The organism is Streptomyces sp. NPDC019937 (assembly GCF_040631655.1).
Taxonomy (GTDB): domain Bacteria; phylum Actinomycetota; class Actinomycetes; order Streptomycetales; family Streptomycetaceae; genus Streptomyces.
In genome coordinates, this window is record NZ_JBEYAL010000003.1 from 225,566 (window position 1) to 281,416 (window position 55,851).

Genomic DNA, 55,851 nt, shown 5'->3' on the forward strand with positions numbered 1-55,851 from the left:
CGTTCTTCCCGGTCTTCGGGGTGTCGTCGGGCAGCACCTCGGTGACGTACGGACCGTAGCGGCCGTCCTTGGCGACGATCGGGCGCCCGGTCTCCGGGTCGGTGCCCAGCTCGAAGTCGCCGCTCGGCTTGGCGAGCAGCTCCTCCGCGTACGCCACGGTCAGCTCGTCCGGCGGCAGGTCGTCCGGGACGTCGGCGCGGTGCCCGGTCTCGCCCTCGGTCTGGGACGGACGCTCGACGTACGGGCCGTAGCGGCCGACGCGCAGCATGATCCCGTCGCCCACGGGGAAGGACGAGATCTCCCGGGCGTCGATCGCGCCCAGGTCGGTGACCAGCTCCTTCAGGCCGCCGAGGTGATCGCCGTCGCCGTTCCCGGCCTCGGCCGCGGCACCCTCGACGACGTCACCGCCGTTCACGCCTTCGCCGAAGTAGAACCGCTTCAGCCACGGCACGGCCTGGGCCTCACCACGGGCGATGCGGTCGAGGTCGTCCTCCATCTTCGCGGTGAAGTCGTAGTCGACCAGCCGGCCGAAGTGCTTCTCCAGCAGGTTGACCACGGCGAAGCTCAGGAAGGACGGCACCAGCGCGGTGCCCTTCTTGAACACATAGCCGCGGTCGAGGATGGTGCCGAGGATCGTGGCGTACGTGGACGGACGGCCGATCTCGCGCTCTTCCAGCTCCTTGACCAGCGACGCCTCGGTGTAGCGGGCCGGGGGCTTGGTGGCGTGGCCGTCGACGGTGATCTCCTCCGCGGCGAGCCCGTCGCCCTCGGCGACCTGCGGGAGCCGGCGCTCGCGGTCGTCCAGCTCGGCGTTCGGGTCGTCGGCGCCCTCCACGTAGGCCTTCATGAAGCCGTGGAAGGTGATCGTCTTGCCGGAGGCGGAGAATTCCGCGTCCCGGCCGTCGCTCGCCCGGCCACCGATCTTGACGGTGACGGAGTTGCCGACCGCGTCCTTCATCTGGGAGGCGACGGTCCGCTTCCAGATCAGCTCGTACAGCCGGAACTGGTCGCCGGTCAGACCGGTCTCCGCCGGGGTGCGGAAACGATCACCCGAGGGGCGAATGGCCTCGTGCGCCTCCTGCGCGTTCTTCACCTTCCCGGCGTACGACCGCGGCTTGTCCGGCAGGTAGTCGGCGCCGTACAGCTGCGTGACCTGCGCCCGGGCCGCCGCCACCGCCGTGTCGGAGAGGATGGTGGAGTCGGTACGCATATAGGTGATGTAGCCGTTCTCATACAGCTTCTGCGCGACCTGCATGGTGGCCTTGGCGCCGAAGCCGAGCTTGCGGCTGGCCTCCTGCTGCAGCGTCGTCGTACGGAACGGGGCGTACGGCGAGCGGCGGTACGGCTTGGACTCGACGGACCGCACCGTGAAGGCGGTTTCCGCGAGGGCGGCGGCCAGGGCGCGGGCATCCGCCTCGTCCAGGTGCAGGACGTTGGCGCCGCCCTCCCGTCGCCCACCACCGCCCTCAATCGAGGCTTCGCGCTGCCCATTCTTGAGCTGCCCCAGCGAGGTGAAGTCACGGCCCTGGGCGACCCGGCGGCCGTCCACGGCGGACAGCCGGGCGCCGAAGGTGCCCGGATCGCTGGCGTCACCGGCCCGGCCGGTGGCAAAGGTGCCGGTCAGGTCCCAGTACTCGGCGGAGCGGAAGGCGATGCGATCGCGCTCGCGCTCGACGACGAGACGGGTGGCCACCGACTGGACGCGGCCCGCGGACAGGCCCCGCATGACCTTCTTCCACAGGACCGGCGAGACCTCGTAGCCGTAGAGGCGGTCCAGGATGCGGCGGGTCTCCTGGGCGTCGACCAGGCGCTTGTTCAGCTCGCGCGGATTGGCGACGGCCTCGCGGATCGCGTCCTTGGTGATCTCGTGGAAGACCATCCGGCGGACCGGCACCTTGGGCTTGAGGACCTCCTGGAGGTGCCAGGCGATGGCCTCGCCCTCCCGGTCCTCATCGGTGGCGAGGAAGAGTTCGTCGGACTCGGCGAGCAGCTCCTTGAGCTTCTTGACCTGGCTCTTCTTGTCCGCGTTCACCACGTAGACGGGCTGGAAGTCATGATCGACGTCCACGCCGAGCCGGCGCACCTCGCCGGTGTACTTGTCGGGAACCTCGGCCGCACCGTTCGGCAGGTCCCGGATGTGCCCGACGCTCGCCTCGACCACGTAGCCCGGGCCCAGGTAGCCCTTGATCGTCTTCGCCTTGGCAGGCGACTCGACGATGACGAGTCGGCGGCCGCCCTGTGCGGTCTCGCTGGTGGTCGGGGACAACTTCGCTCTTCTCTCCGGTCGACGCTCGGTGAACGGGCGATGCAGCGCGGGTAACGCGTACACGCCCCTCTACGGTGACGCTGCGGAGTGTGACGGTACATCCCGCCCCCGTGTCAAACGGAAAAAGCCCGCAACGCCACTCGAACGGTAACCCGACAAGCGTCCTGTCTGCCGCCCGGACCGGCACAAGCCTCGCGGAAGGCGCCCTGTCAGGCGTAACCCAGGCACCAGATCCCGCCGCCCAGGGAGGCGGCGGCGAAGAGAAGGGAGAGGGTCGCGGAAGCGACGGGACTCACACCGTCGGCGACCGGCGCGCGCAGCTTCAGCCGCACCGCTGTCCACAGCAGCAGGGCCGTACCGAACAACACGAATGCCGCTCCGGCGAAGATCGCAGGTCCGCTCTCCATGAGCCGGAGCGTGACACGCGCCGGAGGCGTACGCACGAACCCGGGGTGAACGGCGCACGACCGCCGTTTCCGGCCGTGTTCACGTCCCCGGCGGCGGCTTCCCGCCATGCGGGGGCAAGGGGAGCGCGCGAGCGCTCCCCCGGCGTACCCCGGCGCGCGCTACGCGCCGGGGTACGGACCTACGGCACCTCGTCGGCCACCGGCTGCAGAAAGCCCTGCTCGACCAGGAGCCGGATGGACTGCGGGGTGCGGTCGCGCAGCACCACCGGGTCCTCCCCGAGCAGCTGGGCGATCGCGTCCAGGATCCGGCCGGCGCTCAGTGTGCCGTCGCACACCCCCGCGAACCCCGCGCTCACCGTGTCGACCTTGGTCGCGCGCCGCATGCCCCGGTTCTGCCGGAGCACCACGTGCTCGGGGTCCTCCGCGCCGGGCAGCCCGACCTGCTCCTGGACCACCTCGTCGGCGAGCCGGAAGCGGGCCGTCAGCAGCGCGGCGTCGTCGTGCGCGCGCAGGAAGTCCTGCCGGTCGAAGTGGGCCGCCACGGCCTCCCCCAGCGGCTGCTCGACCGGATGCGGCCACTCCTCCACCGTCACCGACGGCCGGTCGGCGCCGGACTTGCGCAGGGTGATCCAGCCGAATCCGACGGCCGTGGTCCCGCGCGCCTCGAACTCGTCCAGCCAGGCGTCGTAGCGCGCCGCGTACGCCTCGGGCCCGGCGAGGTGCTCTCCCGCGTCCCGCAGCCACAGCTCGGCGTACTGCGCGACGTCCTGCACCTCGCGCTGCACGATCCAGGCGTCGCAGCCGGGCGGCACCCAGGCGGCCAGCCGCTCGCGCCAGTCCTCCCCCCGGACATGGCTCCAGTTGGCGAGCAGCTGGCACCAGCCGCCGTCGCCCAGATGACCGGCCGCCTGCTGGACGAGGGTGCGGCACAGATCGTCCCCGCCCATACCGCCGTCCCGGTAGACCAGCCGGTCGCCCTCCGCGGAGCGGGGCGAGATCACGAACGGCGGGTTCGACACGATCAGGTCGTACGTCTCGCCGCCGACCGGCTCGAAGAGCGACCCCTCGCGCAGATCCGGCTCCGGCGCCCCGGACAGGGCGAGGGTGAGCCGGGCCATGTCCAGGGCGCGCGGATTGGGGTCGGTGGCGGTGACGTGGGCGGCGTGCCGGCTCGCGTGCAGCGCCTGGATGCCGGAGCCGGTGCCGAGGTCGAGAGCCCGCTTGACGGGCGTACGGATGGTGAGACCGGCCAGCGTGGTGGACGCGCCGCCGACCCCGAGGACGAGCCGGGAACGGTCCGCGGCCCCGCGGGCGCCGCCGGGCCCGCCGATGCCTCCGGCACCGCCGACCGCGCAGCCCAGGTCGGAGACGATCCACCAGTCCTGGCCCTCGGGGCCGCCGTAGGGGCGCACGTCGACACGCGCGCGCACCTCGGAGCCGTCCCGCACCAGCCAGCCGTCGGTGAGGCAGTCCGCCACCGGCAGGGCGGCGGCCGCCGGTTCGTGGGGCACCGGGCGCTGCAGCAGGAACAGCCGCACCAGGATCTCCAGCGGGCTGTCGCCCCGGGCCGCGCGCAGCGCGGGGACGGTCTCGCCGCGGGCCAAGGCGGCGTAGGCGGACGCGCCGAGCAGATCCAGCAGGCCGTCAGCGGTGAACGAGGCGGCCAACAGCGCTTCGCGGAGGCGGGCGGTGCGCTCGGGGTCGGCGATCGGGAGGCGGGAGGAGGGCTGGTGCGTACTCACGCCCCCATTGTCGGGGCAACAGCCGACCGTCGGCGACGACGGGCGGCGGCCTGTGGACAAGCCACCCGGTGGGGATAACTCGGCAACTCGACAACAGGGGCGTGCGGGCGGACCTTCGCGCCCTACGTGGCGCTGGTGGCGCCCCCTACGTGGCGCTGGTGGCGCCGGTCTTCGGCTTCTGGCAGCCGGGCTGCTTCGACATCGCGGTGCCGACCTTGCCCTCCTGCAGCTGCTTCAGGGCCTGGTCTCCCGACTTGCTGAGCTTGTCGAGCTCGTCGGCGACGCCCTTGAGGCCCTCGGCGAACTTGGACTTGTCCGAGGTCTCGAGCTTGTCGACGGTCGTCTTCAGGTCGTTGTACGCCTTGGAGGTGGCGTTCAGCTCCTTCACGGCCTGCTTCTGGACCTGCTCGCCGTTGTCGACGGGCGGGGCGCCCGCCTTCCGCACCGCCGTGGCGAGCGCCGCGTAGGACTCGGAGATCTGCTGGAACGCCTTGGAGTCCGTCTGCTGGAGCTTCTTGGAGTCCTGCTCGTCGGACGCCGCCTGGATGGAGGCGTTGGCGCCCTGAATCTTCTTCAGCTGCGGCTGCACCTGGTCACAGACCGACTTGGCCCAGTCGTTGACCTTCTTGTCACCCTCATCGCCGCCGCCACAGCCGCTCAGCGCCAGTACGAGTGCCGCACCGCCGGACAGTGCCACAAGCTTCTTGTTCACCGGATTGGTCCCTTCCATGGCTCTCGGCCCCGGAACATACACGTCCGAGCCGCTCGGACCTTCTGCCGAGCATCCTGTATGGATACTTTTGAAGCCATTTGAACCAAGCTCGGTGTGCCATCCGCCTCATCGTGTCCATCGCGCCAACGGGCGGAAAGGCGGGCACGGCTGCGGGCGGACGGCATGCCGTCGCACACCGTCCGCCCGCATGCCACGGGGGCTCATGCGTCCCCCTGATCGTTCCCGGGCCGGTTCCCGGGTCAGGACACCACCGCCGCGTCGGCCGACTTCGCGACGCGTTCGGAGTTGCCTTCGTCACCCACGGCGATTCCCCGCCGCTTGGAGACGTAGACGGCGCCGACGATGATCGCGACGGCCAGCGCGGCGATCCCCGCCCGGAGCCCCGGGCTCGCGTTGTCGCCGTAACTGAACTTCACGACCGCCGGCGCGATCAGCAGCGCCACCAGGTTCATGACCTTCAGCAGCGGGTTGATCGCGGGACCGGCGGTGTCCTTGAACGGGTCGCCGACCGTGTCGCCGATCACCGTCGCGGCATGGGCCTCGCTGCCCTTGCCGCCGTGGTGCCCGTCCTCCACCAGCTTCTTCGCGTTGTCCCAGGCGCCTCCGGAATTCGCGAGGAAGACCGCCATCAGGGTGCCGGTGCCGATCGCCCCGGCCAGGAACGAGCCGAGCGCGCCGACCCCGAAGGCGAAGCCGACGGCGATCGGCGCCAGGACCGCCAGCAGGCCGGGGGTGGCCAGCTCGCGCAGCGCGTCCTTGGTGCAGATGTCGACGACCCGCCCGTACTCCGGCGTCTCGCTGTAGTCCATGATCCCGGGCTTCTCCCGGAACTGTCGCCGCACCTCGAAGACCACCGCGCCGGCCGACCGCGACACCGCGTTGATCGCCAGCCCCGAGAAGAGGAAGACGACGGCGGCGCCGAGGACGAGACCGACCAGGTTGTTGGGCTGCGAGATGTCCAGGCTGAGGTTCATCTGCCCGGCCACCGAGGTGTGCACCTCGGAGACGGCCTCCGCGATGGCGTCGCGGTACGAGCCGAACAGCGCCGCCGCGGCGAGCACCGCCGTCGCGATGGCGATGCCCTTGGTGATCGCCTTGGTGGTGTTGCCGACCGCGTCGAGGTCGGTGAGCACCTGGGCGCCCGCGCCCTCGACATCGCCGGACATCTCGGCGATGCCCTGCGCGTTGTCGGAGACCGGACCGAAGGTGTCCATCGCGACGATGACGCCGACGGTGGTGAGCAGACCGGTCCCGGCGAGCGCGACCGCGAACAGCGCCAGCATGATCGAAGTTCCGCCGAGCAGGAACGCGCCGTAGACGCTGAGCCCGATCAGCACCGCCGAGTAGACGGCGGACTCCAGGCCCACCGAGATACCGGAGAGCACCACGGTGGCCGGGCCGGTCAGCGAGGTCTTGCCGATGTCCCGCACGGGACGTCGGCTGGTCTCGGTGAAGTAGCCCGTGAGCTGCTGGATGAGCGCGGCGAGCACGATGCCGATGGCGACGGCGACCAGCGCGAGCACCCGCGGGTCACCGCTGTGGCCGAGGATCTCGCGGTTGGTGACGCCGTCGAGGTCGCCGTAGCTGGACGGCAGATAGGTGAAGACCGCGGTCGCCACCAGCGCCATCGAGATCAGCGCGGAGATGAAGAAGCCGCGGTTGATGGCCGACATCCCGCTGCGGTCGGCGCGGCGCGGCGCCACGGCGAAGATCCCGATCATGGCGGTGATCACACCGATGGCCGGGACGAGCAGGGGGAAGGCGAGGCCCGCGTCGCCGAAGGCCGCCTTGCCGAGGATCAGCGCGGCGACCAGGGTCACGGCGTACGACTCGAACAGGTCGGCGGCCATGCCCGCGCAGTCGCCGACGTTGTCGCCCACGTTGTCCGCGATGGTCGCGGCATTGCGCGGGTCGTCCTCGGGGATTCCCTGCTCGACCTTGCCGACCAGGTCGGCACCGACGTCGGCGGCCTTGGTGAAGATGCCGCCGCCGACCCTCATGAACATCGCGATCAGCGCGGCGCCGAGACCGAAGCCCTCCAGCACCTTGGGCGCGTCGGCCGCGTACACGAGCACCACGCAGGAGGCGCCCAGCAGGCCGAGCCCCACGGTGAACATGCCGACCACGCCGCCCGTGCGGAAAGCGATCTTCATTGCCTTGTGCGAGACCGCCGTCAGATCCACGTTCGGCTTCCCGGGAGCGGACGACGCGGAATCCCCGTTGACCGGAGTGGTGGGGGCCTCGGGGGTGGCTTCCCGCGCCGCGGCGGCGACGCGCACATTGCTGCGCACCGCGAGCCACATGCCGATATAGCCGGTGGCCGCCGAGAATCCGGCGCCGATCAGAAAGAACACCGACCGCCCGATGCGCTGTGGCCAGTCATCCGCCGGCAACAACATGAGCAGGAAGAACACGACGACGGCGAATCCGCCGAGCGTGCGCAGCTGCCGGGCCAGATAGGCATTCGCGCCTTCCTGAACGGCCTCGGCGATCTTCTTCATACTGTCCGTGCCCTCGCCGGCCGCGAGCACTTGTCGTACCAGCACCACGGCGACCGCGAGCGCCGCGACCGCGACCGCGGCGATCACCATCACGATCACACGATTGTCGTCGGTCAGTTCTGCGGCGGCCAGGGTCGTGGTGAGGTCCAGCTGATGAGGGGTGAGAGGCCCCGCCATTCGTCCTCCTTGACGTTTGGCACATGGGCGCGCAGCAGTTCTGCGACCGCAGAAGAGCCGCCACGCTCAGGCGTCCTGAGCTCAAGATGTGGACGGATTGTAGGTAGCGTCACACGATCAAAACAGGGCGCCGGAATGGGAATTCGCCTGCACCAGCGAAGATCAATAGGTTTGGGCCCCGGGAATTCCTCCGGAAGGAGGAAGGTCAACAATTAACTGACGGGTGTGGAATGATCTCCATAAACGATCTCAGTGCACTATGAAAAGTGCTGTTCAGAGCGGTTTTCCGGGCACCCTGAACGCGCCCCGGACCCGACCGGAAACTCCGGAACCCCCGGAACGACGACCGGGCCGGCCGTCACGGGGACGGCCGGCCCGGAGGTCACGGCAGATCGAGCGGAATGGCGGCGGATCGTTACGGCACGAGGGACTGCGGCGAGGCGGGCCAGCTCATGCGGATCACACCGCCGGTCTCGCTGGTCGTCACCTCGACGTCGTCGACGAGCCCGCTGATGACCGCGAGGCCCATCTCGTCCTCGGTCTCGGCCTCCGCCGCGCCGTCGTCGTCCACATCCGGATGGGAGCCGGGGGTGTGCCCCGCCGAGGTGGGCGACTCATCGCCGACCTCGATGGAGAACTTCTTCTCCTCCTCGGTGAGCGCCACCCGCACCGGGGCGTCCACCCCGTTGCTCAGGTGCAGCCCCACCGCACGGGTGCAGGCCTCGCCGACCGCGAGCCGCACCTCGTCGAGCACGGCCTCGTCCACCCCCGCACGACGCGCCACGGCAGCCGCGACCAGCCGGGCGGTCCTGACGTGCTCGGGAAGCGCGCTGAAGCGGAGTTCGACAGTGGCCATGCCATCCCCCTCGGGCGTATGGGCGTGCAGATCGGGGGGCCGGGCGAAATCGCCCGGAACCCCCTTGGTGGTCTTCCCGCGGTGACTGGTCAGTCAGTCGCCGCGACAGCGTCCTCGACCGAGGTGTGGATGGGACACACCTTGGTCAGGCCGGTGATACGGAAGATCTTGAGAATGCGCTCCTGGTTGCACACCAGACGCAGTGAGCCCTCATGGGCACGTACGCGCTTGAGCCCGCCGACGAGCACGCCGAGCCCGGTGGAGTCGAGAAAGTCGACGCCCTCCATGTCGACGACCAGGTGGTAGCTACCGTCGTTGACAAGCTCGACCAGCTGCTCGCGCAGCTTGGGCGCGGTATATACATCAATCTCGCCACCGACCTCGACGACCGTGCGGTCGCCAACGGTCCGAGTCGACAGGGACAGGTCCACGGATCCTCCAGCACCTTGCATCGAGCGGTCGCCCCCCATGGATCGGCAGCCGCGATGGCATTCAATCACTTACCAGCAGGCGTGCACGACGCCTTGAGCCCATTGTCCGTCAGACCAGTGACACACTCGGTGTCGATGGCCCACAACCAACTCCCGCGGCAGGCGGGCATACGCCCCTCGCCCCGGGCCGTTCTCGACCGGCTCGGCACCGGAGCGGGCCGAGGCGCGCGCATCACTCATACGGAGCACTTGCCCCCGCGTCTCGGCAGCCATGCCGACTGGCCTTCGCCGATCCGGCCGGAAGTGATCGACGCCATCCGGGCCGCCGGAATCGAGCGCCCATGGGCCCACCAGGCCCGCACGGCCGCCCACGCCCTGCGCGGTGAATCCGTGGTCGTGGCCACCGGCACCGCCTCCGGCAAGTCCCTGGCCTACCTCGCCCCCGTGCTCAGCACCCTGCTGGACGGCTCGGAGGAGCCCAGCGGGCGGGGCACGACCGCCCTGTACCTCTCGCCCACCAAGGCGCTCGCCGCCGACCAGCGCCGCGCGCTGGCCGACCTCACCGCCCCGCTCGGCACCGGGGTGCGGGCGGCGGTCTACGACGGCGACACGCCGGTGGAGGAGCGCGAGTGGGTCCGCCAGTACGCGAACTACGTGCTCACCAACCCCGACATGCTCCACCGGGGCATCCTGCCGGGCCACCCCAGATGGTCCTCCTTCCTGCGCGCGCTGCGCTACGTCGTCATCGACGAGTGCCACACCTACCGCGGCGTCTTCGGCTCCCATGTCGCCCAGGTACTGCGCAGGCTGCGGCGGGTCTGCGCGCGCTACGGCTCCTCGCCCGTCTTCCTGCTCGCCTCGGCCACCTCCGCCGACCCGGCCGTGGCGGCCGCCCGGCTGACCGGGGTGCCGGTCGCGGCGATCACCGAGGACACCTCGCCCCGCGGCGAGGTGGTCTTCGCCCTGTGGGAGCCGCCGCTGACCGAGCTGCACGGCGAACAGGGCGCCCCCGTCCGCCGTACGGCCACCGCCGAGTCCGCGGACCTGCTCACCGACCTGGCCGTCCAGGGCGTCCGCACCGTCACCTTCGTGCGCTCCCGGCGCGGCGCCGAGCTGATCGCCCTGATCGCCCAGGAGCGGCTGGCGGAGGTCGACCGGTCCCTGCCGGACCGGGTGGCCGCCTACCGCGGGGGATATCTCCCCGAGGAGCGCCGCGCCCTGGAGCGGGCCCTGCACTCCGGTGACCTCCTCGGCCTCGCCGCCACCACCGCCCTCGAACTCGGCATGGACATCGCCGGTCTGGACGCCGTCGTACTGGCCGGCTATCCCGGCACCCGCGCCTCCCTGTGGCAGCAGGCGGGGCGGGCCGGCCGCACCGGACAGGGGGCCCTGGCGATCCTGGTCGCCCGGGACGACCCGCTGGACACCTATCTCGTCCACCACCCGGACGCCCTCTTCCGGCAGCCCGTCGAGTCCACCGTGCTGGACCCCGACAACCCGTACGTCCTCGCGCCGCACCTGTGCGCGGCCGCCGCCGAGCTGCCGCTCACCGAGGCGGACCTGGACCTCTTCGGCCCCGCCACCGAGGAGCTGCTGCCGCAGCTGGAGCAACGCAGGCTGCTGCGCCGCCGCGCGACCGCCTGGCACTGGACCCGCCGCGAGCGCGCCGCCGACCTCACCGACATCCGCGGGGAGGGCGGCAGCCCGGTCCAGGTCGTGGAAGCGGGGACCGGGCGGCTGCTGGGCACCGTGGACGCCTCGGCCGCCCACACCACCGTGCACGAGGGCGCCGTCCACCTCCACCAGGGCCGGAGCTATCTCGTCCGGCAGCTCGACCTGGAGGACTCGGTCGCGCTGGTGGAGGAGGCCAGTCCGCCGTACTCGACCACCGCCCGCGACACCACCGCGATCTCCATCCTGGAGACCACCACCGAGATCCCGTGGGGTGACGCGCGGCTGTGCTTCGGATCCGTCGAGGTCACCAACCAGGTCGTCTCCTTCCTGCGCCGCAAGCTGATCACCGGTGAGGTGCTGGGCGAGACCAAGCTCGACCTGCCGCCCCGCACACTGCGCACCCGGGCCGTGTGGTGGACCGTGACCGAGGACCAGCTGGAGGAGGCCCGGGTGCACCCCCAGGCCCTCGGCGGCGCCCTGCACGCCGCCGAGCACGCCTCCATCGGCATATTGCCGCTCTTCGCGACCTGTGACCGCTGGGACATCGGCGGGGTGTCGATCCCCCTGCACCCCGACACGCTTCTGCCGACCGTCTTCGTGTACGACGGCCACCCCGGCGGGGCGGGCTTCGCCGAGCGGGCCTTCCACACGGCCGCCCGCTGGCTGACCGCCACCCGCGAGGCGATCGCGGCCTGCGAGTGCGAAGCGGGCTGCCCGTCCTGCATCCAGTCCCCGAAGTGCGGCAACGGGAACGATCCGCTCGACAAGAGGGCCGCCATCCGCCTGCTGACGACGCTCCTGGCCAAAGCTCCGGACCAACCGCCCGCCGAAGGCTGACCGGACCCCGGCCCCGTCCGCCGATCGCCCGCCGGGGGCGGATACGGGGGTGTCGGCGGGGCCTGCCCGCGCCCGGGCCCGAAGGGCGAACGGCCCGGCCCGCACCTCCGCCGTGAGATCCGCGATCTCGCCGCTCAGTGCGCACCGCACGACGCGCGCGCCCTGGGCGGAGGCCACCCGCCGGGCGAGGCGGCACGCCACCCCGGGCCCCTCCAGGCCGTGGTCCGCCGCGGCGAGCGCCGCCAGGTCGGCGGCCCCGCCGGCCCGATGGCGCGCCACCATGACCTGCCCGGCCGCCAGCACGACCGCGAACACCGCGCACAGCGCCGTCGCGGCGAACGCCGCCCATACCGTCGCCGACCCCCGGTCGCCGCGCTCGCCGGCCCCGCGCACGGAACGCCTCGCACGACCGGCCGCCGCCCGGCGTACGACACCGCTCACCGGACTGCCTCCCGCCCCGCGCCGATCGCGCCCACCGTGTCCTCGGCGAGTGCGGTCGACTCGGCGTGCAGCCGGAGCGCCAGCGGGCCGGGGCCGACCGCGTGGGTCCGGACCCGCACGCGCATCAGGTCTCCGTCCCGCCACAGCTCCACCCGCGCGCCACGCGGTGCGGCCGACCGGACGGCATCCATCACGGCGTCCCGCGGCTCCGAGCGCGCCGCCGCCCGGGCGCCGGCCCGGGCCGCGTCCACGCAACTCAGCTGCGCGGACGCGGCCATCAGGCTCCAGATCAGCATCAGGGCGAACAGGGCCAGCACCGGCAGGACGACAGCCGCCTCCGCGGTGACGAAGCCCCGGTCCGACCCGATGCGGACCGCTCCCGCGCGGGCCGCTCCCGCGCGGGCAGCTGCCGGTGCGCTCCGCGGGCGAAGCCCGGCCCGCGCGCCCGGCCGGCCCACCGTGGACGGTGCCTCAGAACGGCGCATCGAGAGCTCGTCCGATCACCGATCGCAGCGCACCGCTGACGGTCCCGCTCGTCACCACCTTGTACAACACCGCGGCGAAGGCGCACGCCGCCAGCGTCCCCATCGCGTACTCGACGGTGGCCATTCCCGCCTCGGCCTGGGCACGCACCGCCGCGCGCCACCGGACCCACCACTGCTTGACCATCTCGATCCCCCTCGTAGCTGTCATGTGCCTACATACGGGCCCCTCGTGCCGCACCGGGCCGAGGCGCCGTGCTCAGGTGTGGCCCGCCAGGCCGCCCGCCAGCCCGGTCATCACCGGGGCCACACCGATCAGCAGATACGCGGGCAGGAAGCAGGCCCCGAGCGGGGCGGTGGCCAGCACGCTCGCCCGATCGGCGCGTCGGCCCGCCTCCCTCCCCTGCTCAGCGCGGCTGTCGGCGGCGAGCCGGGACACCGGCTCCACCGCCGGGGCGCCCGTGGTCCCGGCGTGCTCCAGGGCGCGTGCCAGCCCTTGCGCGCCGGGCAATGCGCCAAGCCGCCCCCAGGCGTCGGCGGGATCGCCTCCCAGCCGCAGCTCCGCGGCGGTCCGGACCAGCCGCTCGCCGACCGGGCCGCCGAGCGACTTGCCCACCGCGTCCGCTGCCGTGCGCGGGTCCGCCCCGGCGGCCAGACAGGCCGCCAGCAGGTCGGCGGCGAGCGGGAGCTGCCGCACCGCTTCGGCCTCCTGGCCGCCCGCGTCACCGGACCGGCCGCCTGACCGCGCGGCGGCGGCCTGCCGCCGCCACCGCCGGACGCCATACGCGGCCGCCGACCCCGAAACCCACCCCAGCGGTCCTCCGAAGAGGACGACAGCGGCCAGCAGGACACCGAGCGAAGCCGCCCAGGCCAGGGCCGCGCCCTCGTCCACCCGGGGACGCCGGCGCTCCCAGGCCTTGACCCGCCACCGGGCCACACCGGTGTCCGTCTCCGCATCCGCTCGCCCGCCCGGCAGCAGCGCCGCCAGACGCCGCCCGGCGGCACGGTCCCGCCGGGCCTCCACCACCGCCATCCCCACATACGCGACGGCGGCCATGAGGGACAACGCGATCCCCAGCCTGTGGACAAGGGCGGCACTCATCGACCGACGGCCTTTCCGGGAGCGAGCGCCGCCCGCGTCGACCGTCTGAGCCAGGCGAACCCGGCCCACTCCAGCAGACAGCCGCCCAGCAGACAGCCCAGCCCGACCCGGGTGTGCAAGAGCTGATGCAGCGGCTCGGTGCCCAGCGCGGAGCCCATCACCAGCCCGAAGACCGGCAGCACGGCCAGCACCACGACGGTGACCTTGGGCCCCGCCAGCCTGGCGCGCAGCGTCTCCCGCTGCTCGCGCTCGGCGCGCAGCGCCGAGGCCACCCGGTCGAGCCCGGCGGCAAGCCCCGCGCCCTCGTCGACGGCCACCTGCCAGCAGGCCGCGACCCCGGTCAGCCCCTCCGCGCCCGGCTGCCGGGCCGCCCTGCGCAACGCCTCGGGCACATCCCCGCCGAACCTGGCGGCGGCGGACACCAGCCCCCATCGCTCCCCCAGGTCTCCCGAGGGCACGGACAGCAGCGCCTCGCCGGGCTGCCGCCCCGCCCGCAGCTCGCCCGCCACCGTGCCGCACAGCTCGATCACCCCGACCGCACGCCGGTCACGGGCCCGGCCACGCTGCCGGGCCCGCAACCAGCGGCCGACCAACGGCACGGCCGCCACCGCGGCGAACAGCGGCAGGACCGACGCGCCGAGCACCGCGAGCACACAACCCAGCGGCAGGCACAGCAGCTCACGCCCCATCCGCCCGCCGTACCTGACCCGCCAGCGCTCCTTGAGCCATGCGGCCGTCTCGGACAGCCGCCGCGCCGGGTCCGGCCCGGTGGGCGCGGCGGGCCCGCCGCCCGCGAACAGCAGCCTGGCCCGGCGCAGCTCGCGGTCCCGCGCGGAGAGCAGCCACGCGGCCACCACCGCGCACAGCAAGGCCGCGCCGAGGCTCAGCGCCCCGGGGTTCCCTCCGGTGCCGGTCATGACGCGCCTCCGCCTCGTCCACACAGGCGCTGGAGCCGCTGCCAGCCCGCCGCCCGCTCGAAGCCCCGCGGGCTCCATACGGCGGCCGGCACGGTGGTGACGAAGCCCGCGCGATCCCGGTCCAGCACATGCAGCTCGGCGATCCTGCGCCGTCCGCCGCGGTCCCGCACCAGATGGACCACGACCGACAGGGCGGCCGCCAACTGGCTGTGCAGCGCGGCCCGGTCCAGGCCCGCGGTCGAGCCCAGCGCCTCCAGCCGGGCCGGTACGTCCCCCGCCGTATTGGCGTGGACGGTGCCGCAGCCGCCTTCATGGCCGGTGTTCAGCGCGCCCAGGAGATCGGTGACCTCGGGGCCGCGGACCTCACCGACCACGAGCCGGTCGGGCCGCATCCGCAGCGCCTGGCGCACCAGGTCCCGCAGGGTGACCTGGCCCCGGCCCTCCTGGTTGGCGGGGCGGGTCTCCAGCCGGACCACATGGGGATGGTCGGGCCGCAGCTCCGCCGAGTCCTCGGCGAGGACGATCCGCTCCTCCCGGCCGACCAGCCCCAGGAGGGTGCTCAGCAGCGTCGTCTTGCCGGACCCGGTGCCCCCGCTCACCACGTACGACAGCCGTGCGTCCAGCATGGCCCGCAGCAGCTCCGCACCGCCGGGCGGCACGGTCCCGGCGGCCACCAGCTCGGCGAGCGAGAACGCCCGCGGACGCACCACCCGCAGCGACAGGCAGGTGGATCCGACGGCCACCGGCGGGAGCACCGCGTGCAGCCGTGTCCCGTCCGGCAGCCGGGCATCCACCCACGGCCGGGCGTCGTCCAGCCGCCGCCCGGCCACCGCGGCGAGCCGCTGGGCGAGCCTGCGCACGGCGGCCGCGTCGGCGAAGGCGACGGCCGTCCGCTCAAGCCCCGCACCGCGGTCCACCCACACCTCGTCGGGGGCGGTGACCAGCACGTCCGTGACGTCCGGCGCGGCGAGCAGCGGCTCCAGGGGGCCGGTGCCGACCAGTTCGGAACGCAGGGCGGCGACCACACCGAGCACTTCGGTGTCGCCCAGCAGCCGACCCTCCTCGCGCAGCGCGGCCGCCACCCGGGCGGGAGTCGGCTCCGCGCCGCTCTCCGCCAGCCGCAGCCGCACCGCGTCCAGCAGGTCGGGGGTTTCGACGCTCATGCGGTGACACCCCCCGTCATGCCGGGCAGGGCCCGTGCCCAGAATTCGGCGCAGAACCGCCCCAGCGGGCCGCGCGCGCTGCCACCCGGAGGCTCGCCTCCGTCGAGTGCGTCCAGCAGCCCGGGCTCCGGAGGCAGTTGACCGGCCAGCGGCAGCCCGAGCAGCCGTGCGATCTCCTCGTCGTCCAGCTCCGGCCCGCAGGGGCCCCGCACCACCGCGCGCAGATCGCTCAGCACCATGCTCACCGTGGACGCCACCCGATGGGCGGCCGCGACGGCGCGCAGCTCCGCCGGGACGACCAGCAGACCGAGGTCCACCTGGGCGAGTGCCTCGGCGGCCGCCTCGTCCACCCGGCGCGGCAGATCCACCACCACGACCCCGCCGCGCCGCCGGGCCGCGGCCAGCACCGCGCGCATCGCCGAGGGCGGGATGACGACCGAATCCCCCCTGTCCCAGCTCAGCACCCGCAGGGAATGCAACTCGGGCAGCGACTCCTCCAGCGCGCTCCCGGCGACCCGGCCGCGCGATTCGGCGAAGGCGGGCCAGCGCAGCCCCTCCGCCCCCTCGCCACCGAGCAGCACGTCGAGGCCGCCGCCCAGCGGGTCGCCGTCGATGAGCATGGTGCGCCGCCCCGAGCGGGCCGCCGTGACGGCCAGGGCGCAGGCGAGGGTGGAGGCTCCGGCCCCGCCACGGCCTCCGATGACCCCGATGGTGACCGCCTGCTGGCCAACTCCCTCCGCCACATCGGCGATCCGGTCCACGAGCCAGGTCTCGGCATCGGGCAGGAAGGCCACATTGTCGGCGCCGAGATCCACCGCCCGGCGCCAGATGCCGTGGTCGTCGAGATCGCGCCCGATGAGCAGCACGCCCGCTCTGCGGACGCGGCCGCGGAGCCCGGCCGCCGCGTCGTCCCCGACGAGAATCAGCGGTGCGCCTTCCCAACTGCCCCGGCGGGTGGGCGCGCCATGGGCCACTTCGGCTTCGGCCCCGGCGGCGGCGCACAGCCTCAGCAGATCGTCGAGAAGCTCTTCGTCCTCGGTGATGATCAGCGGTCTGCCGCGTTGTCCTTCTGCCGGTGATGACCGTTCCGGTGTGATGGATGCAGTCACGATCCCCTCCCCATATCGTTACGCGCTCTCACTCACGCGAACGGCGAGTGCAAACAACGCGGAGAATCACCGTGTCGCGATCCTGAAAATCTTGGGGATCTTGGTCCAAAACCGTGGACAACTCATCAGTTGTGAATATCCCAGTCACCTAAACCAGTGACTTCCGGAGTGCAGTCTAGCGATTACGCACGGTAACCGTTCAGGCTGTGGGGGAGCAGGAGTCACCCGGGCCCGGATGGGGGGAACAAGATCTCGTGAAAGCACCGAAAAGGCGTCCGGACATGCGACGACCCCCGCCGGGGGGGAGAGCGGGGGTCGTCCCCACGGCCGACTCGGGGGGGGAGGAGTCGGGCCGGGTTAGCACGGTCGCGAACGATCCGTGACTTCCATGGTGTACCCGAGAGCCTTCTCAGGCAAACCCACGCGCCTGAGCTTACGCCGAATGGTGGGCCCTATGCTCGGCGTCGTGGAAAACCACTCCTTGCCCCGGACAGCCGCCTTCTTTGACCTGGACAAGACGGTCATTGCGAAGTCAAGCACGCTCACCTTCAGCAAGTCCTTCTACCGGGGTGGGCTGATCAACCGTCGAGCCGTACTGCGTACTGCTTATGCCCAGTTCGTCTTCCTCGCCGGCCGCGCCGATCACGACCAGATGGAGCGGTTGCGCGAGTACCTCTCGGCACTCTGCCGCGGCTGGAATGTCCAACTGGTGAAGGAGATCGTCGCGGAGACTCTGCACGATCTGATCGATCCCATCATCTATGACGAGGCGGCTTCCCTCATCGAGGAGCATCACGCCGCGGGACGCGATGTGGTGATCGTCAGCACCTCGGGCGCGGAGGTCGTGGAGCCGATCGGCGAGTTGCTGGGCGCGGACCGGGTGGTGGCCACGCGCATGGTCGTCGAGGACGGGGTCTTCACCGGGGAAGTCGAGTACTACGCCTACGGGCCGACGAAGGCGAAGGCGATCGCCGAGCTGGCCGAGTCCGAGGGATACGACTTGTCGCGCTGCTACGCCTACAGCGATTCGGGGACCGACCTGCCGATGCTGGAGTCCGTCGGCCATCCGCACGCGGTGAATCCCGACCGGGCCCTGCGCCGCGAAGCGGTCGCCCGCGGCTGGCCGGTCCTCTCCTTCGACCGCCCGGTGCGGCTGAAGCAGCGGCTGCCCTCGCTGTCCATGCCGCCGCGGCCGGTCCTGGCCGCGGTCGCCGCGGTGGGCGCTGCCGCCGCCACCGCCGGTCTGGTGTGGTACGCCAGCCGACGGCGCGCCCCTTATACCCGGATTTGACCTGGCCGCAAAGATCTGCGTGGAGGGGTTCCGCTTGGCTTCGCGCAGGAGTAGAAAGGAGTTGACGGCCCGCGAGACCAGGGGTATCCGGGAGGATCTCCCCAGACGCACCAGGCCCCACGGACCGAGCATGGATGCCGGGCACCCACGCGACGCCGACCCGTCGATTACGGGCCAGCCGCACCAGGTGACGGGCGAAGATCCCGGCCTGATGGGCGAATTTCCGTGCACGCACTGGTAACCCGGCGGACGTGCCAGCGGCGGCACCCCCGTGGTGCCGCCGTAACTCTGTCCGGGCCCGGACCTCCTTGGGTCCGGACGGGCTCAGGCCGCTCCCCGCTGCATCGCCTCGCATACGGCCGTACTCTCCCGCACACCCAGCTCAACCGACCGTCCGCAGTGCGCGATCCAGGCCGCCATGCCCTCGGGTGTCCCGGACACATAACCCTCCAGCCCGGCCACACACGCCGCGGCACCCTGCTCCGCGTGGCCCACCTCCGCCGGGCAGACGGATTTCGGGTCCAGCCCGCTGCCGACCAGCACGATCCGCTCGGCCGCGCGCGCCACCAAGCCGTTGTACGAGGCGAAGGGCCGCAGCGCGAGCAGTTCGCCGTGCACCACCGCCGCCGTCACCAGCGCCGGGGCCTCGCTGCCCGCGAGCAGCAGCCGCGCCAGCCCGTCGAGTCGGCCCGCCACCTCGTCGGCGCCCGGTGGCTCGGGTCCGACCAGCCGTTCCCGCACCGGTTCGCCCGCCAGCCGGGGGCGTCCGACTCTGTCGTCATCGTCCGCTCCACCGGCCGCGACCAGATGCAGCCGGGCCAGCACCCGCAGCGGCGACTGCCGCCAGACGCTCAGCAACTGGCCGGCCTCGGCGGTCACCCGCAGCGCCGCACCCACCGTGTGCGGCTCGCCCTCGGCCCCGAAGTCGGTGCGGCGGCGGACCTCTTCGAGCGCCCAGTCGGCACCGGCCAGCGCCGCGGAACCACGCGCCCCGCGCAGCGCCGCCTCGGACGTGACCTCGTTGCTGCGGCGGCGCATCACCCGGTGGCCGTAGACCCGGTCCACTGCCGTCCGCACGGCCTCCACGGACTCGGCCACACCGGGCAGCCCCGCCAGGGCGGCGAGCGGATCTGCTGACGTACTCATGAGTACGACCCTACGCACCCACGGCCCGGGGCCCCTCGTTGGAGTGGTTTTCTTCACGTAAATCCCTCATGGGAGAGGATCACTCACCTACGCTTCCTGAACATGAAGATCGCTTTCGTAGGCAAGGGTGGCAGCGGCAAGACGACGCTGTCGTCGCTGTTCATCCGCCATCTCGCCGCCACCCGAGCCCCCGTCGTCGCGGTCGACGCCGACATCAACCAGCACCTGGGCGCGGCGCTCGGGCTCGACGAGGCGGAGGCCGCCGCACTGCCCGCCATGGGCGCCCATCTCCCCCTGATCAAGGACTACTTGCGCGGGACGAACCCTCGGATCGCCTCCGCCGAGACCATGATCAAGACAACGCCGCCCGGCGAGGGGTCGCGGCTGCTGCGGATCAGCGAGAACAACCCCGTCTACGAGGCGTGCGCCCGGACGGTCCCGCTCGGGGAGGGGGAGGTGCGGCTGATGGCGACCGGGCCCTTCACCGAGTCCGATCTCGGTGTCGCCTGCTACCACTCCAAGGTCGGCGCGGTCGAGCTGTGTCTCAACCATCTGGTCGACGGGCGCGGGGAGTTCGTGGTCGTCGACATGACGGCGGGCAGCGACTCCTTCGCCTCCGGGCTCTTCACCCGCTTCGACATGACGTTCCTGGTCGCCGAGCCCACCCGCAAGGGCATCGCGGTCTACCGCCAGTACAAGGAGTACGCCCGGGATTTCGACGTGGCGCTGCGCGTGGTCGGCAACAAGGTGCAGGGCCCGGACGATCTCGCCTTTCTGCGCGCCGAGGTGGGCGACGACCTGCTGATCACCGTCGGCCACTCCGACTGGGTCCGGGCGATGGAGAAGGGCCGCGCACCGCGCTTCGCGGAACTGGAGGAGCCCAACCGCGAGGCGCTGCGCACGCTGCACGACGCGGTGGACGCCTCCTACGAGCGGCGGGACTGGCAGCGCTACACCCGCCAGATGGTGCACTTCCACCTGAAGAACGCGCAGAGTTGGGGGAACGCGAAGACGGGTGCCGACCTGGCGGCACAGGTCGACCCGGCCTTCGCCCTGGACGAGTCCGCCCTGGCCGGCCGGGCGGCGGCCGCTCCCACGCCTGCCTAGCCATCCGCCCCGGCACAGTCATCTCATCTGACTATTCACCCCATAGAGGGGACAACAGCTCTCTCTACCCCAAAAGGCTTCCCACTGACTTTACCTGGCATTACGATTCATTTACCAACGCTTGGGAGTCAGTACCGCAGTACGCCGTGACCCACGGCCGCGCCCTTGACCGCGACCGCGAAGCCCCGGAGGAGACGGGAATGTTGAAGCTCTTGAACCAGATCGCGCTTGCGGCGGGGGCCCCGCCGCAAGCCGGGCTGATGGCCGTCGCGCTCGCCGGGATCGCGGTTGCCGTCCTCGTCTCGCTGCGCCTCGTCAATCGGCCGAGCCGGCCGGCCGCCGAGCCGCCCGGCGCACCCCCCTGCCGTCCGTGGACACCCTGGCGCAACCACCACTGCACCCGCCCCACCCCGGCGGCCGGGGCCGGGCACGATCCCGGGGGCGGCACGGGGCAGTTGCTGGGCGGGGTGAGCGCCTTCCAGCGCAACACCGCGCCCCTGGTGCGCGACGAGCTGGCGCGGCTCGCCCGGGAGGGTCAGCGGCCCACCCAGCTGTTCCTCACCTGTGCCGACTCCCGGCTGGTGACCAGCATGATCACCTCCAGTGGCCCCGGCGATCTGTTCACCGTGCGCAATGTGGGCAATCTGGTGCCGCCTCCCGGCGAGGATGCCGCCTGCGATTCGGTGGGCGCGGCCATCGAATACGCGGTGGAAGTGCTGAGGGTCAGCAGCATCACGGTGTGCGGGCACTCCGGATGCGGGGCGATGCAGGCGCTGCTCGGCTCGTCGTCCGCGCCACCTGGAGCACAGACGCCGCTGGCGCGCTGGCTGCGCCACGGCAGGCCGGGGCTGGCGCGGATGGAGCGGATCGGGCGGCTGGGGCGCGGCGAGGTCGCGCTGGCCGACCGCCCGGTGGCCGACGATGGGGAGCGGCTGGCGCTGATCAACGTGATGCAGCAATTGGAGCATCTGATGGCGCACGCCTGCGTCGCGCGACGAGTGGCGGAGGGAGGGCTGGTGCTGCACGGGATGTACTTCGATGTGGCGGAGGCTCAGGCGTACGTCCTGGACGCCCGATCGGCCAGATTCCTGGCCGTCCGGCCCGGCGACGGCACCCCGGTGACCGTCTGCGCGGCCGGTCCGGCCGACGCTCTGGAGCACGAAGAGGAGGGAGCCGCGGAAGCGCTGGAGGCGATTTGATGACAGGTCTAAACCAATTTACGGCGTCAGGCCTTGTCAGGGCCTGCCCGAGGCTGATGAGCTATGGCCGGGACACAACGGACACCCTGGGAATGGGAGATGTCGTGAGCAACGAAAGCCTGGCCAGTCTTCTTCGGGAGGAGCGCCGCTTCGCGCCGCCGGCCGACCTGGCCGCGAACGCCAACGTGACGGCCGAGGCGTACGAGCGTGCGAAGGCGGACCGCCTGGGCTTCTGGGCCGAGCAGGCCCGTCGGCTTACCTGGGCGACCGAGCCGACCGAGACGCTCGACTGGTCGAACCCGCCCTTCGCGAAGTGGTTCGCCGACGGCAAGCTCAACGTGGCGTACAACTGCGTCGACCGCCATGTGGAGAACGGGCTCGGCGATCGGGTCGCCCTCCACTTCGAGGGCGAGCCGGGCGACACCCGTTCGCTGACCTACGCCGAACTGCAGCGGGAGGTCTCCCAGGCGGCGCACGCGCTGACCGAGCTGGGAGTCCAGACGGGCGACCGGGTCGCCATTTACCTGCCGATGATCACTGAGGCCGTCGTGGCGATGCTGGCCTGCGCCCGCATCGGCGCCCCGCACTCCGTGGTCTTCGGCGGCTTCTCGGCCGACGCCCTCGCCACCCGTATCCAGGACGCCGACGCCCGCGTGATCATCACCGCCGACGGTGGCTACCGCCGCGGCAAGCCCACCGCGCTCAAGCCCGCCGTCGACGAGGCCCTGACCCGCCCCGGCACCGAGAACGTGCGCAGCGTGCTGGTCGTCCGCCGCACGGGCCAGGAGGTCGCCTGGACCGAGGGCCGCGACGTGTGGTGGCACGAGATCGTGGAGCGCCAGCCGGAGCAGCACACGCCCGAGGCGTTCGACGCCGAGCACCCGCTGTTCATCCTCTACACCTCCGGCACCACCGGTAAGCCGAAGGGCATCCTGCACACCACCGGCGGCTACCTCACCCAGGTGTCGTACACCCACGACGCCGTCTTCGACCTCAAGCCGGAGTCGGACGTCTTCTGGTGCACGGCCGACATCGGCTGGGTCACCGGCCACTCGTACATCGTCTACGGGCCGCTCTCCAACGGAGCGACCGAGGTGCTCTACGAGGGCACCCCGGACACCCCGCACCAGGGTCGCTGGTGGGAGATCGTCCAGAAGTACGGGGTCACCATCCTGTACACCGCCCCCACCGCGATCCGCGCGTGCATGAAGTGGGGCGACGACATCCCGGCCAAGTTCGACCTGTCCTCGCTGCGCGTCCTCGGCTCGGTCGGCGAACCGATCAACCCCGAGGCGTGGGTCTGGTACCGCAAGAACATCGGCGCGGACAGGACGCCCGTCGTCGACACCTGGTGGCAGACCGAGACCGGCGGCATCATGATCAGTCCGCTGCCGGGCGTCACCGCGACGAAGCCCGGTTCGGCCCAGGTGGCGCTCCCCGGTATCGCCGCCACCGTCGTCGACGACGAGGCGAACGAGGTGCCGAACGGGGCGGGCGGCTATCTGGTGCTCACCGAGCCCTGGCCGTCGATGCTCCGTACGATCTGGGGCGACGACCAGCGCTACCTGGACACCTACTGGTCCCGCTTCGAGAACCGCTACTTCGCGGGCGACGGCGCCAAGAAGGACGACGACGGCGACATCTGGCTGCTCGGCCGGGTCGACGATGTGATGCTGGTGTCCGGCCACAACATCTCGACGACCGAGGTCGAGTCGGCGCTCGTGTCGCACCCCAAGGTCGCCGAGGCCGCCGTCGTCGGGGCCACCGATCCGCAGACCACCCAGGCGATCTGCGCGTTCGTCATCCTGCGCGGCGGCGCGGCCGAGGACGAGGGTCTGGTCGAGGAGCTGCGGGCGCATGTCGCCAAGCAGCTCGGCCCGATCGCCAAGCCCCGGCGGATCCTGCCGGTGGGCGAGCTGCCCAAGACCCGTTCCGGCAAGATCATGCGCCGGCTGCTGCGCGATGTCGCGGAGAACCGTGCGCTGGGTGACGTCACCACGCTCACCGACTCCTCCGTCATGGAGCTGATCCAGAGCAAGCTGCCGGCCGCGCCCAGCGAAGACTGACCACCAGCGAAGACTGGCCAGCGGTGCCGACGGCCTGACCAGCGGCCGCATCAGGTCCGAGCAGTGGTCTTCGGGCTGAGGGGCGCTCCCGCCATGCGGGAGCGCCCCTCGTCCGTTCCGGTTAAGGTGAAGACCTGCCGCGTTAACAACGCGACAAGATGAACGAGGGCGCGCCGGGAAGTCTGGTCGGCACACACCACACGTGTGTCCGCACCCGCCCGACGACCCAGGAGGCCCCGCCCGTGGCCGCGCCCACCACCCGTAAGTTCCTCGGCCGCCCTTCGCTGCCCGAGCGGACGTTCATCACCGACGCGCTGCGCACCGAGACCGTCGGCGGCATGATCCTCCTCGTCGCCGCGATCGCCGCGCTGATTCTGGCGAACACCCCGCTCAGCGGCGTCTACGGCGACATCAGGAACTTCTCCTTCGGCCCCCAGGCGCTGCATCTGCACCTCTCCGTCGAGTCCTGGGCCACGGACGGCCTGCTCACCATCTTCTTCTTCGTCGCCGGCATCGAGCTGAAGCGCGAGCTGGTCGCGGGCGAGCTGCGCGATCCGAAGGCCGCCGCGCTGCCCGTGATCGCCGCCCTGTGCGGCATGGCGGCGCCCGCTCTCGTCTACGTCGCCGTCAACGCGACCGGCGGCGGCAGCCTGAAGGGCTGGGCGGTGCCGACCGCCACCGACATCGCCTTCGCGCTCGCCGTCCTCGCCGTCATCGGCACCGCGCTGCCCGCCGCCCTGCGCGCGTTCCTGCTCACCCTCGCCGTCGTCGACGACCTCGGCGCGATCCTGATCATCGCGATCTTCTTCACCAAGGACATCAACTTCGTCGCCCTCGGCCTGTCCTTCGCCGGGCTCGCCCTCTTCCGGCTGCTGCACCACAAGGGCGTACGCGGCGCGTACATCTACATTCCGCTCGGCCTGGTGATCTGGGCCCTGATGCACGCGAGCGGAGTGCACGCCACCGTCGCGGGCGTCGCGATGGGCCTGATGCTGCGCTGCACCGTGCGGGAGGGCGAGGACCGTTCCCCCGCCGAGCGCGTCGAGCACCGGGTGCGCCCGCTGTCGGCCGGGCTCGCCGTGCCGGTGTTCGCCCTCTTCGCCGCCGGGGTCCCGATATCCGGCGCCGCCGTCGCGGACGTCTTCACCCGCCCCGAGACCCTCGGCGTCGTCCTCGGCCTGGTGGTGGGCAAGGCCGTCGGGGTCTTCGGGGGTTCGTGGTGCGCGGCCCGGTTCACCAAGGCCGAGCTGAACGAGGACCTGGCCTGGGCGGATGTGTTCGCCGTCGCGACGCTCGCCGGTATCGGGTTCACCGTCTCCCTCCTCATCGGCGAACTCGCCTTCCCCAGTGCTCCGGCGCTCGCCGAAGAGGTGAAGTCCGCGGTCCTCATCGGCTCACTGTGTGCCGCGCTGCTCGCGGGCGTCCTCCTCAAGCTGCGCAACAACCGCTACCAGCGGCTGTACACGGAAGAGGAGCGGGACGAGGACATGGACGGCATCCCCGACGTCTACGAACTCGACACTCCCGAATACCACCTCCGGATGGCCGCCCTGCTCGAGGCGAAGGCCGCGGAGCACCGGCGGCTTGCCGAAGTAACCGCCGCGGACGGCTCCGGTGACGATGGTCCGGCATGATCTGAGACGCCATGATCTGAGAGGCTTGAAAGCCGCGGAAACAGTGCAGAAGACCTGCACGCGCGGAAGAAGCGCGCAGTCGCGTGACAACGCGCCGGGACCGCGACGAGCACCGAAGACGACCGGAAGACGTACAAGAGCAGAGGGAGATGGCGATGAGCGCAGCCGACGACGGCGGCAACCGCAGCCTCGGCCAGCTGGTGGCCACGGCGACCACCGAGCTGTCCGCGCTGGTGCACGACGAGATCGCGCTGGCCAAGGCCGAGCTCCGGGTGGGCGCCAAGAAGGCGGCGGTCGGCAGTGGCGCCGGCATGGCGGCCGGGGTGCTGATCCTGTTCTCGCTTCCGGTGCTGAGTTTCGCCCTCGCCTACGGAATGCGGTCCTGGACCGGCCTCGGCCTCGCCTGGTGCTTCCTGATCGTGGGCGGCATCTACTGGCTGATCGCAGGAATCCTGGGCCTGCTCGCGCTGCGGAAGTTCAAGAAGGTCAAGGCGCCCAAGCGGACCATGGCCTCGTCCAAGGAGACGGCGGCCGTCCTCGGGAACGTCAAGCCGCATCCGCGGGCGGGCGAGAACGGCGGCCGCTCCGCACAGGATGTGACACGCTCGTCGGCATGACCGTCCCTGACATTTCCGCGTCGGTCGTTCGGCTGGACGGCCCCTGGACCCACCGGGACGTCGCGGCCAACGGCGCGCGCTTCCACATCGCCGAGCTGGGCGACGGCCCGCTGGTGCTGCTGCTCCACGGGTTTCCGCAGTTCTGGTGGACCTGGCGGCACCAGCTGACCGCGCTCGCCGACGCCGGCTACCGGGCGGTCGCGATGGACCTGCGCGGAGTGGGCGGCAGTGACCGTACGCCGCGGGGTTACGACCCGGCCAACCTCGCCCTCGACATCACCGGTGTGATCCGCTCGCTCGGTGAGCCGGACGCCGCCCTGGTCGGCCACGACCTGGGTGGATATCTGGCGTGGACGGCGGCGGTGATGCGGCCGAAGCTGCTGCGGCGGCTCGCGGTGGCCTCCATGCCGCATCCGCGGCGCTGGCGCTCGGCGATGCTCGGGGACGTCAGGCAGAGCAGCGCGGGCTCCCACATCTGGGGCTTCCAGCGGCCGTGGCTGCCCGAGCGCCACCTGGTCGCGGACGACGCGGCGGCCGTGGGGCGGCTGATCCGGGACTGGTCCGGGCCGCGGCTGCCCGAGGACGAGGTGGTGGACGTCTACCGGCGCGCGATGGTCATCCCCTCGACCGCGCACTGCTCGATCGAGCCGTACCGCTGGATGGTGCGGTCGCTGGCGCGGCCGGACGGTTTCCAGTTCAACCGCCGGATGAAGCGGCCGGTACGAGTGCCGACCCTGCATCTGCACGGGTCGCTCGACCCGGTGATGCGCACCCGCAGCGCGGCCGGCTCGGGGCAGTACGTGGAGGCGCCCTACCGCTGGCGGCTCTTCGACGGCCTCGGCCACTTTCCGCACGAGGAGGATCCGCACGCCTTCTCCACGGAGCTGATCAACTGGCTCAAGGACCCGGAACCGGACCGCTGAGCCGACGCCGCACCGAGCACCCGGCGCGCCCCGTGCGAACAGGTGTTTCTCGAACAGCCACTTGCCTGGCGCATAGGCCAATTGCCGCAGTCACCGGCGATTACCGACCTTGGGCCAGGGGCACAGTCCGAAGTATGGGCTGGACGCACGACTACCGTGACGCACCAAGCGGCCGCGGCCCCGAAGCCGCCGCTGCTGCCAATGCCGCACTCAGCGTTTCCGAGCGGGGCGGCTCAGGGCCTGTTCAAGGCCATGATCCCAATATCGTCGGGATTCCCCGCATCATCCGGCGCCGTGCCCGCTGGGTCTCGGCGCGGCTGCGCCATCCACGCAGCCGGTAGGCACCGCCTACCGGCATCGCATCGCACGCGCACCGGGAAGCACGCACCGGAGCAGGCACCGGGTAACAGGGGCTAGAGGGCACAGCCCTGGCTGTCCACCGGCTGGTCGGCCGTACGCCCCTTCTCGGCGTCCTTGCGCACCTCGTCCGCCGTCAGCGCGTACCCCGTGGACGCGTCGTCGAGCGACTTGGCGAAGACCACGCCGTACACCCTGCCCTGCGGGGTGAGCAGCGGGCCGCCGGAGTTGCCCTGGCGCACGGTCGCGTACAGCGAGTAGACGTCACGCTGCACGGTGCCACGGTGGTAGATGTCCGGGCCGTTGGCGGTGATCCGGCCGCGGATGCGGGCCGCGCGCACATCGAACGCGCCGTTCTCCGGGAACCCGGCCACGATCGCGTCGTCGCCGGTGTTCGCGTCGCCCTGGGTGAACTGGAGCGCGGGGGCCTGCAGCGAGGGCACATCGAGGACCGCGATGTCGCGCTTCCAGTCGTAGAGGACGACCTTCGCGTCGTACAGCCGGCCCTCGCCGCCTATTTGCACGGTCGGGTCGTCGACCCCGCCGACCACATGGGCGTTGGTCATGACCCGGTTCGGCGCGTAGACGAAGCCGGAGCCCTCCAGGACCTTGCCGCAGCTCGGGGCGGTGCCGACGACCTTCACGATGCTCTTCTGGGCCTGGCCGGCCACCGGGGACTGCGCGAGGGCCGGGTCGGGCTGCGGCACCGAGGGGATCGGCTCGTTCGAGAACGGCGAGAAGACCTGCGGGAAGCCGCCCTGCGCCAGCACCGTGGAGAAGTCGGTGAACCAGGAGTTGGCCTTCTCCGGGACCACACGGGAGACCCCGAACAGCACCTTGGAGTCGCGGACCTCCTTGCCGACCGTGGGCAGCGAGGTCCCGGCCACCAGGGAGCCGATCAGCCAGGCGACCATGAGCATCGCCAGGACGTTCACCAGCGCGCCGCCGGTCGCGTCCAGGGCGCGCGCGGGTGTCCAGGTGATGTACCGGCGCAGCTTGTTCCCCAGGTGGGTGGTGGCCGCCTGGCCGACCGAGGCACACACGATCACCAGCACGATCGCCACGATGGCACCGAAGGTGCCCGGCGACGCCCGGTCAGTGGTGCCGTCCCAGATGACCGGCAGCAGATAGACCGCGACCAAGCCACCGCCGACGAAGCCGATCACCGACAGCACGCCGACGACGAAGCCCTGGCGATAGCCGATGATCGCGAACCACACGGCGGCGAGCAGCAGCAGGATGTCCAGCACATTCACCGGGACACCGTCTCACGCGCGCCAGTCGAGTGGGACGTGCTTCGCCCGGTCCCATGGTCGTTCCCAGCCCGCGTAATGCAGTATGCGATCGATCACACCCGCCGTGAAACCCCAGACCAGGGCCCCTCCGACCAGGAACGCCGGGCCCCGGTGACCGCTGGGATGGACGGTCGTCGCCCGGTTGGCCGGGTCCGTGAGATCCGCCACGGGAACCGTGAAGACCCGGGCCGTCTCGGCGGGGTCCACCGGCCCGACCGGGCTCGGCCGCCGCCACCAGCCCAGCACGGGCGTCACGACGAAGCCGCTCACGGGGATGTACAGGCGCGGCAGGACGGCGAAGACCTGGACGCCCGTGGGATCGAGCCCCGTCTCCTCCTCGGCCTCGCGCAGCGCCGCGTGCAGCGGACCGGCCCCGTCCGGATCGCCGTCCCCGGGGTCGAGCGCGCCGCCGGGGAAGGACGGCTGGCCCGCGTGGGAGCGCAGCGACCCGGACCGCTCCATCAGCAGCAGCTCGGGGCCGTCAGGGCCCTCCCCGAAGAGCACCAGCACGGCGGAGGGACGGCCGCCGCCCTGCGGCGGCGGCAGGAACCGGCTCAGCTGGTGCGGCTCGATCGTCTCGGCCGCCCGCGCCACGGGGAGCAGCCACTCGGGCAACCCCTGGGAGCTGACCCCCACGCCTCCGCCGTACGTGCTCGTCATCCGGCGGCCCCCAGCGGGGCGGCGGGGCTCCCCGGGTAGTCGGCGGGTGGCCGCAGCCGCTGCCCAGGCTGGCCGCCCATCTCGTACTTCAGCAGCTTCTTCGCCTTGTCCGGATCGGTCTCGCCCTCCCCGTACGCCGGGCACAGCGGGGCGATGGGGCAGGCGCCGCAGGCGGGCTTGCGGGCGTGGCAGACGCGGCGGCCGTGGAAGATGATGCGGTGCGAGAGCATCGTCCACTCGCTCTTCGGGAAGAGCGCCGCGATCTCCGCCTCGACCTTCTCCGGGTCCTCCTGGTCGGTCCACTTCCAGCGCCGCACCAGCCGCCCGAAGTGGGTGTCCACGGTGAGCCCCGGCACCCCGAACGCGTTCCCCAGGACCACGTTGGCCGTCTTGCGGCCGACGCCGGGCAGCGTGACCAGGTCCTTCAGGCGCCCCGGCACCTCGCCGTCGAAGCGGTCGCGCAGCCCGGCCGAGAGCCCCAGCAGGGACTTGGCCTTGGCGCGGAAGAAGCCCGTGGGCCGGATCAGCTGCTCCAGCGCCTCGGGGTCGGCGGCTGCCATGTCCTCGGGGGTCGGGTAGGCGGCGAAGAGCGCGGGGGTGGTCTGGTTGACCCGCAGGTCGGTGGTCTGGGCGGACAGGACCGTGGCGACCAGCAGCTGGAACGGGTTCTCGAAATCCAGCTCGGGGTGGGCATACGGGTAGACCTCGGCCAGCTCACGGTTGATGCGCCGGGCGCGGCGCACCAGCGCGGTCCGGGATTCCGGCCGGAATGGCTTCGAAGGCTTGGCAGCCTTGGCCGCCTTCACGGGCTTGGCCGCGCTCGCGCTCTTGGCCGCCTTGACGGGCTTCGCAGGCTGCGCGGGCCCGGCGGATGTGGCGGGAGTGGCTGACTTGGCCGCTTTGGGCGCCTTCGCCGCTTTCGTCGGCTCGGCGGGCGCTTGTTCGCCCACAGCGGAATTACGAGATGCGGTCACCCGTTCGGCCCCCTTGCCCCGTGCTCTCACCGGCGTATTGGACACCCGGCCAGCCTAAGCCCAGCCACCGACATCCGGCCGGGCCACCGACCAGACCCCGCCCAATCGGACCCCTGCCGCACGGTCCGGCAGGCCAGTGCGTCAAACTTGTGATTGATCGCACTGTTTTACCGTCCGGCATCATGGGGACGACGGTCCCCTGTGCATGTCGACAAGGAGAGACTCGTGGACGACGTTCTGCGGCGCGCCCCGCTTTTCGCGGCGCTCGATGACGAGCAGGCCGCTGAGCTGCGCGCCTCCATGGGAGAGGCCACCCTCGCGCGGGGTGACGCCCTCTTCCACGAAGGGGACCCGGGCGACCGCCTGTACGTGGTCACCGAGGGCAAGGTGAAGCTCCACCGCACCTCTCCCGACGGCCGCGAGAACATGCTCGCCGTGCTCGGCCCCGGCGAGCTGATCGGCGAGCTCTCGCTCTTCGACCCCGGCCCGCGCACCGCCACCGCCACCGCCCTCACCGAGGTCAAGCTGCTCGGCCTCGGCCACGGCGACCTCCAGCCGTGGCTCAACGCCCGCCCCGAGGTCGCCTCCGCGCTGCTGCGCGCCGTGGCCCGGCGCCTGCGCAAGACCAACGACCAGATGTCCGACCTCGTCTTCTCCGACGTGCCCGGCCGTGTCGCCCGGGCCCTGCTCGACCTGTCGCGCCGCTTCGGTGTGCAGTCGGAGGAGGGCATTCACGTCGTCCACGACCTGACCCAGGAGGAGCTGGCCCAGCTGGTCGGCGCCTCCCGCGAGACCGTCAACAAGGCGCTCGCCGACTTCGCGGGCCGCGGCTGGCTGCGGCTGGAGGCGCGCGCGGTGATCCTGCTGGACGTCGAGCGGCTGGCCAAGCGGTCCCGCTGACGATCGGCGCGCAGGACAGCAGGACAAGACACAGGAAGGGCCCCTGCCGGATTCCCGGCCGGGGCCCTTCGCCATGGCCACTCGCCATGCCCCCTCGCCATGCTCGGAGCGCTCAGATCAGCCCGTGCTCGCGCAGATAGTCCAGCTGGGCGCGCACCGACAGCTCGGCCGCGGGCCACAGCGACCGGTCCACGTCCGCGTAGACGTGCGCCACGACCTCCGAGGGCGTGCGGTGGCCGCTCTCGACCGCCGTCTCGACCTGCGCGAGGCGGTTGGCGCGGTGCGCCAGGTAGTACTCCACCACGCCCTGCGCGTCGTTCAGCACCGGGCCGTGGCCCGGCAGCACCGTACCGACGCCGTCGTCCACCGTGAGCGACCGCAGCCGCCGCAGCGAGTCCAGGTAGTCGCCGAGCCGCCCGTCCGGATGCGCGACGACCGTCGTGCCGCGCCCGAGCACCGTGTCGCCGGTCAGGACCGCGGCGTCGGCCGGGAGGTGGAAGGACAGCGAGTCGGCGGTGTGGCCGGGCGTGGGCACCACCCGCAGCTCCAGACCGCCGGTGGTTATGACGTCCCCCTGTTCCAGCCCCTCGTCGCCGAGCCGCAGCTCGGGGTCCAGCGCCCGGACCCGCGTCCGGGTCAGCTCGGCGAAGCGGGCCGCGCCCTCCGCGTGATCGGGGTGGCCGTGGGTCAGCAGCGTCAGCGCGACCCGCTTCCCGGCCCGCTCCGCCGTCGCGATGACGTTCTCCAGGTGGCCGTCGTCCCGCGGGCCGGGGTCGATGACGACGGCGAGGTCGGAGTCCGGCTCGGCGACGATCCAGGTGTTGGTGCCGTCCAGCGTCATGGGCGACGGATTCGGCGCGAGGACGCAGATGGCGCGGTCGGTCGCCGGGCCGCCGATCGCGCCTCCGCGCGGCTGACCGGGCAGGGCGGCTGCGTACGTCATGCTCGCGGCTCCCCCGTGGCGCCCGGGATGTGCTTGGTGAACTCGTCGTGGCCCGGCCAGCTCAGCACCAGCTGATCGCCCTCCAGCCGGGCCTGTGCGAGCACCGGGGTGAGGTCCTGGTCCGTGGCGGCCACCAGCGCGTCGTGGACCGTGCTGTGGCGCCGCAGCTGCCGTAGCGTCGCGATGGTCGGGGGCATCATCAGCAGCTCGCCCCGGTCGTAGCGGTCGGCCGCGTCCCCGGGGCGGATCCAGACCGTGCGGTCCGCCTCCGTGGAGGCGTTGCGCGTGCGCTGTCCCCGCGGCAGCGCGGCCACGAAGAACCAGGTGTCGTAGCGGCGTGGTTCGAACTCCGGAGTGATCCAGCGCGCCCAGCCGCCGAGCAGGTCCGAGCGGAGCACCAGCCCACGCCGGTCGAGGAATTCGGCGAACGACAGGTCCCGGGCGACCAGCGACAGGCGGTCCGCCTCCCAGTCGTCCCCCGTGGTGTCCGCGACGACCGTGTGCGGGGTCGGGCCCGCGAGGAGCACGCCGGCCTCCTCGAAGGTCTCCCGGACCGCCGCGCACACGATGGCCTGAGCCTGGGTCGCGTCGCTCTCGTCGAGGCCCAGCCGCCGCGCCCACTGGGCGCGCGAGGGCCCGGCCCACGCGACCATCCGCTCGTCCCGCGGGTCCACCGCGCCACCCGGATAGGCGTACGCGCCTCCGGCGAAGGCCATGGAGGCGCGTCTGCGCAGCATGTACACGGCGGGCCCGGCCGCCTGGCCGCCGCGGTCGCCGTCCGTTCCGTACTGGTCTCCGTGCCGTTCCCCGTCCGCCCCGTGCTCCCCGTCCTGCCCGCCCGGCGCGCCGTCCGGTCCGTCCCGCAGCAGCAGCACGGTGGCGGCCCGGCGCGGCGTCACCGGGGTCAGCTCACCGGCCGACAACAACCGGATGCGCTCTGGCCACTCGGGTGGATACCACTGGCCATTCGTAGTGGACATGGCCGGATGCTATGCGTTTGCGGGCGGATGTTCGAGGGGCCCCGGCCGGGGCCCGGGTCACGCGGACGGGCTAGTCCGCGACCTCGACCTGGATCTCCACCTCGACCGGGGCGTCCAGCGGCAGCACCGCCACGCCGACCGCGCTGCGCGCGTGCACGCCCGCGTCGCCCAGCGCCTCGCCCAGCAGCTCGCTCGCGCCGTTGACGACGCCCGGCTGCCCGGTGAAGTCCGCGGCCGAGGCGACGAAGCCGACGACCTTCACCACCCGCACGACCTTGTCGAGGTCGCCGACCACCGACTTCACGGCGGCCAGCGCGTTCAGCGCGCAGGTACGCGCCAGCTCCTTGGCCTCGTCCGGCGTCACCTCCGCACCGACCTTGCCGGTCACGCCCAGCTTCCCGTCCACCAGCGGCAGCTGGCCCGCGGTGTAGACGTAACGCCCGGTGCGGACGGCCGGGACGTAACTGGCGAGCGGCGCCGCGACCTCAGGCAGCGTCAGGCCGAGCCCGGCGAGCTTCTCCTCGACCGCAGTCATGCCTTTTCCCGCTTCAGGTAGGCCACCAGCTGCTCGGGGTTGTTCGGCCCGGGAACGACCTGGACCAGCTCCCAGCCGTCCTCGCCCCAGGTGTCCAGAATCTGCTTCGTGGCGTGTACGAGCAGCGGCACGGTCGCGTATTCCCACTTCGTCATGCAGCCGACTGTAATGCCTCACTCCCGGGGCCTGGTGCGTAGCCCGTGGGGGGACTGGTTAGGCTCCCCAGTGTGAGCAGGCTCCATGTCGTCAGTGGCAAGGGCGGAACCGGCAAGACCACGGTCGCCGCCGCACTCGCGCTGGCCCTCGCGGCCGAAGGCAGGCGCACACTGCTGGTCGAGGTCGAAGGCCGCCAGGGCATCGCGCAGCTCTTCGAAACGGAACCGTTGCCCTATGAGGAACGCAAGATCGCGACCGCGCCGGGCGGCGGGGAGGTGCACGCCCTCGCGATCGATCCGGAGTTCGCACTCCTGGACTACCTCCACATGTTCTACAAGCTGGGTTCGGCGGGGCGCGCCCTGAAGAAGCTCGGCGCTATCGACTTCGCGACCACGATCGCGCCGGGGCTGCGGGACGTCCTGCTGACCGGCAAGGCGTGCGAGGCGGTGCGCCGCAAGGGCAAGGACGGCCGCTTCGTCTACGACTCCGTGATCATGGACGCGCCGCCGACCGGCCGGATCACCCGCTTCCTGAACGTCAACCACGAGGTGGCGGGGCTGGCCCGGACCGGCCCGATACACAACCAGGCCCAGGCCGTGATGCGCGTCCTGAAGTCGCCCCAGACGGCGGTCCACCTGGTGACGCTGCTGGAGGAGATGCCGGTCCAGGAGACCGCGGACGGCATCGCGGAGCTGCGCTCGGACGGCCTTCCGACGGGCGCGGTCATCGTCAACATGGTGCGGCCGGCGATCCTCGACCACGAGGCCGTCGACGCCGCCGCCAACGGCCGTCGCGCGGCCGTCGCCAAGGCGCTCTCGCAGGCCGGGCTCGGCGGCGCGCGCCGCGGCGGCCTCGCCGAGCGGCTGGTCGACCCGCTGCTGGAGCAGGCGCGCGAGCACGCGGAGCGCGTCGCCCTGGAGCGGGCGCAGCGGTCCGAGCTGTCCGGTCTCGACCTGCCGCTGCACGAGCTGGAGCTGCTGACGGACGGCGTCGACCTGGCCGGGCTGTACCGGCTGGCGGCGGATCTGCGCAAGCAGTGGCCGTCGTGAGCGGCCGCGGGACGGGCGCGGCACGGAACCCGTGCCGTACGGCCCGTACGAGCGGTACCGGCGGTACGAGCCGTACGGGCCGCACGGGCGCCGAGGCCCATGCGGGCAGCACGATCAGCACACGCGGCACGAGCGGCACACGCCGTACGCAGGAGGCGGCATGAGCATGGACGTGGCACCCCGGCTGGAGACCGACGCGCTGCTGGACGATCCGCAGACCCGCATCGTGGTGTGCTGCGGCTCCGGCGGCGTGGGCAAGACCACCACGGCCGCCGCCCTCGGCGTACGGGCCGCCGAGCGCGGCCGTAAGGTCGTCGTCCTCACGATCGACCCGGCCCGCAGGCTCGCGCAGTCCATGGGCATCGACGCGCTCGACAACGTGCCGCGGCGGGTGGCGGGCATCGGGGACGAGGCGGGCGGCGAACTGCACGCGATGATGCTGGACATGAAGCGGACCTTCGACGAGTTCGTCGAGGCCCACGCCGACCCCGAGCGCGCCCGCGCGATCCTGGCGAACCCCTTCTACCAATCGCTTTCGGCCGGCTTCGCGGGGACGCAGGAGTACATGGCCATGGAGAAGCTCGGCCAGCTGCGAGCGCGCGACGAATGGGACCTGATCATCGTCGACACGCCGCCGAGCCGGTCGGCGCTGGACTTCCTGGACGCCCCGAAGCGGCTCGGTTCGTTCCTGGACGGGAAGTTCATCCGGGTGCTCATGGCTCCGGCGAAGGTCGGCGGCCGGGCCGGGATGAAGTTCCTGAACGTGGGTGTCTCGATGATGACGGGCACGGTCAGCAAGGTCCTCGGCGGGCAGCTGATGCGCGATGTGCAAACGTTCGCGGCTGCGATGGACACCATGTTCGGCGGGTTCCGCACCCGCGCCGAGGCCACCTACCGGCTGCTGCAGGCGCCCGGTACGGCCTTCCTGGTGGTGGCCGCCCCGGAGCGGGACGCCCTGCGCGAGGCCGCCTACTTCGTCGAGCGGCTGGCGGCGGATCAGATGCCGTTGGCCGGTCTCGTACTGAACCGGGTGCACGGCAGCGGCGCCGGACAACTGTCGGCGGAACGGGCCCTGGCTGCGGCGGAGATGCTGTCCCTGAAGAGCGCCGACGCTGCGGATCCGCCGGGGGAGGGTAGCGTTCCGGCCAACCACGGTGAGGGCGCGGAAAATCTTGGTGCCGACGGATTTGTCGATCCCCACTCAGGGAATGCTCAAGCCCGGAACGCCTCAGCGGCGGACAATTCCTCGGTAGCCGATCCCGACGTCTCCCCCACGTCGCCGGAGCGGCTTGCCGCGGGACTGCTCCGGCTGCATGCGGAGCGTATGCAGGTGCTCGGACGCGAGCAGCGCACACACGACCGCTTCACGGCGTTGCACCCCGAAGTTCCGGTGGCCCAAGTGGCCGCGCTCCCCGGAGACGTACACGACCTGGCAGGGCTGCGAGCGATCGGCGATCGCCTCGCGGCGGCCCCGACGGACCAGTCCGAGCGCACGGCAGGCTGACGCCCGGCCGCGGCGCGGCGTGGCGGGGCCCATGACCCGCGACCTGCGACCAGCGGCGCGCGGTGAATGACGGTCGGCACGAAAGCCGTCAGGGCAGGCTCACGCCTACCCACGTACCCATGGCGCGCGTACGCGTGGTGCCGCGCCCCCATGGCACGGGTGCGGCATGGCGCACGTGCCCCAAGCCATGGCGTACCCATGCGCGGGTACGTCCGGCTGCACGAGTACGTCCGGTACGGCGCGCGCGGCCGTGGACGGTCACAGCGCCCGCCGCGGATCCCCAATCGTCCGCACCGTCGCGCTCTGCCCATCCGTCCCTGCACGTCGCCGTCCGTAAAGGCACGTCGCCGCCCAAGAAGGCACGCCGTCGTCCATAAAGCGTGGCGGGCTGCCCCAAGGTCCGCGGGCCCCCACCCGTGAACCACCTCGCCCGGCCACGACCGGCCGCGACCACTGTCGCGGCCGTACTCGTGTCGTACACCCTTCCTCGTCCCGTCGTGGATGAGAGAACAAGCCCGTGACGAGGGGTGGGTGAGATGAAGTTGTGATGCGATGCGACGTCGTCGTCACGTACCGGCCTGGCGGCCGGCCGCTATCCGACGGCAGCGAAGCGCTCGTACTCTTCGTCGTCGAAGGGCAGAATGCCCGCGCTGCGCTCGTACTCGGTGCGTGCGGTCTCCAGCAGCCTTCGCCAGGAGGTCACCGTCGGGCGGCGGCGCAGCAGTGCCCGCCGCTCGCGCTCGGTCATCCCTCCCCACACACCGAACTCGACACGGTTGTCCAAGGCATCCGCAAGGCATTCGGTGCGCACCGGGCATCCGGTGCAGACCGCTTTGGCCCTGTTCTGTGCCGCGCCCTGGACGAACAGTTCATCTGGATCAGTAGTGCGGCAGGCGGCCTGCGCACTCCAGTCGGTTACCCAGCCCATGCTGGCGCCGTCCTCTCCCGAATCGGAGCTCCCCCACGGCGACAAACGGCATATTCACCGTCGCCAGTTGAGGACGTTACGGAAGGCGAGCAAGGCGCAACACCCCCTGCAGGCCCAATCTTGGATGGCCCGAACGGACTATGGGTACGCGGCAGATCACCCAACGGAGTGAGCTGACGACATTTGCGATTACTGGTGCAAACCAGGGCAGTTCAGTCGACGAACATCGGTCAGCTCGGGACACGGGGCCACAATCCGGGCACGTCTCATCCCTCACTCGAGTGAGGAGGGGGGATGTCGTGCGATGTGGCGCGGCAGCACATACGTGACTGGCGTGAAACAGCGTATGCGAACACGCGGTCACCTGTCCGGCGATTCGCCACGTAGGCTGCCCCTTATGGGTTACACGCGCTCGGGCGGAGGGCTGTCCACCGCTCAACAGGCCGCCAAGTTCCTCGGCGTCAGCGCGCTGGCCGGCGCCGTGATGGCCGGGCTCGCGCTTCCCGCCGTCGGGGCGTTCGGCCTCACCGCCAAGGAAACGGTCCAGGAATTCGACGACATTCCGGCCAATCTCAAGACGCCTCCGCTCAGCCAGCGGACCACGATCCTGGACGCGAAGGGCGGCGAGATCGCGAAGGTCTACTCGCGCGACCGCACCATCGTGAAGCTGGGTGACGTCTCCCCGTACATGCGCAAGGCGATCGTCGCGATCGAGGACGCGCGCTTCTACCAGCACGGGGCGATCGACCTCAAGGGCGTGCTGCGCGCCGCCAACCGGAACGCGCAGAGCGGCGGCGTCTCGCAGGGCGCCTCCACCCTCACCCAGCAGTACGTGAAGAACGTCTTCGTCGAGGAGGCGGGCGACAGCAAGGAGAAGTTCGCCGAGGCCACCCAGCAGTCCATAGGCCGCAAGATCAAGGAACTGAAGTACGCGATCCAGGTGGAGAAGGAACTGGGCAAGCGCCGGATCCTCGAGAACTACCTCAACATCACGTACTTCGGGCAGCAGGCCTACGGCATCGAGGCCGCCTCCCAGCGCTACTTCAGCAAGCCCGCCAAGGACCTGAAGCTGGAGCAGGCCGCGCTGCTGGCCGGTCTCGTCCAGTCGCCGAGCCGCTACGACCCGGTCACCAGCCCGGAGACCGCGAAGGCCCGCCGCGACACCGTGCTGCAGCGCATGGCCGAGGTGAAGGACATCACCCCCGCCCAGGCCGCCGCCGCCAAGAAGAAGCCGCTCGGCCTCGATGTCAGCATGCCGCGCAGCGGCTGCATCACGGCCGTCAAGGGCGCGGGCTTCTACTGCGACTACGTGCGCCAGATCTTCCTGAACGACCCGGTCTTCGGCAAGACCGCGGAGGCCCGCGCCAAGCGCTGGAACCAGGGCGGCCTGACGATCCGTACGACGCTGGACCCGCAGGCGCAGGAGGCGGTCCAGAAGTCGATCAAGTCGCATGTGTACCAGTCCGACAAGGCCGCCACCGCCGTCTCGCTCGTCGAGCCGGGCACCGGCAAGGTCCTGGGCATGGGCCAGTCCAAGCCGTACGGCTTCGGCAAGGACCAGACCCAGATCAACCTCTCCGCGGACCACTCCATGGGCGGCTCGAACTACGGCTTCCAGGTGGGGTCCACGTTCAAGCCGATCACCGCCGCGGCTGCCCTGGAGCGGGGCATGAAGCCGTACAAGAGCTACTCCTCGCCGTACAAGATGGAGTACCCGAGCCCGGTCAGCACCTGCAAGGGCACCTGGAGCAACAGCGAGCGCGCGACCGTCGAGAACGAGAACGAGTCCGAGCGCGGCCCGTACGGGATGAAGGAGGCGACCGCGAAGTCGGTCAACACCTACTTCGTCCAGATGATCAGCGACATCGGCGTCTGCCCGGTGACCGAGCTGGCCGACAAGATGGGCGTGCAGCGGGCCGACGGCAAGGAGCACCAGCAGGTGCCCTCCCTCACCCTCGGCACCGAGGGCTTCTCGCCGCTGACCATGGCCAACGCGTACGCGACCTTCGCCAACCGCGGCGTCTACTGCTCCCCGGTCTTCATCGACTCGATCACCGGCCCCAGCGGCAAGAAGCTGAAGGTGCCGCAGTCGAAGTGCTCGCGCGCGATGTCCGAGAAGACCGCGGACACGATCAACACCCTGCTGCGCGGTGTGGTCGAGGACGGCACCGGCAAGAAGGCGGGTCTGCGGAGCCGGGCGAGCGCCGGTAAGACGGGCACGACGGACGAGCGCCGGGCCGCCTGGTTCGTCGGCTACACCCCGAACCTCGCGGGCGCGGTGTGGGTCGGCGGCGGCCCCGGCGCCAGCGACCTCAAGATGGAGAACATCACCATCGGCGGTGTCCCCCACGACAAGGTCTACGGCGCGGACACCCCCGGCCCCATCTGGAAGGACGCGATGAGCGGCGCGCTGGACGGCAAGCCCGCGCCGAACTTCGTCACCGTGCCGATCAAGGACCCCAGCGCGCACAAGCCCGCCCCCAAGAGGCCCACCCCCAAGAAGCCGGGCCGCGACAAGCCCGGGAACGGCGGCGGCCGGAACGACGACCCCTGGCCGGACATCTCCCTCCCGCCGGGCGTGATCGGCGGCAACGGGAACGGCGGCAATGGGAACGGCGGCTTCGAGTGGCCGCGGTAGCGGCACCCACTGCCCATTGATCGCGGAAGGGGCCCGGACGACACCGTCCGGGCCCCTTTCTCACACCTGTGGGTCCCTGCCCCCGATGCGGGCCCTCACCCGCCCGCGAGCTGCCGCTTCACCGCGGCGGCGACCCGGCCGCCCTCGGCCCGGCCCGCGATCTTCGGGTTCACGATCTTCATCACCACGCCCATCGCCCGCGGCCCCTCGGCGCCGCCCGCGGCGGCCTCCCGCACCGCCTCGCCGACCAGCGCCTCCAGCTCGTCGTCCGTCAGCGGCTGCGGCAGATACCCGGCCAGCACCTCGCCCTCGGCCCGCTCCCGCTCGGCCTGCGCCGCCCGGCCGCCCTTGTCGAACGCCTCGGCCGCCTCGCGGCGCTTCTTCGCCTCGCGCGCGATGATCGTCTCCACCTCGGCGTCGGACAGCTCCCGGGCGCTCTCCCCCGAGACCTCTTCCTTCGAGATCGCGGTGATGGTGAGCCGGAGCGTGGAGGAGCGCAGCTCATCGCGCGCCTTGATCGCTGCGGTGAGATCGTCCTGCAGCCTGGACTTGAGCGTGGTGGTCATGGCGTCGAGTCTGCCAGCACTGGCCGGGAATCACCCGAAGATTTCTCCCCCCGCGGCGTTCTGCGACCATGGAGACCATGCGCGCGCGATACGGAGTACCCCTGGGAATCACGGCGGTCGGCGCAGCCGGTCTCGCCTACGCCGTCGGCTTCGAAGTGCGGTCCTTCAGGCTCCGCCGCATCACCGTACCCGTGCTGCCGCGCGGCATGCGGCCGCTGCGCGTCCTGCAGGTCTCCGACATCCACATGGTGAGCGGGCAGCGCAAGAAGCAGCGCTGGCTCCAGTCGCTCGCCGGTCTGCGCCCCGACTTCGTCGTGAACACCGGCGACAACCTCTCCGACCCCGAGGGCGTCCCCGAGGTCCTGGACGCGCTCGGCCCGCTGATGGAGTTCCCCGGCGCGTACGTCTTCGGCTCCAACGACTACTACGGACCGAAGCTGCGCAACCCCGCCCGCTACCTGATGGAAAAGGCCAACGGCCGCCACGGCCTCAACGGCAACCCCCCGGCCGTCGGCGTCGTCCACAACCCGTGGACGGAGCTGCGCGACGCCTTCGACGGGGCGGGCTGGGTCGGCCTGTCGAACACCCGCGGCCGGCTCAAGCTGGACGACGTGGAGATCGCCCTCACCGGCCTCGACGACCCGCACATCAAGCGCGACCGCTACGCCGAGGTCGCCGGCGGCCCCGAGACCGGCGCGGACCTCTCCCTCGCGGTGGTCCACGCCCCGTACCTCCGCGTCCTCGACGCCTTCACCGCCGAGCAGTACCCCCTGATCCTCGCGGGCCACACCCACGGCGGCCAGCTGTGCATCCCCTTCTACGGCGCCCTGGTCACCAACTGCGACCTGGACACCCGCCGGGTCAAGGGCCTCTCCACCCACGAGGCCGGGGGCCACACCTCCTACCTCCACGTCTCCGCGGGCTGCGGCACCAACCGCTACACCCCCATCCGCTTCGCCTGCCCCCCGGAGGCCACCCTCCTCACCCTCACCCCCCAGGCCCCCTGACCCCCTCCCCGCCCCGACCTGCGAGACCCCGGGAACCGGATTTCGTGTCTGGCCACCGGTCCGCTAAAGTAGAGCTCGTTGCTTCGGGGTGTAGCGCAGCTTGGCAGCGCGCTTCGTTCGGGACGAAGAGGTCGTGGGTTCAAATCCCGCCACCCCGACAGAGGCCAGAGGGCCCGGTGTGTAAGTTGCACCGGGCCCTCTGGCGTGCGTACAGCAGCGAAGTACAGCAACCGCTACGACGCTCCCTGACCTTTCTTCTTCGCTTTCCCCGTGCGGTTGCCGTCGAGCGCCTTGCCCAGCTTGCGCAGCGCCCGGCGGGTGCCGTCGGACGGCACGTGGGTGTAGACCTCCATCGTCACCGCGATCTCCGAGTGCCGGAGGATCTGCATGGCGATACGCGGGTGCACGTCCATGGCCGCCAGCAGCGAAGCGCAGGTGTGACGTGTGTCATGCACCCGGATCGTCCGCACGCCGGCCCGGTCGCAGCGCCGGTTGAACTCGCGGTTGAAGTTCCTCGGCTCGACGGGTGTGCCGTAGCGGGTGGTGAAGACGAAATCTGACTCGGTCCACAGATCCCCGGCGGCGGCCCTCGCGGATGCCTGGTCCTTCTGTCTGAGGCGGAGAGCGGCCACGCCAGATATCCGGCAGCGTAAGAACCGCCTCAGACGCTTCCGTCTTGGCCGTATCCGAATGCAGAAGCCGCCGCCGGACGCGCTGGAGCTGATGCTGAATGCGCAGCTCGCCCGCATCGACGTTCACGTCCGCCCAAGTAAGGCCCAGCACCTCCCCCTTGCGCAGGCCGAGCACCAACACCAGGACGTACGCCCCGTAGAGGTAGTCCCGCATGGCACGGGCGTTCTCCAGGAACGAGCAAGCCTCTTCGACCGACCACGGGTCGGGCCGCTTCCTCCGGGCCCGCTGCACCTTGATCAGCTGAGCGACGTTCTTCGACACGAGTTCGGCTCCACCACCTCCCGCAGCCAGTAGGCGAGGTACTGCTCAAGGGTCGGCACCCTGGTGGCGACCGGCCCCTTCTTGGCCTCCGCATGGAGCTTGATCCACTTGTCGTGGACGTCGGTCCGCGTCTTGCCATAGACGTACTTCCGCTTCTTCCTGCCGTCCGGGGTGGTCACCCAGGCGTACGCGGCGAAGCCGTTCTTGTAGGGGTAGATGGCCCCCTCACCGTTTCCGCGCTTGCCGCTCATGCGGACCACCTCTCGGTCTCGTCCTGGACGCAACGGTTGACGTACTCGTCCACCCAGGCCGGGAGGATGCGGCGGTTACGGCCGATCTTGATCGAGCGGATCTCACCGGTCAGGACGAGCATCTTGGTCTCGGAGAGGCCGAAGCCGGGCATGACGGCGACCTCGGCCGTGGTGTGCCACTTGCGCGATATCGCGGTCGTGGTCATCCGGTGCGTTTCCCTTTCGTTCGTGGGAAGGGCAGTCATGACCTTGGGGACGGTCACAGCCAGGGGTCTCCTTCGGTCTTGCGGCGTTCGGTTTCGGCTCGGGCTTGGGTGAGGTCGTGGCGTACCTGGGCGGCGAGGAGTTCTTCGCCAGGGCTGTATCCGGAGGCGAGGCCAGTGGGAGACGACGAGGGTGGTCTCGTCGTCCAGCTCGGGCCGGTCGTCGTCGGCGGCGGCGCGGGCTTGTTCGGTGTGCCAGGTGCGGCGGATGTCGCGGAGCGCTCCGAGGGTGGTGGAGTAGCGGCGGGATTTGCTGCTGAAGTGGCCTCGGAAGCCGAGCATGTGGGCCCACTTCCAGAGCTTGAGTTCGGCGAATTCCGGCAGGTGGCCGAGGTGCCATGCGGTGCGGATCATCTGGCGGACGTGGCTGTCGACGCGGAGGTCCGCGATGGGTTCGGACTGTCCGGTGCCGTCGCACTGGTCGCACAGGTCCCGGAAGCCGTCCGGGCCGCGCTGGTAGCCGCATCCGGAGCAGCGGGCGCAGCGCAGAGAGCGCTCTACCGTGCCCGAGTCCTCGGCGCTCTTGGTGGCGTACTTGGCGACGTAGGCCGCCACCTTCTGGTCGGTCAGCTCGCCGTCGCTCAAGGCCGTGATGTGCCGGATGTCGATCTGATCGCCCCACGCGATTTCGCGTTCGCCGATGGCGTCGGAGGCCACGGTGAGCACGGCCCGTTCACGTGCCTTCTTGACCGCCTGGGTCAGTGCGTCAGCGGTGGCCCACCGGGGCGGAGGCTCTTTGCTCCCTTCCGGACCGTCGAGACGAACCACGGCGTGGAAGTGGACCAGGCCGCGCCGCTGGTACTCGGCGACCTTGGCGAAGGAGACGCGCACGGCCGTATTCAGCGCCTTCTGAGTGACGCCTAGGTGGGCGGCCAGTTCGCGGCGCAGGTATGTGGTGAAGCGGGCCCACAGGGCTCCGGTGTGGGCGTTCCACAGCACGGCTCCGGCGTAGTCGTAGGTGGCCGGGGACAGCGGCGTGCCCAACACGGGGTCATCGGGCCCGTGGCGTTCGCCGCAGCGGCAGGCCAGGGTCTCGCCCGCGTCGGTGGTGATGCGGTTGTGGACCGGCCCGAACGACCGCAGCGACTGAAGTCTGACCGCCTGGGTGAGGGCTGTGCCTAGCCACCCAGCGGCCGTCACGGCGGGGGCTGATGTGTCAACTGCTCGGCGCCTGTCCTGAAGCTGACATCCTGAGGCGCCGAGTTGACTACCGTGCCGATATGAATCAGCGGAGCGACACGCGCGCGTCTGCCGCGAGCCCTGTCGAGATCAGGCCGGCCATCGACGACGACCTTCCCCAGATCGTTGACATCGTGAACTACACGGCGATGAACTCAATCGCCAGCTTCGCCACCAGGCCGACCAGCGTGGCCGAGCGTCGCGATTGGTTTGGGCAGTTTTCCGCGACCGGTCCCTTTCGTGTGCTCGTTGCCCGACGTGGCGACCAGGTGCTGGGCTATGCCTGCAGCCAGCGATACCGAGACCACGAAGCCTTCCGGGCGACGGTTGAGGCGAGTGTCGCACTGCGCGTCGGTTGCCGGGGTCAGGGCATCGGCACCTTGCTCTATCGGGCCCTGTTCGAGCGCCTTGCCGACGAGCCGGTTCACGTCGTTCTCGCAGGCATAGCGATGCCCAATGACGCATCCGTTGCGTTGCATCGAAAGTTCGACTTCACGGAGGTCGGAGTGTTTCGGGAGTATGCCGTCAAGAACGGGCAGTACATCAGCTCGCTGTGGATGCAGCGCATTTCCTCGCGCTGACCTCCTTCATGACCGGGATCGCTCGGGGGCCGCGCCGGAGAAGGCCGACCGTCGCGAACGTAGAGCAGCAGCCGGTCAAACTTCAGTGAGAACGGTCAAAGTTCACTGAGACGAGTCAATTAAAAGGGCAGGTCAAGTGGGGTCTTAGATTTATCTGGGCTCGTGTAGCCCAAAGGCGATCACTGTTATTTTTGGCCAGCAGTGAAGGCGAGTCCCGCACGGCCCTGCATCACCGATGAGACGTCCCACTCATCCGGCTGGTGACTACTCGAAGGCGAAAAACCGATGTACCTGGAGCAGTTAGAAGCACCCGACGGTCATCAAGGGGAGTGTCCGCGCTGCCATGCCACGCCAAATCCAGCGCGTTATTCCTCTGTGCGGGCACGGTTCGTGTCGATCTCGCCGTTGGTTGGTTCTCTCGCCGCTTTGATCGCGGCGATCAGGAGCTAGCAAGCTCATGGCCCATGCCGCGCGCCGCACAAGGGGCATGATCCGGATGTGGTCAGCAAGTGCTGTACAGCAGCGGAGTACAGCAACCAACGCGACCACGATCGACCCTCAGCCAGTCCAGGCAGCCGACTGACCAGCCGGGCAGACCTCAGCGGCTCAAAGCCCCCGCCGGGGAAACCTGGCGGGGGCTTTTTGGTGTCGTACAGCAGCGAAGTGCAGCAACTACGCCCGATCGGCCCGGAAACAATGCTGAGGGTTCAGCTCGTTGGGTGGACGTGGACGAGTGGGAGCGATCGGCCATAGCCGACCGTCTCCCCTTCGGCGTAAAGATCATCGAGAATCACGCTGATCACCGCCAATGCTTCGAGCAACACGATTGGTTCAGCGGTCCGCGACAACTTCCAAAGCGATCTTGAGATGTCGCCCTGTCATGCCCTTGGCCTTGGTAATGCCGAAGGCGTACCTGTCGATAGTAGTAGTGCCGCTGGCCGTGATCCGCTTGCCAGCGTAGGCAACAGAGTCGAGCGTGACGGCGACCGGCCGAGTCACCCCGCACACAGTCAGCTCACCCTGCAAGGTGGCATCTGCAGCAGATCGTTCCAGGCGCTGGCTCCGGAAGCTGATCTCGGGATGTTGAGCCACATCCAGGTAGTCGGAGGACCTGACGTGGTCATCACGCTGCTGATTGCCCGACTCGAAGCTTCCTGACCGCATCACGACGTGCACCAACAACTCTTCCGCTGGGTCAGCCACAATGATCCGGCCGTGATCGACAGTGAAGGTGCCGTGAACTGGAATCAGCCCGAACATGGCGCGTGTGTCGAAGCGAACCGTTGATGCCACCGGATCGATGTCGTACGTACCTGATGCTGGTAAGGGCTGGTTCCCTGAAATTGCCATGAGCTCGTAGCCTCCGTGTGCTGAAGATCAACCGTGATGGATCAGGCTCTCGCAGCTGCAGCGGGTATGCCAGCCCCCAGGTAGGCAGAAGTCCCGGAACGACTTTGTTGTGCCGTTGAACGGCGGAGCTGCCGCTCCTGAGCTGTTGGATGACGCTGCGGCCCCTAGCGGGCCGCGAAGCGCTCAGCATGTAGCTCGAAGGAGTGTTCGCGCAGTTCAGCGGTGACGAACTTGTAAGGCGGTGGTCAGCGAGTGCTGTACAGCAGGGAAGTACAGCAACCACCGCAACCACCGTCGATCGACAGCGGCCCCGACCGACCAGCCCAGCAGACCTCAGCGACCGCCCCGCCCGTAGTTCGGGACGAAGAGGTCGTGGGTTCAAATCCCGCCACCCCGACTGAAGGAACACAGGTCAGGGCCGCCTACGAAAATTCGTAGGCGGCCCTGATTCGTTGTGCGTGACTACCCGCGTGGCTGCCGGCCGGGGGCGCTGGGGGTCTTGGGGATCGCGGTGGGGTTGCCTTCGACGTCGGCGTGATCCCCAACAGAAGGGGCGCGTCTCCTCTTTGCGGCCGCCGGCGGGAGGCGCCCCGCGCCCCGCAGCACGTTCGGATCCCCTCGTGGCGGTCTGTAACTGTCCCTACACTGTGCACACCGCGACATCACACACTTCGGGGGGACCGATGTTCCGGCGAGCGGTAATGGCGCCCGGCGTGCCTGAAGAGGGGGTGGTGCCGACCGGCCTGCCGCGGGCGCGTCGGTTGTGTGCCTGGGCGTTGGATTTCGCCGTCATCGTGGCCGTGGCCGCGCTGCTCGGCTGGTTCACCTTCCACCGGGTCGGTGCCGAGGTCACCGATGTGACGAGCCTGGCCGGGACGAGCGCTTGGGAGGTCATCACCTCGCATGGCGATATCGCGGGGGCGGGTCAGGGCGTCGGGGAGTCGCTTTGGCGCTCCGCGGTGAACGCCGTCCAGCAGGCATTCGCGGCGCTGGTCGCGTTCGCCTTCGCCTACCACTTCCTCTCGCTGGCCGTGATGGGCCGCACCCCGGGTCAGGCGTTGACGGGCCTGTGCGTCGTGCGGCGCCGGGGCGGCGGGCGGCCCGGGCGGGGCCGGGTGGCGGTGCGCGCCGCGGTGAGCACGCTGGTCGAGGTCGGTTGGTATGCGCTGGCCTGCTGCCTGCTGGCCGGGGGTGCGGTCGTCTTCTCGGTGTTGTGCTGGATCGTCGCCATGGCCTTCTTCGCCGTCAACGCGGGGCTGGCGCTGCTCGGCTCCCGGAGGTCGCTGGCCGACCGGCTGGCTGGTGTCACGGTCACCGGCGCGTGGCGCGTCCGGGCCGCGATCGCACGGATCAGGGGGCGGCGCGGCGAGATGGCCGGATGAGGAGCCGGAGCCTCACGGACGCTCCCTTCCACAGGGGCAGAGGGTAGAAAGGGCGTATGGCGCGCCGTTCCTTAGCCTCCGCTTCCGAAGCCTCCGTTGCGGAAACTTCCCGTACCGAAGCTTCCGCTTCCGAGCCCTCCCAGCCCCGTACCGACCCTCCCGAATCCGACGCCGAGGCGATGGTCACCGCCGTGTTGACCGCGTCGCGGCTGCTTGTGGCCGTCTCGGCCCGGTCGTTGGCGGCGGTGGAGGAGTCGCTGACGCTGCCGCAGTTCCGGATGCTGGTCGTCCTGGACGCCGGAGGGCCGTTGAGCCTGTCCGGGCTGGCCGGGGAGCTGGGGGTGCGGCCGTCGACCGCCATGCGCATGATCGACCGCCTGGTCACGACGGGCGTGGTCGCGCGGGGCGGCTCCGCCGAGGACCGGCGTACCAGCGTGATCTCGCTCACCCAGGGCGGTCGGCGGATCGTGGCCGAGGTCACCGATCGGCGGCGTCGGGAGATCGCGCGCATCGTCGACGTCATGCCCGCCGGGCAGCGCCGTCATCTGATCGAGGCGCTGCAGGCGTTCGCCGAGGCGGGCGGCGAGCCGTCCGTCGAGGCCGGTCCGCAGCCCCACGCCGCCTGGTGACCCGCCGCGCCGGGACAGGCCGCCCGGCGCCCGGACGGTGGGCCCGGGTAACCCTGCGAGAATGATCAACTGCTCTGGGAGACCGTAAGTCCGGTGGGTGGCCGGGGGGATGGGGACGTGCGATGAGGCTGCGGGACCGGCTGCGGTATTGGTTCGACGGCACGATGGACCGGGGGACGCCCGCGCTGATCGGCTGGCTCGGCCTCGCGTCGCTGGCGTTGATAGCGGTGGTCTCCACGCTGGTGGTCTCCTTCTCCCACGAGGACACCCGGAAGAGCGGCGGCTGGTCGGGCGTGGTGTGGATGAGCCTGCTGCGGACGCTCGACCCGGGCACCATGGGCGGGGACACGGGCCGGCCGCTGTTCCTGGTGCTGATGCTCACGGTCACGATCGGCGGCATCTTCATCGTCAGCGCGCTCATCGGTGTGCTCACCACGGGCCTGGAGAACCGGATCCAGATGCTGCGCAAGGGGCGGTCGCGGCTGATCGAGCGCGGGCACACGATCGTGCTGGGCTGGTCGGATCAGGTGTTCACGGTGATCGCGGAGTTGGTGGAGGCCAACCAGAGCGCCCGCCGCTCGTGTGTGGTGATCCTCGCCGACCACGACAAGGTCGATATGGAGGACCAGATCCGCCACCGGATCCCCGCGACCGGCCGCACCCGGGTGATCTGCCGATCCGGAAGTCCGCTGGAGCGGGGCGATCTGGAGCTGGTGAGCCCCGACACCGCCAAGTCGATCATGGTGTTGCCCCCGGTCGGGGACGACACCGACACGGACGTCATCAAGGTGCTGCTGCTGCTCAACAGCCGGAAGTGGAAGAGCACGCGGCCGAACGTCGTGGCGGCCGTGGAGAGTTCGGACAACCTGCCGGCGGCCCGTCTCGCCGCCGGCACGAACGCGCTGATCATCGACGCCGACGACATCGCCGTACGGCTCATCGCCCAGGCGCACCGGCAGTCCGGACTGTCCAGCGTCTTCAACGAACTGCTCAGCTTCGAAGGCAACGAGTTCTACTTCCGCGACGAGCCCGCGCTGGCGGGTTCGACGTACGCGGACACCCTGGCCCACTACGCGCAGGGCATGGCCGCCGGGCTGCGCAGGAGCGACGGTGAGGTGCTGGTCAACCCGCCGATGGACACCGTCGTCCGGGCCGATGACCAGCTGCTGGTGGTGGCCGAGGACGATCTGCTGATACGGCGCTCCGAGACCCGGGCCGAGATCGTCCCGTCCGCGATCACCACCGCGCCCGGCCGGCCGCCGGTCCCGGACCGCACCCTGCTGATCGGCTGGAACTCCCGGGCGTCGAAGCTGATCAAGCTGCTGGACAGCTTCGTCGAACCCGGTTCGGCGGTGGACATCGCGGCGCCGCGGCGGCCGCGGAAGGGGGTGCCGGAGGGGCTGAAGAACCTGACGGTCGGCCACAAGCGGTGCGAACCGACCCGCCGGTCGTCCCTGGAGTCCCTCGACCTCGGCAGTTACCAGCACATCGTGGTGCTGTCCGACGACGCCATCGATCCCAAGCGCGCCGATGACCGGACGCTGGTGACGCTGCTGCACCTGCGCGACATCGAGGTGCGGCTCGGTGACCCGTACTCGATCGTCACGGAGATGAACGATGACAGCAACCGGGAGATCGCCCAGGTCACCAAGGCCGACGACTTCATCGTCAGCACCAAGGTCATCAGTCTGCTGCTGACCCAGCTGACCGAGAACCGCGATCTGTACACGGTGTTCATCGATCTCTTCGACCCGGAGGGTTCGGAGATCTACCTCAAACCGGCCACCAACTATCTGGTGCCGGGTGCGGAGGCCAACTTCGCGACGGTCGTCGAGGCCGCGCGGCGGCGCGGCGAGACGGCCCTCGGCTACCGGCTCGCACGCCACGCCGACGTACCGCCCGCCTACGGGGTCTTCCTCAACCCCGACAAGGCCGCGCCGCTGGTCCTGGAGGAGGGCGACGCGATCGTCGTGCTCGCCGAGGAGTAACGCTTCTGCGCACCCGGAAGGCCCAGGGGCTCCGGCTACTGGCGGCTCAGGGAGCGGCTGATGCCCGCCGCGGTCGTGGTGGCCAGGATCCAGCCGGTGACGATCAGGAGGTACGAGAGCCACTGGTACGCGCCCTGCGGGGCGAAGGCGCTCTCCTGCCCGAAGCCGATGATGGGGAGGAGCAGGTCGAGGGTGTAGAAGACCGGGTTGAAGTCGGGGGCCTCGCCGGACTTCAGGGGCCGCGGATGGTGGAGGGCGAAGGCGACGGCGCCGGTGAGGAGCAGCGCGGAAAGCCAGCCCGCGGCCCGCAGGGGGCGGAAGCCGTAGCCGACGGTGACGTCCTGGAGATGGCCCCAGACGCGGGCGTAGCGCGGCAGGGTGCTGCGGTGGCGGCGGAGCTTGGCGAGCTGGACGGTGCGGGCGGCGGCCTCGTCGCCCGCGGCGCGGTAGGCGGTGGTCAACTGCTCGTAGGAGGCGGGGAGATAGCCCTCCACCTCGCGTTCCAGGAGCGGTAGCCGCTCTTCGGCGGGGAGGTGCGGGGCGAGGCTGCGGTAGCTGAGGCCGTCGATCTTGACGCGGTCGGGCCAGACCTCGGGACGGATGTGCAGCAGGTCGATCTGCGAGCGGCGCAGGTTCACGTCGCCCTCGACGGGGGCGGCCTCGCGGAGCCACAGTTCGCCGATGACGCAGCTGCTGGCGCGCAGGGCCTGGCCGCCGGGGTGGGACAGCCGGGCGTAGGCGAGGTTGAGGTGGCGGGGCATCCGGGCCCCGCTGAGGTTGACGTGTCCTTGCGCGCGCAGCCGCATGGCGTGCAGATCGTTGCCGACGGACAGGTTCTCGGCGTGCAGGGCGATGCCGCCGGGGGCGTGGAGTGCGCTGTCGTCGAGGTTCACCTGACCGGCGACGGTGGCCTCGTTGAGCCGTAACTGCCCATGGGCGACGAGACGCCTGGCCTGGACATCGGTGCCGATGACCGCGTGGTTGAGCTGCAGCAACGGTTCCTCGCAGGGGGTGTCCGGAGTGCCCAGACGCGCCCCGTCGAGGAAGAGCCCTCCGGCGATCTGCGCCCCGGCGAGCCGCACCGGGCCGGTCGTGCGGCATTCGGTCATCCGCAGGACGCCCTCGGTGTGCAGGGCCCCGGCCGTGAGCCCGGGCAGCACGGAGCGGCTGAGCACCAGGACGCGCAGCCGCGCCCCGTACAGCTGCGGGGTCCGCTCGAAGTGGCAGGACCGCAGCCGTACGGCGTGCTCGACCGCCCCGTACTTCAGGCGCAGCTCACCGGTGATGCGCGCGCCGATCAGCTTCAGGCCCGCCACCTCGCCGTCGCGCGTGGGCCCGTCGAGCAGCAGCGCGCGCAGCACCTCGGCTCGTATGGTCCGCTCGGGCCCCCAGGAGCCGCCGCTTTCGGGGTCGTCGTCGGCGCCTTCGCGGAAATCGACGCTCTCATCGAGCGGGAAGGCCCGCCAGACGCGCCGCTCCGCCGGTGTCAGGTCCGTGATCTCCACCGGCGGGATCGTGTCGCGGCGGCGTTCGGGGTGTCAACCGCGCTGTGTTTCGCGGTGCTTGGACTCGGCGGCGGTGGTCTCGGACGTGGTTTCCGCGGTGGTTTCGGTGCCGGTCTCGGCAGTGCTTTCGGCGGTGGCTCCGGCCGCGGGGGCCGCGGCGGGCTTGGGGCGGATGAGGCGGCGCGCCAGGGGCTCGGTCCAGCGGGCGGTGAGGGGGCCGACGATGACGAGGATCAGGACGTACGCCGTGGCCAGGGGGCCCAGCTGTGGTTCGATGCCCGCGGTGACGGCGAGCCCGGCGATGACGATGGAGAACTCGCCGCGCGCCACCAGGGTGCCGCCCGCGCGCCAGCGGCCCTTGGCGGAGAGCCCGGCGCGCCGCGCGGCCCAGTAGCCGGTGGCGATCTTGGTGCAGGTGGTGACGACCGCCAGGGCGAGGGCGGGCAGCAGGACCGGCGGGATGCTGGCGGGGTCGGTGTGCAGGCCGAAGAAGACGAAGAAGACGGCGGCGAACAGGTCGCGCAGCGGGCTGAGCAGGTTGTGGGTGCCCTCGGCGACCTCGCCGGAGAGGGCGATGCCCACCAGGAAGGCGCCCACGGCGGCGGAGACCTGGAGCTGCTGCGCTATCCCGGCGACCAGCAGGGTCAGGCCCAGCACGACCAGCAGCAGCTTCTCGGGGTCGTCGCTGGAGACGAAACGGGAGATATGACGGCCGAAGCGGACGGCGACGAAGAGGACGAAGCCCGCGACGCCGAGCGCGATGGCCAGGGTGATGCTGCCCGCGGCCAGCCCGACACCGGCCAGCAGGGCGGTGACGATCGGCAGATAGACGGCCATCGCCAGGTCTTCGAGGACCAGGATGGACAGGATGACCGGGGTTTCGCGGTTGCCGAGCCGCCCGAGGTCGCGGAGGACCTTGGCGATGACGCCGGACGAGGAGATCCAGGTGACCCCGGCCAGCACCACGGCGGCCACCGGGCCCCAGCCCAGCAGCAGCGCCATGATCGCGCCGGGCAGGGCGTTGAGCGTGGCGTCGACCAGCCCGGCCGGGTACTGGGTCTTGAGGTTGCTGACCAGATCGCTGGCGGTGTACTCCAGCCCGAGCATCAACAGCAGCAGGACGACGCCGATTTCGGCGCCGATCGCGACGAACTCCTCACTGGCCCCGAGCGGCAGCAGCCCGCCCTCGCCGAAGGCCAGCCCGGCGAGCAGGTAGAGGGGGATGGGCGAGAACTGGAAACGTCCGGCGAGGCGGCCCAGCAGTCCCAGGCCGAGGATGACCGCACCGAACTCGATCAGGAAGACGGCAGAAGAGTGCATCCGTCTGTCACTCCCGACCCAATATCGCCGCGGCGGCTTCCACGCCCTCGCGCGTGCCGATCACGATCAGGATGTCGCCTCCCGCCAGCCGGAAGTCCGGGGCCGGGGAGGGGATGGCGTCCGCCCGGCGCAGCACGGCCACGATGGAGGTGCCGGTCTCGGTGCGGGTCCGCGTCTCGCCCAGCACCCGCCCGTTCCAGTACGAGTGCGAGGACAGCTCGATCCGCTCGGCGACCAGCCCCAGCTCGGTGGTGGACAGCAGCGTGGGGCTGTGGTGCGCGGGCATCAGCGCGCTGATGAGCGCCTCCGCCTCGCCGGAGGTGAGCCGGGTGGCCAGGGCGCACTCGTCGGGGTCCTCCCGGCGGTACGCGCTCAGCGTCCGTCCACCGTCCCGGTGCGCGACCACCGACAGTCGGCCCTGGTCCCGCGTGGTCAGGTCGTAACGGACTCCAATGCCCGGCAACGGCGTACTGCTCAACCGCGGAACCCCCACAGCCATCCCCTCCTCGTGGTCTTCGCGCTGGTAGCGCGGGTCGAAGTGTCGTCCGCCCACCGTAACAAATGGTAAAGAGTAAGTAATGGCGGAAAGTGATCCGTGGCTCGGTGGAACAATCCGCGTTCGGGTGTCCGTACCCCGGCAGGCGCGCGAGAAAGACGGTGATCATGATCGAGTGGCGGCAGCTCAGCGTCGGTATGAGGCCCGTACCCGAGCCCGTCGCCACCCCGGTCATCTGGTCCGCGGCCTTCGCCGGGGCCCTGCTGCTGGTGGCCGTCCTCAACTCGCTCGGCGGCCATGGGCGGCCGACGCTCGCGCTGATCGCGCTGTCGCTGTTCGCCGCCGTGCTCGGGCTGTGCGCGCGGTTCGTGGCGGCACCGGGGACGGCCGTGCTGTGCTGGCTGTTCCTCAACGGCTTCGCCATCCCGCCCGCCGGCGTGCTGACCTGGGCGGGCGACCGCGACAGCGCCTGGCTCGGGTGTCTGCTCGGCGCGGCCGTCGTCGGAACGGCCTGCGCCCGCGTCGTCAACGCCCGCGCGGGCTACCGCCGGATCACGCCACGCGACGGCTGAGCGGGGGCTGGGTGACACGTTCCGCGAGCCGGGTTCGGTATGGCGTCCCGGTTCGGGTAGGGCGTCCCGGTTCTCGGTACGGCGCGCCGGTTCGGTCCGGCCTGAGCGCGGCGTGACCCGGGCGCGGAGCCCAGGCCACGCCGGTCGCCCCGCGGAGGGTTACTCCTCGTTGCCGTAAGGCCGGGTGATGATCTCCATGCCATGACCTGCCGGGTCCATGAAGTACAGCCCGCGGCCGCCGTAATGGTGGTTGATCTCGCCCGGCTGCTTACCGTGCGGATCGGCGTAATACGTGATGCCCTGCTCCCGTATCCGCTGGAACGCCGCGTCGAACTCCTCGTCGGAGATGAGGAACGCGTAGTGCTGCATGGTGATCGACTCGGCGGGGACGCTGGCGAAGTCCAGGGTGACCCCATTACTGGTGGAGACCGGTATGAACGGGCCCCAGGCGTCCCCCACCTCCAGGCCCAGAATGGCGGCCAGGAATTCGGCGGATTCGCGGTTGTCCCGGGAATGGACGATGGTGTGGTTCAGCTCGACTGACATTGTGGAATGCCTCCCGATAAGGCAATCTCACGGGCACCTCCATGCCTCACCCGGTCGGTGACCGACACGCGATGCCGTATCTTCGATCCTAGGCACCATCCGGCTCGCCCGTCGAGCCTCTCCCGAGCGCCGCCACGCTGAAGATTCCGCCCTCCGCGTCGCGGAGCGCCGCGACGCGGCCGTAGGGAGTGTCGACCGGCGGGGAGACGACACTTCCGCCGAGTTCCACGGCGCGTTCGGTGACCTGGTCGGCGTCCGCGACCCGGAAATAGGCATGCCAGCGGGGCCGCACACTCGGATCGGGGGCGGCTTCCAGGGCGCCGCCGCGCAATCCCGCCACGGCCTTTCCGTCGATGTGCAGGACCACGCGGTCATGCTCGAAGCGGACGTCACACCGCTCCCGCGCCTGGGCGTCCCAGCCGAAGACATGGCCGTAGAAGAGCGCCGCTTCGAACGCGTCGCGCGTACGCAATTCCAGCCATACCGGGGCGCCCGGCCTGCGCTCGCCCCACCAGGCGGAGGTGAGATCGCCCTCCCAGACACCGAAGACCGCGCCGTCCGGATCGGCCGCCCAGGCCACCCGGCCGTTGCCGAATTCCAGCGGTCCGACCGCAACCGTGCCCCCGCGCTCCTGGACGCGCCAGGCCACCTCGTCCGCGCTGTCCGCCGCGAAATACGTCGTCCAGGTGACGGGCAGCGTCACACCCGCCGTCGGGGCCGACGCACCGATACCAACCGTCGGTACGCCATCTTCGGTACAGGCGATGGTGTAACGGCCGTGCCCGTACCGCGTGGGCCGGAACGTCCAGCCGAAGAGGTCTCCGTAGAAGGCGTGAGCGCGGTCCAGATCGGCTGCCATCAGGCTCACCCAGCAGGGTGCTCCCTGGACAGCGCGGAACCTCTCCCGCAAGCCGCTCACCTCACTCCGCTCACTGCGCGTCCCTCGCGACTCAGGCCGCGTCCACCGCCATGGACGGCCCTTCCGCGCGCAGCCTTCATCGCTCGCGCGTCACGCCCGATATCTTCACTTTCCTCCGATCTCCCGGACCGCGCCACCGCACTGATCGCGAAGCGCCCCGGGGAGCGGCCGCGGCCATGCTGTGGTACATCACACCGGGGCGCGTCTGCCAACGTGTCGTGGACGAGCCGCCGCGGCAGGGCAGTATTGCGCCCATGTCGAATCTCCGCTCGAACATCGTCACGTGGCTGAGCCGCAAGTACTTCACGAAGATTCAGAAGAACGGGTTCGATCTGTCCAAGATGTCGTTCCTTCCGGATGCCACGCTGGCACCGCTGAGGCGCGACGGACTCGACCCCGTGGCAGATATCGCCAAAACCAGGGCAAAGGAACCCATCAGCAAGATCTGGCTCCCTTTCGGGATCAACGGGTGGCTCGTCACCGGCTATGACGAGACCAAGGCGGTCCTCGGAAAGGCGAAGGGATTCAGCTCCGACTTCACCAACCTCGCCGAGAAGACCGTCGGCTTGGCCCAGCAGCAAAATCCCGGCGGCCTCGGCTTCA

At 70.8% G+C, this 55,851-nt stretch carries 51 protein-coding genes, 1 tRNA gene and 3 pseudogenes (2 of these 55 only partly in view); 21 read left to right on the forward strand and 34 right to left on the reverse strand.

The window, feature by feature from the left end; translation table 11 throughout:
* The 7 genes from topA to bldG all read right to left on the reverse strand — a co-directional run.
* A protein-coding gene (gene topA / locus ABZ562_RS04290) for a type I DNA topoisomerase (RefSeq protein WP_361473796.1) crosses the window boundary here: on the reverse strand, positions 1 to 2,266 show its 5' portion. The gene continues 668 nt to the left of window position 1, outside the view; the window shows 2,266 of its 2,934 coding nt (coding positions 1-2,266); it begins with the start codon at positions 2,264 to 2,266; the stop codon falls past the left edge of the window.
* A gap of 209 nt (positions 2,267 to 2,475) precedes the next feature.
* Positions 2,476 to 2,673 carry a hypothetical protein gene (locus ABZ562_RS04295; RefSeq protein WP_361473799.1) on the reverse strand — a complete coding sequence of 66 codons (198 nt, stop codon included), beginning with the start codon at positions 2,671 to 2,673 and terminating at the stop codon, positions 2,476 to 2,478.
* A 179-nt stretch (positions 2,674 to 2,852) separates the two neighbouring features.
* Positions 2,853 to 4,415 carry a class I SAM-dependent methyltransferase gene (locus tag ABZ562_RS04300; protein ID WP_361473802.1) on the reverse strand — a complete coding sequence of 521 codons (1,563 nt, stop codon included), beginning with the start codon at positions 4,413 to 4,415 and terminating at the stop codon, positions 2,853 to 2,855.
* Positions 4,416 to 4,560: 145 nt separating this feature from the next.
* Positions 4,561 to 5,127: a small secreted protein gene (locus ABZ562_RS04305; protein ID WP_361473805.1), complete on the reverse strand. Its 567-nt coding sequence runs from the start codon at positions 5,125 to 5,127 to the stop codon at positions 4,561 to 4,563.
* 260 nt (positions 5,128 to 5,387) lie between these two features.
* On the reverse strand, positions 5,388 to 7,826 hold the full coding sequence (locus ABZ562_RS04310) for a sodium-translocating pyrophosphatase (RefSeq protein ID WP_361473808.1): 2,439 nt from the start codon (positions 7,824 to 7,826) through the stop codon (positions 5,388 to 5,390).
* Between the two features lie 415 nt (positions 7,827 to 8,241).
* Entirely contained in the window at positions 8,242 to 8,682 is a 441-nt protein-coding gene (locus ABZ562_RS04315; RefSeq protein ID WP_361473811.1) for an ATP-binding protein, read from the reverse strand.
* A gap of 89 nt (positions 8,683 to 8,771) precedes the next feature.
* Positions 8,772 to 9,113 carry an anti-sigma factor antagonist BldG gene (gene bldG, locus ABZ562_RS04320; RefSeq protein ID WP_361473814.1) on the reverse strand — a complete coding sequence of 114 codons (342 nt, stop codon included), beginning with the start codon at positions 9,111 to 9,113 and terminating at the stop codon, positions 8,772 to 8,774.
* Between the two features lie 54 nt (positions 9,114 to 9,167).
* Between bldG and ABZ562_RS04325 the strand changes: the two genes are divergently transcribed.
* On the forward strand, positions 9,168 to 11,624 hold the full coding sequence (locus ABZ562_RS04325) for a DEAD/DEAH box helicase (RefSeq protein WP_361473817.1): 2,457 nt from the start codon (positions 9,168 to 9,170) through the stop codon (positions 11,622 to 11,624).
* 33 nt (positions 11,625 to 11,657) lie between these two features.
* Here the strand turns inward: ABZ562_RS04325 and ABZ562_RS04330 are convergent.
* The 7 genes and pseudogenes from ABZ562_RS04330 to ssd all read right to left on the reverse strand — a co-directional run.
* Positions 11,658 to 12,017: pseudogene (locus ABZ562_RS04330) on the reverse strand (Rv3654c family TadE-like protein); the annotation flags it as partial.
* Between the two features lie 44 nt (positions 12,018 to 12,061).
* A complete protein-coding gene (locus ABZ562_RS04335) occupies positions 12,062 to 12,550 on the reverse strand; it encodes a TadE family type IV pilus minor pilin (protein WP_361473820.1) in 489 nt (162 codons plus the stop codon).
* The gene (locus tag ABZ562_RS04340) at positions 12,537 to 12,734 is read right to left on the reverse strand and encodes a DUF4244 domain-containing protein (RefSeq protein ID WP_107096990.1); all 198 of its coding nucleotides are present in this window, start codon (positions 12,732 to 12,734) and stop codon (positions 12,537 to 12,539) included. The genes ABZ562_RS04335 and ABZ562_RS04340 overlap by 14 nt, the downstream gene beginning before the upstream one ends.
* 72 nt (positions 12,735 to 12,806) lie before the next feature.
* Entirely contained in the window at positions 12,807 to 13,649 is an 843-nt protein-coding gene (locus ABZ562_RS04345; RefSeq protein ID WP_361473823.1) for a type II secretion system F family protein, read from the reverse strand.
* The gene (locus tag ABZ562_RS04350) at positions 13,646 to 14,566 is read right to left on the reverse strand and encodes a type II secretion system F family protein (protein ID WP_361473825.1); all 921 of its coding nucleotides are present in this window, start codon (positions 14,564 to 14,566) and stop codon (positions 13,646 to 13,648) included. Before ABZ562_RS04350 ends, ABZ562_RS04345 begins: the two co-directional genes overlap by 4 nt.
* Positions 14,563 to 15,729: a TadA family conjugal transfer-associated ATPase gene (locus ABZ562_RS04355; RefSeq protein ID WP_361473828.1), complete on the reverse strand. Its 1,167-nt coding sequence runs from the start codon at positions 15,727 to 15,729 to the stop codon at positions 14,563 to 14,565. The genes ABZ562_RS04350 and ABZ562_RS04355 overlap by 4 nt, the downstream gene beginning before the upstream one ends.
* Positions 15,726 to 16,838, reverse strand: a complete 1,113-nt coding sequence (gene ssd, locus ABZ562_RS04360; RefSeq protein WP_361473831.1) for a septum site-determining protein Ssd — start codon at positions 16,836 to 16,838, stop codon at positions 15,726 to 15,728. Before ssd ends, ABZ562_RS04355 begins: the two co-directional genes overlap by 4 nt.
* A gap of 454 nt (positions 16,839 to 17,292) precedes the next feature.
* On the opposite strand from ssd, the gene ABZ562_RS04365 reads away from it, so the two are divergent.
* Complete coding sequence (locus ABZ562_RS04365; protein ID WP_361473833.1) at positions 17,293 to 18,129, forward strand: HAD family hydrolase; 837 nt, start codon at positions 17,293 to 17,295, stop codon at positions 18,127 to 18,129.
* 324 nt (positions 18,130 to 18,453) lie between these two features.
* Here the strand turns inward: ABZ562_RS04365 and ABZ562_RS04370 are convergent, their stop codons facing one another.
* Complete coding sequence (locus ABZ562_RS04370) at positions 18,454 to 19,275, reverse strand: oxidoreductase (RefSeq protein ID WP_361473836.1); 822 nt, start codon at positions 19,273 to 19,275, stop codon at positions 18,454 to 18,456.
* A gap of 102 nt (positions 19,276 to 19,377) precedes the next feature.
* Here ABZ562_RS04370 and ABZ562_RS04375 point away from each other — a divergent pair, with 102 nt between their 5' ends.
* From ABZ562_RS04375 to ABZ562_RS04405, 7 genes and pseudogenes are all read left to right on the forward strand, one after another.
* On the forward strand, positions 19,378 to 20,382 hold the full coding sequence (locus tag ABZ562_RS04375) for an ATP-binding protein (protein ID WP_361473839.1): 1,005 nt from the start codon (positions 19,378 to 19,380) through the stop codon (positions 20,380 to 20,382).
* Positions 20,383 to 20,720: 338 nt separating this feature from the next.
* A pseudogene (locus tag ABZ562_RS04380) lies at positions 20,721 to 21,581 on the forward strand (carbonic anhydrase); the annotation flags it as partial.
* Between the two features lie 104 nt (positions 21,582 to 21,685).
* Positions 21,686 to 23,647, forward strand: coding sequence for an acetate--CoA ligase (acs, locus tag ABZ562_RS04385; RefSeq protein WP_361473842.1), 1,962 nt, complete (start codon positions 21,686 to 21,688; stop codon positions 23,645 to 23,647).
* A 242-nt stretch (positions 23,648 to 23,889) separates the two neighbouring features.
* Positions 23,890 to 25,281 (forward strand): Na+/H+ antiporter NhaA, encoded by a 1,392-nt coding sequence (nhaA, locus tag ABZ562_RS04390; protein WP_361473845.1) that lies wholly within the window; start codon positions 23,890 to 23,892, stop codon positions 25,279 to 25,281.
* 155 nt (positions 25,282 to 25,436) lie between these two features.
* Entirely contained in the window at positions 25,437 to 25,898 is a 462-nt protein-coding gene (locus tag ABZ562_RS04395) for a phage holin family protein (protein WP_361473848.1), read from the forward strand.
* Positions 25,895 to 26,821, forward strand: coding sequence for an alpha/beta hydrolase (locus tag ABZ562_RS04400; protein ID WP_361473851.1), 927 nt, complete (start codon positions 25,895 to 25,897; stop codon positions 26,819 to 26,821). Before ABZ562_RS04395 ends, ABZ562_RS04400 begins: the two co-directional genes overlap by 4 nt.
* Before the next feature lie 134 nt (positions 26,822 to 26,955).
* On the forward strand, positions 26,956 to 27,162 hold the full coding sequence (locus ABZ562_RS04405; RefSeq protein WP_079038119.1) for a hypothetical protein: 207 nt from the start codon (positions 26,956 to 26,958) through the stop codon (positions 27,160 to 27,162).
* 72 nt (positions 27,163 to 27,234) lie between these two features.
* On the opposite strand, the gene ABZ562_RS04410 is transcribed toward ABZ562_RS04405, so the two are convergent.
* From ABZ562_RS04410 to nth, 3 genes are read right to left on the reverse strand one after another with little or no spacing between them, the layout of a single operon-like run.
* On the reverse strand, positions 27,235 to 28,434 hold the full coding sequence (locus ABZ562_RS04410; protein ID WP_361473855.1) for a MarP family serine protease: 1,200 nt from the start codon (positions 28,432 to 28,434) through the stop codon (positions 27,235 to 27,237).
* Between the two features lie 12 nt (positions 28,435 to 28,446).
* Positions 28,447 to 29,133 carry a CoA pyrophosphatase gene (locus tag ABZ562_RS04415; RefSeq protein ID WP_361473858.1) on the reverse strand — a complete coding sequence of 229 codons (687 nt, stop codon included), beginning with the start codon at positions 29,131 to 29,133 and terminating at the stop codon, positions 28,447 to 28,449.
* Positions 29,130 to 30,152, reverse strand: a complete 1,023-nt coding sequence (nth, locus tag ABZ562_RS04420; protein ID WP_361473861.1) for an endonuclease III — start codon at positions 30,150 to 30,152, stop codon at positions 29,130 to 29,132. Before nth ends, ABZ562_RS04415 begins: the two co-directional genes overlap by 4 nt.
* 180 nt (positions 30,153 to 30,332) lie before the next feature.
* Between nth and ABZ562_RS04425 the strand changes: the two genes are divergently transcribed.
* Entirely contained in the window at positions 30,333 to 31,007 is a 675-nt protein-coding gene (locus tag ABZ562_RS04425) for a Crp/Fnr family transcriptional regulator (RefSeq protein ID WP_055546320.1), read from the forward strand.
* 112 nt (positions 31,008 to 31,119) lie between these two features.
* Here ABZ562_RS04425 and ABZ562_RS04430 read toward each other — a convergent pair whose 3' ends face one another.
* The 4 genes from ABZ562_RS04430 to ABZ562_RS04445 all read right to left on the reverse strand — a co-directional run bounded on the left by ABZ562_RS04430 (position 31,120) and on the right by ABZ562_RS04445 (position 33,620).
* A complete protein-coding gene (locus ABZ562_RS04430) occupies positions 31,120 to 31,950 on the reverse strand; it encodes an MBL fold metallo-hydrolase (protein ID WP_361473864.1) in 831 nt (276 codons plus the stop codon).
* The gene (locus tag ABZ562_RS04435; protein ID WP_361473867.1) at positions 31,947 to 32,930 is read right to left on the reverse strand and encodes an NUDIX hydrolase; all 984 of its coding nucleotides are present in this window, start codon (positions 32,928 to 32,930) and stop codon (positions 31,947 to 31,949) included. The genes ABZ562_RS04430 and ABZ562_RS04435 overlap by 4 nt, the downstream gene beginning before the upstream one ends.
* Before the next feature lie 70 nt (positions 32,931 to 33,000).
* Entirely contained in the window at positions 33,001 to 33,465 is a 465-nt protein-coding gene (locus ABZ562_RS04440) for a RidA family protein (protein ID WP_361473870.1), read from the reverse strand.
* Positions 33,462 to 33,620 carry a DUF4177 domain-containing protein gene (locus tag ABZ562_RS04445; protein WP_003967454.1) on the reverse strand — a complete coding sequence of 53 codons (159 nt, stop codon included), beginning with the start codon at positions 33,618 to 33,620 and terminating at the stop codon, positions 33,462 to 33,464. Before ABZ562_RS04445 ends, ABZ562_RS04440 begins: the two co-directional genes overlap by 4 nt.
* A 72-nt stretch (positions 33,621 to 33,692) precedes the next feature.
* Here ABZ562_RS04445 and ABZ562_RS04450 point away from each other — a divergent pair, with 72 nt between their 5' ends.
* Positions 33,693 to 34,670 (forward strand): ArsA-related P-loop ATPase, encoded by a 978-nt coding sequence (locus ABZ562_RS04450; protein WP_361473873.1) that lies wholly within the window; start codon positions 33,693 to 33,695, stop codon positions 34,668 to 34,670.
* 160 nt (positions 34,671 to 34,830) lie between these two features.
* Entirely contained in the window at positions 34,831 to 36,174 is a 1,344-nt protein-coding gene (locus ABZ562_RS04455) for an ArsA family ATPase (RefSeq protein WP_361473876.1), read from the forward strand.
* A gap of 592 nt (positions 36,175 to 36,766) precedes the next feature.
* Here the strand turns inward: ABZ562_RS04455 and ABZ562_RS04460 are convergent.
* Positions 36,767 to 37,102, reverse strand: coding sequence for a WhiB family transcriptional regulator (locus ABZ562_RS04460; RefSeq protein WP_030829787.1), 336 nt, complete (start codon positions 37,100 to 37,102; stop codon positions 36,767 to 36,769).
* Between the two features lie 397 nt (positions 37,103 to 37,499).
* On the opposite strand from ABZ562_RS04460, the gene ABZ562_RS04465 reads away from it, so the two are divergent.
* Positions 37,500 to 39,740 (forward strand): transglycosylase domain-containing protein, encoded by a 2,241-nt coding sequence (locus tag ABZ562_RS04465; RefSeq protein WP_361473879.1) that lies wholly within the window; start codon positions 37,500 to 37,502, stop codon positions 39,738 to 39,740.
* A gap of 95 nt (positions 39,741 to 39,835) precedes the next feature.
* Here ABZ562_RS04465 and ABZ562_RS04470 read toward each other — a convergent pair whose 3' ends face one another.
* The gene (locus ABZ562_RS04470) at positions 39,836 to 40,306 is read right to left on the reverse strand and encodes a GatB/YqeY domain-containing protein (RefSeq protein ID WP_361473882.1); all 471 of its coding nucleotides are present in this window, start codon (positions 40,304 to 40,306) and stop codon (positions 39,836 to 39,838) included.
* Positions 40,307 to 40,383: 77 nt separating this feature from the next.
* Here ABZ562_RS04470 and ABZ562_RS04475 point away from each other — a divergent pair, with 77 nt between their 5' ends.
* Positions 40,384 to 41,313 carry a metallophosphoesterase gene (locus ABZ562_RS04475; RefSeq protein ID WP_361473885.1) on the forward strand — a complete coding sequence of 310 codons (930 nt, stop codon included), beginning with the start codon at positions 40,384 to 40,386 and terminating at the stop codon, positions 41,311 to 41,313.
* An 84-nt stretch (positions 41,314 to 41,397) separates the two neighbouring features.
* Positions 41,398 to 41,471, forward strand: a tRNA-Pro gene (locus ABZ562_RS04480).
* Positions 41,472 to 41,546: 75 nt separating this feature from the next.
* Here ABZ562_RS04480 and ABZ562_RS04485 read toward each other — a convergent pair.
* The 4 genes and pseudogenes from ABZ562_RS04485 to ABZ562_RS04500 all read right to left on the reverse strand — a co-directional run.
* The gene (locus ABZ562_RS04485; protein WP_361473887.1) at positions 41,547 to 41,945 is read right to left on the reverse strand and encodes a tyrosine-type recombinase/integrase; all 399 of its coding nucleotides are present in this window, start codon (positions 41,943 to 41,945) and stop codon (positions 41,547 to 41,549) included.
* Between the two features lie 297 nt (positions 41,946 to 42,242).
* Complete coding sequence (locus tag ABZ562_RS04490) at positions 42,243 to 42,518, reverse strand: hypothetical protein (RefSeq protein ID WP_361473890.1); 276 nt, start codon at positions 42,516 to 42,518, stop codon at positions 42,243 to 42,245.
* Positions 42,515 to 42,724 carry a DNA-binding protein gene (locus ABZ562_RS04495; protein WP_361473893.1) on the reverse strand — a complete coding sequence of 70 codons (210 nt, stop codon included), beginning with the start codon at positions 42,722 to 42,724 and terminating at the stop codon, positions 42,515 to 42,517. The genes ABZ562_RS04490 and ABZ562_RS04495 overlap by 4 nt, the downstream gene beginning before the upstream one ends.
* Before the next feature lie 53 nt (positions 42,725 to 42,777).
* Positions 42,778 to 43,858: pseudogene (locus ABZ562_RS04500) on the reverse strand (replication initiator); the annotation flags it as partial.
* A gap of 143 nt (positions 43,859 to 44,001) precedes the next feature.
* On the opposite strand from ABZ562_RS04500, the gene ABZ562_RS04505 reads away from it, so the two are divergent.
* Entirely contained in the window at positions 44,002 to 44,541 is a 540-nt protein-coding gene (locus tag ABZ562_RS04505; RefSeq protein ID WP_361473896.1) for an N-acetyltransferase family protein, read from the forward strand.
* Positions 44,542 to 45,372: 831 nt separating this feature from the next.
* Here ABZ562_RS04505 and ABZ562_RS04510 read toward each other — a convergent pair.
* On the reverse strand, positions 45,373 to 45,891 hold the full coding sequence (locus tag ABZ562_RS04510) for a YceI family protein (RefSeq protein ID WP_361473898.1): 519 nt from the start codon (positions 45,889 to 45,891) through the stop codon (positions 45,373 to 45,375).
* Between the two features lie 713 nt (positions 45,892 to 46,604).
* Between ABZ562_RS04510 and ABZ562_RS04515 the strand changes: the two genes are divergently transcribed.
* The 3 genes from ABZ562_RS04515 (at position 46,605) to ABZ562_RS04525 (ending at position 49,890) form a co-directional block, all read left to right on the forward strand.
* Complete coding sequence (locus ABZ562_RS04515; protein ID WP_361473901.1) at positions 46,605 to 47,273, forward strand: RDD family protein; 669 nt, start codon at positions 46,605 to 46,607, stop codon at positions 47,271 to 47,273.
* A 191-nt stretch (positions 47,274 to 47,464) separates the two neighbouring features.
* On the forward strand, positions 47,465 to 47,902 hold the full coding sequence (locus ABZ562_RS04520; protein ID WP_361473903.1) for a MarR family transcriptional regulator: 438 nt from the start codon (positions 47,465 to 47,467) through the stop codon (positions 47,900 to 47,902).
* Between the two features lie 122 nt (positions 47,903 to 48,024).
* The gene (locus ABZ562_RS04525) at positions 48,025 to 49,890 is read left to right on the forward strand and encodes a potassium transporter TrkA (protein WP_361473906.1); all 1,866 of its coding nucleotides are present in this window, start codon (positions 48,025 to 48,027) and stop codon (positions 49,888 to 49,890) included.
* 35 nt (positions 49,891 to 49,925) lie between these two features.
* Here ABZ562_RS04525 and ABZ562_RS04530 read toward each other — a convergent pair whose 3' ends face one another.
* From ABZ562_RS04530 to ABZ562_RS04540, 3 genes are read right to left on the reverse strand one after another with little or no spacing between them, the layout of a single operon-like run.
* Positions 49,926 to 51,395, reverse strand: coding sequence for a membrane-associated oxidoreductase (locus tag ABZ562_RS04530; protein WP_361473909.1), 1,470 nt, complete (start codon positions 51,393 to 51,395; stop codon positions 49,926 to 49,928).
* A 33-nt stretch (positions 51,396 to 51,428) separates the two neighbouring features.
* A complete protein-coding gene (locus ABZ562_RS04535; RefSeq protein WP_361473912.1) occupies positions 51,429 to 52,715 on the reverse strand; it encodes a cation:proton antiporter in 1,287 nt (428 codons plus the stop codon).
* Positions 52,716 to 52,722: 7 nt separating this feature from the next.
* Positions 52,723 to 53,214 carry a TrkA C-terminal domain-containing protein gene (locus ABZ562_RS04540; RefSeq protein ID WP_361474043.1) on the reverse strand — a complete coding sequence of 164 codons (492 nt, stop codon included), beginning with the start codon at positions 53,212 to 53,214 and terminating at the stop codon, positions 52,723 to 52,725.
* A gap of 164 nt (positions 53,215 to 53,378) precedes the next feature.
* Here ABZ562_RS04540 and ABZ562_RS04545 point away from each other — a divergent pair, with 164 nt between their 5' ends.
* Positions 53,379 to 53,783, forward strand: a complete 405-nt coding sequence (locus tag ABZ562_RS04545) for a hypothetical protein (protein ID WP_361473915.1) — start codon at positions 53,379 to 53,381, stop codon at positions 53,781 to 53,783.
* Between the two features lie 159 nt (positions 53,784 to 53,942).
* On the opposite strand, the gene ABZ562_RS04550 is transcribed toward ABZ562_RS04545, so the two are convergent.
* Positions 53,943 to 54,329 (reverse strand): VOC family protein, encoded by a 387-nt coding sequence (locus ABZ562_RS04550; RefSeq protein WP_055546271.1) that lies wholly within the window; start codon positions 54,327 to 54,329, stop codon positions 53,943 to 53,945.
* Between the two features lie 88 nt (positions 54,330 to 54,417).
* Complete coding sequence (locus ABZ562_RS04555; RefSeq protein ID WP_361474046.1) at positions 54,418 to 55,188, reverse strand: VOC family protein; 771 nt, start codon at positions 55,186 to 55,188, stop codon at positions 54,418 to 54,420.
* 314 nt (positions 55,189 to 55,502) lie between these two features.
* Here ABZ562_RS04555 and ABZ562_RS04560 point away from each other — a divergent pair, with 314 nt between their 5' ends.
* Positions 55,503 to 55,851 carry the 5' end (the start) of a cytochrome P450 gene (locus ABZ562_RS04560; RefSeq protein ID WP_361474049.1) on the forward strand. The gene runs 929 nt beyond the window's last position, so only the first 349 of its 1,278 coding nucleotides appear in the window; the start codon lies at positions 55,503 to 55,505; its stop codon lies beyond the right edge, outside the window.

Bases quoted from the DNA above. Each gene is read 5' to 3' on its own strand.
- ABZ562_RS04295 (WP_361473799.1), bottom strand. From the start codon at position 2,673: ATGGAGAGCGGACCTGCGATCTTCGCCGGAGCGGCATTCGTGTTGTTC.
- ABZ562_RS04535 (WP_361473912.1), bottom strand. From the start codon at position 52,715: ATGCACTCTTCTGCCGTCTTCCTGATCGAGTTCGGTGCGGTCATCCTC.
- ABZ562_RS04350 (WP_361473825.1), bottom strand. From the start codon at position 14,566: ATGACCGGCACCGGAGGGAACCCCGGGGCGCTGAGCCTCGGCGCGGCC.
- ABZ562_RS04525 (WP_361473906.1), top strand. From the start codon at position 48,025: ATGAGGCTGCGGGACCGGCTGCGGTATTGGTTCGACGGCACGATGGAC.
- ABZ562_RS04505 (WP_361473896.1), top strand. From the start codon at position 44,002: ATGAATCAGCGGAGCGACACGCGCGCGTCTGCCGCGAGCCCTGTCGAG.
- ABZ562_RS04345 (WP_361473823.1), bottom strand. From the start codon at position 13,649: ATGAGTGCCGCCCTTGTCCACAGGCTGGGGATCGCGTTGTCCCTCATG.
- ABZ562_RS04495 (WP_361473893.1), bottom strand. From the start codon at position 42,724: ATGACCACGACCGCGATATCGCGCAAGTGGCACACCACGGCCGAGGTC.
- ABZ562_RS04490 (WP_361473890.1), bottom strand. From the start codon at position 42,518: ATGAGCGGCAAGCGCGGAAACGGTGAGGGGGCCATCTACCCCTACAAG.
- ABZ562_RS04375 (WP_361473839.1), top strand. From the start codon at position 19,378: ATGAAGATCGCTTTCGTAGGCAAGGGTGGCAGCGGCAAGACGACGCTG.
- ABZ562_RS04510 (WP_361473898.1), bottom strand. From the start codon at position 45,891: ATGGCAATTTCAGGGAACCAGCCCTTACCAGCATCAGGTACGTACGAC.
- ABZ562_RS04415 (WP_361473858.1), bottom strand. From the start codon at position 29,133: ATGACGAGCACGTACGGCGGAGGCGTGGGGGTCAGCTCCCAGGGGTTG.
- ABZ562_RS04365 (WP_361473833.1), top strand. From the start codon at position 17,293: ATGCTCGGCGTCGTGGAAAACCACTCCTTGCCCCGGACAGCCGCCTTC.
- ABZ562_RS04430 (WP_361473864.1), bottom strand. From the start codon at position 31,950: ATGACGTACGCAGCCGCCCTGCCCGGTCAGCCGCGCGGAGGCGCGATC.
- ABZ562_RS04465 (WP_361473879.1), top strand. From the start codon at position 37,500: ATGGGTTACACGCGCTCGGGCGGAGGGCTGTCCACCGCTCAACAGGCC.
- ABZ562_RS04355 (WP_361473828.1), bottom strand. From the start codon at position 15,729: ATGAGCGTCGAAACCCCCGACCTGCTGGACGCGGTGCGGCTGCGGCTG.
- ABZ562_RS04335 (WP_361473820.1), bottom strand. From the start codon at position 12,550: ATGCGCCGTTCTGAGGCACCGTCCACGGTGGGCCGGCCGGGCGCGCGG.
- ABZ562_RS04455 (WP_361473876.1), top strand. From the start codon at position 34,831: ATGAGCATGGACGTGGCACCCCGGCTGGAGACCGACGCGCTGCTGGAC.
- ABZ562_RS04550 (WP_055546271.1), bottom strand. From the start codon at position 54,329: ATGTCAGTCGAGCTGAACCACACCATCGTCCATTCCCGGGACAACCGC.
- ABZ562_RS04325 (WP_361473817.1), top strand. From the start codon at position 9,168: ATGGCATTCAATCACTTACCAGCAGGCGTGCACGACGCCTTGAGCCCA.
- ABZ562_RS04540 (WP_361474043.1), bottom strand. From the start codon at position 53,214: ATGGCTGTGGGGGTTCCGCGGTTGAGCAGTACGCCGTTGCCGGGCATT.
- ABZ562_RS04370 (WP_361473836.1), bottom strand. From the start codon at position 19,275: ATGAGTACGTCAGCAGATCCGCTCGCCGCCCTGGCGGGGCTGCCCGGT.
- ABZ562_RS04555 (WP_361474046.1), bottom strand. From the start codon at position 55,188: ATGGCAGCCGATCTGGACCGCGCTCACGCCTTCTACGGAGACCTCTTC.
- ABZ562_RS04445 (WP_003967454.1), bottom strand. From the start codon at position 33,620: ATGACGAAGTGGGAATACGCGACCGTGCCGCTGCTCGTACACGCCACG.
- ABZ562_RS04315 (WP_361473811.1), bottom strand. From the start codon at position 8,682: ATGGCCACTGTCGAACTCCGCTTCAGCGCGCTTCCCGAGCACGTCAGG.
- ABZ562_RS04440 (WP_361473870.1), bottom strand. From the start codon at position 33,465: ATGACTGCGGTCGAGGAGAAGCTCGCCGGGCTCGGCCTGACGCTGCCT.
- ABZ562_RS04340 (WP_107096990.1), bottom strand. From the start codon at position 12,734: ATGGTCAAGCAGTGGTGGGTCCGGTGGCGCGCGGCGGTGCGTGCCCAG.
- ABZ562_RS04475 (WP_361473885.1), top strand. From the start codon at position 40,384: ATGCGCGCGCGATACGGAGTACCCCTGGGAATCACGGCGGTCGGCGCA.
- ABZ562_RS04310 (WP_361473808.1), bottom strand. From the start codon at position 7,826: ATGGCGGGGCCTCTCACCCCTCATCAGCTGGACCTCACCACGACCCTG.
- ABZ562_RS04395 (WP_361473848.1), top strand. From the start codon at position 25,437: ATGAGCGCAGCCGACGACGGCGGCAACCGCAGCCTCGGCCAGCTGGTG.
- ABZ562_RS04545 (WP_361473915.1), top strand. From the start codon at position 53,379: ATGATCGAGTGGCGGCAGCTCAGCGTCGGTATGAGGCCCGTACCCGAG.
- ABZ562_RS04435 (WP_361473867.1), bottom strand. From the start codon at position 32,930: ATGTCCACTACGAATGGCCAGTGGTATCCACCCGAGTGGCCAGAGCGC.
- ABZ562_RS04400 (WP_361473851.1), top strand. From the start codon at position 25,895: ATGACCGTCCCTGACATTTCCGCGTCGGTCGTTCGGCTGGACGGCCCC.
- ABZ562_RS04405 (WP_079038119.1), top strand. From the start codon at position 26,956: ATGGGCTGGACGCACGACTACCGTGACGCACCAAGCGGCCGCGGCCCC.
- ABZ562_RS04470 (WP_361473882.1), bottom strand. From the start codon at position 40,306: ATGACCACCACGCTCAAGTCCAGGCTGCAGGACGATCTCACCGCAGCG.
- ABZ562_RS04460 (WP_030829787.1), bottom strand. From the start codon at position 37,102: ATGGGCTGGGTAACCGACTGGAGTGCGCAGGCCGCCTGCCGCACTACT.